Annotated in this window: 50 protein-coding genes (1 of these 50 only partly in view); 30 read left to right on the forward strand and 20 right to left on the reverse strand. The window is 69.6% G+C overall.

From position 1 onward, the window contains the following. Nucleotides 1-722, forward strand: partial view of an iron exporter MbfA gene (gene mbfA, locus FHU13_RS04170; protein ID WP_183434578.1) — the 3' portion only. It extends 271 nt beyond the left edge of the window; 722 of the gene's 993 nt are visible here — the last part of the coding sequence; its start codon lies off the left edge, out of view; its stop codon occupies nt 720-722. A 64-nt stretch (nt 723-786) separates the two neighbouring features. Here the strand turns inward: mbfA and FHU13_RS04175 are convergent, their stop codons facing one another. Further along, a complete protein-coding gene (locus FHU13_RS04175) occupies nt 787-1,473 on the reverse strand; it encodes a DsbA family protein (RefSeq protein WP_183434579.1) in 687 nt (228 codons plus the stop codon). Between the two features lie 176 nt (nt 1,474-1,649). Here FHU13_RS04175 and FHU13_RS04180 point away from each other — a divergent pair, with 176 nt between their 5' ends. Next, nucleotides 1,650-1,907 (forward strand): type II toxin-antitoxin system Phd/YefM family antitoxin, encoded by a 258-nt coding sequence (locus tag FHU13_RS04180; protein WP_183434580.1) that lies wholly within the window; start codon nt 1,650-1,652, stop codon nt 1,905-1,907. Then, nucleotides 1,904-2,284 carry a type II toxin-antitoxin system VapC family toxin gene (locus FHU13_RS04185; RefSeq protein ID WP_183434581.1) on the forward strand — a complete coding sequence of 127 codons (381 nt, stop codon included), beginning with the start codon at nt 1,904-1,906 and terminating at the stop codon, nt 2,282-2,284. Before FHU13_RS04180 ends, FHU13_RS04185 begins: the two co-directional genes overlap by 4 nt. 64 nt (nt 2,285-2,348) lie before the next feature. Here the strand turns inward: FHU13_RS04185 and FHU13_RS04190 are convergent, their stop codons facing one another. Next, a complete protein-coding gene (locus FHU13_RS04190; protein WP_183434582.1) occupies nt 2,349-5,765 on the reverse strand; it encodes an acyl-[ACP]--phospholipid O-acyltransferase in 3,417 nt (1,138 codons plus the stop codon). A 292-nt stretch (nt 5,766-6,057) separates the two neighbouring features. Here FHU13_RS04190 and FHU13_RS04195 point away from each other — a divergent pair, with 292 nt between their 5' ends. The 4 genes from FHU13_RS04195 to hisG all read left to right on the forward strand — a co-directional run bounded on the left by FHU13_RS04195 (nt 6,058) and on the right by hisG (nt 9,878). Then, nucleotides 6,058-6,570: a TetR-like C-terminal domain-containing protein gene (locus FHU13_RS04195; protein WP_312889550.1), complete on the forward strand. Its 513-nt coding sequence runs from the start codon at nt 6,058-6,060 to the stop codon at nt 6,568-6,570. Nucleotides 6,571-6,693: 123 nt separating this feature from the next. Continuing rightward, entirely contained in the window at nt 6,694-7,581 is an 888-nt protein-coding gene (locus FHU13_RS04200) for a TIGR01459 family HAD-type hydrolase (protein WP_183434583.1), read from the forward strand. A gap of 156 nt (nt 7,582-7,737) precedes the next feature. Further along, nucleotides 7,738-8,904, forward strand: a complete 1,167-nt coding sequence (locus FHU13_RS04205; protein ID WP_183434584.1) for an ATP phosphoribosyltransferase regulatory subunit — start codon at nt 7,738-7,740, stop codon at nt 8,902-8,904. Beyond that, nucleotides 8,901-9,878: an ATP phosphoribosyltransferase gene (hisG, locus tag FHU13_RS04210; RefSeq protein ID WP_183434585.1), complete on the forward strand. Its 978-nt coding sequence runs from the start codon at nt 8,901-8,903 to the stop codon at nt 9,876-9,878. The genes FHU13_RS04205 and hisG overlap by 4 nt, the downstream gene beginning before the upstream one ends. Before the next feature lie 44 nt (nt 9,879-9,922). On the opposite strand, the gene FHU13_RS04215 is transcribed toward hisG, so the two are convergent. From FHU13_RS04215 to hemE, 3 genes are all read right to left on the reverse strand, one after another. Then, nucleotides 9,923-10,276 carry a lysozyme inhibitor LprI family protein gene (locus FHU13_RS04215; protein ID WP_183434586.1) on the reverse strand — a complete coding sequence of 118 codons (354 nt, stop codon included), beginning with the start codon at nt 10,274-10,276 and terminating at the stop codon, nt 9,923-9,925. 86 nt (nt 10,277-10,362) lie between these two features. After that, nucleotides 10,363-10,803: a protoporphyrinogen oxidase HemJ gene (gene hemJ / locus FHU13_RS04220; protein WP_183434587.1), complete on the reverse strand. Its 441-nt coding sequence runs from the start codon at nt 10,801-10,803 to the stop codon at nt 10,363-10,365. 54 nt (nt 10,804-10,857) lie between these two features. Beyond that, on the reverse strand, nt 10,858-11,928 hold the full coding sequence (gene hemE / locus FHU13_RS04225) for a uroporphyrinogen decarboxylase (protein WP_183434588.1): 1,071 nt from the start codon (nt 11,926-11,928) through the stop codon (nt 10,858-10,860). 740 nt (nt 11,929-12,668) lie between these two features. Here hemE and FHU13_RS04230 point away from each other — a divergent pair. The 9 genes from FHU13_RS04230 to FHU13_RS04270 all read left to right on the forward strand — a co-directional run bounded on the left by FHU13_RS04230 (nt 12,669) and on the right by FHU13_RS04270 (nt 20,610). After that, complete coding sequence (locus tag FHU13_RS04230; protein ID WP_183434589.1) at nt 12,669-13,499, forward strand: pyruvate, water dikinase regulatory protein; 831 nt, start codon at nt 12,669-12,671, stop codon at nt 13,497-13,499. A gap of 12 nt (nt 13,500-13,511) precedes the next feature. Then, complete coding sequence (locus FHU13_RS04235; RefSeq protein ID WP_183434590.1) at nt 13,512-14,648, forward strand: DUF563 domain-containing protein; 1,137 nt, start codon at nt 13,512-13,514, stop codon at nt 14,646-14,648. Between the two features lie 16 nt (nt 14,649-14,664). Then, complete coding sequence (locus tag FHU13_RS04240) at nt 14,665-15,294, forward strand: Maf family protein (RefSeq protein ID WP_183434591.1); 630 nt, start codon at nt 14,665-14,667, stop codon at nt 15,292-15,294. A gap of 14 nt (nt 15,295-15,308) precedes the next feature. Then, complete coding sequence (locus FHU13_RS04245) at nt 15,309-16,310, forward strand: cation diffusion facilitator family transporter (RefSeq protein ID WP_183434592.1); 1,002 nt, start codon at nt 15,309-15,311, stop codon at nt 16,308-16,310. A 40-nt stretch (nt 16,311-16,350) separates the two neighbouring features. Then, nucleotides 16,351-17,187, forward strand: a complete 837-nt coding sequence (locus FHU13_RS04250; protein ID WP_183434593.1) for a shikimate dehydrogenase — start codon at nt 16,351-16,353, stop codon at nt 17,185-17,187. Further along, a complete protein-coding gene (gene coaE, locus FHU13_RS04255) occupies nt 17,184-17,804 on the forward strand; it encodes a dephospho-CoA kinase (protein ID WP_183434594.1) in 621 nt (206 codons plus the stop codon). Before FHU13_RS04250 ends, coaE begins: the two co-directional genes overlap by 4 nt. Nucleotides 17,805-17,875: 71 nt before the next feature. Beyond that, nucleotides 17,876-18,586 (forward strand): DNA polymerase III subunit epsilon, encoded by a 711-nt coding sequence (gene dnaQ, locus FHU13_RS04260; protein WP_183434595.1) that lies wholly within the window; start codon nt 17,876-17,878, stop codon nt 18,584-18,586. A 202-nt stretch (nt 18,587-18,788) separates the two neighbouring features. Next, nucleotides 18,789-19,238, forward strand: a complete 450-nt coding sequence (locus FHU13_RS04265) for a CopG family transcriptional regulator (protein WP_183434724.1) — start codon at nt 18,789-18,791, stop codon at nt 19,236-19,238. A gap of 91 nt (nt 19,239-19,329) precedes the next feature. Beyond that, nucleotides 19,330-20,610 (forward strand): PHB depolymerase family esterase, encoded by a 1,281-nt coding sequence (locus FHU13_RS04270; protein ID WP_183434596.1) that lies wholly within the window; start codon nt 19,330-19,332, stop codon nt 20,608-20,610. Nucleotides 20,611-20,672: 62 nt separating this feature from the next. Here FHU13_RS04270 and FHU13_RS04275 read toward each other — a convergent pair whose 3' ends face one another. Further along, entirely contained in the window at nt 20,673-21,119 is a 447-nt protein-coding gene (locus FHU13_RS04275; RefSeq protein ID WP_183434597.1) for an NUDIX hydrolase, read from the reverse strand. Nucleotides 21,120-21,184: 65 nt separating this feature from the next. Then, nucleotides 21,185-22,018, reverse strand: a complete 834-nt coding sequence (locus tag FHU13_RS04280; protein WP_183434598.1) for a 4'-phosphopantetheinyl transferase superfamily protein — start codon at nt 22,016-22,018, stop codon at nt 21,185-21,187. A 55-nt stretch (nt 22,019-22,073) separates the two neighbouring features. Between FHU13_RS04280 and ampC the strand changes: the two genes are divergently transcribed. Beyond that, the gene (gene ampC, locus FHU13_RS04285; RefSeq protein ID WP_183434599.1) at nt 22,074-23,237 is read left to right on the forward strand and encodes a class C beta-lactamase; all 1,164 of its coding nucleotides are present in this window, start codon (nt 22,074-22,076) and stop codon (nt 23,235-23,237) included. Between the two features lie 4 nt (nt 23,238-23,241). On the opposite strand, the gene FHU13_RS04290 is transcribed toward ampC, so the two are convergent. Beyond that, entirely contained in the window at nt 23,242-23,652 is a 411-nt protein-coding gene (locus FHU13_RS04290; RefSeq protein WP_183434600.1) for a GNAT family N-acetyltransferase, read from the reverse strand. 10 nt (nt 23,653-23,662) lie between these two features. Then, nucleotides 23,663-26,575, reverse strand: a complete 2,913-nt coding sequence (gene secA, locus FHU13_RS04295) for a preprotein translocase subunit SecA (RefSeq protein ID WP_183434601.1) — start codon at nt 26,573-26,575, stop codon at nt 23,663-23,665. Between the two features lie 484 nt (nt 26,576-27,059). On the opposite strand from secA, the gene FHU13_RS04300 reads away from it, so the two are divergent. Continuing rightward, the gene (locus tag FHU13_RS04300) at nt 27,060-27,953 is read left to right on the forward strand and encodes a peptidylprolyl isomerase (protein WP_183434602.1); all 894 of its coding nucleotides are present in this window, start codon (nt 27,060-27,062) and stop codon (nt 27,951-27,953) included. 121 nt (nt 27,954-28,074) lie between these two features. Next, nucleotides 28,075-28,284, forward strand: coding sequence for a hypothetical protein (locus FHU13_RS04305; RefSeq protein WP_183434603.1), 210 nt, complete (start codon nt 28,075-28,077; stop codon nt 28,282-28,284). Between the two features lie 320 nt (nt 28,285-28,604). On the opposite strand, the gene FHU13_RS04310 is transcribed toward FHU13_RS04305, so the two are convergent. From FHU13_RS04310 to FHU13_RS04320, 3 genes are read right to left on the reverse strand one after another with little or no spacing between them, the layout of a single operon-like run. Further along, nucleotides 28,605-29,300, reverse strand: coding sequence for a uracil-DNA glycosylase (locus tag FHU13_RS04310; protein WP_183434604.1), 696 nt, complete (start codon nt 29,298-29,300; stop codon nt 28,605-28,607). Between the two features lie 25 nt (nt 29,301-29,325). After that, a complete protein-coding gene (locus tag FHU13_RS04315; protein ID WP_183434605.1) occupies nt 29,326-30,858 on the reverse strand; it encodes a bifunctional metallophosphatase/5'-nucleotidase in 1,533 nt (510 codons plus the stop codon). 7 nt (nt 30,859-30,865) lie between these two features. Then, nucleotides 30,866-31,837 carry a class I SAM-dependent methyltransferase gene (locus FHU13_RS04320; RefSeq protein WP_183434606.1) on the reverse strand — a complete coding sequence of 324 codons (972 nt, stop codon included), beginning with the start codon at nt 31,835-31,837 and terminating at the stop codon, nt 30,866-30,868. Between the two features lie 203 nt (nt 31,838-32,040). Between FHU13_RS04320 and hemH the strand changes: the two genes are divergently transcribed. The 6 genes from hemH (at nt 32,041) to FHU13_RS04350 (ending at nt 38,522) form a co-directional block, all read left to right on the forward strand. Next, the gene (hemH, locus tag FHU13_RS04325; RefSeq protein ID WP_183434607.1) at nt 32,041-33,123 is read left to right on the forward strand and encodes a ferrochelatase; all 1,083 of its coding nucleotides are present in this window, start codon (nt 32,041-32,043) and stop codon (nt 33,121-33,123) included. A gap of 286 nt (nt 33,124-33,409) precedes the next feature. Further along, nucleotides 33,410-33,979 carry a F0F1 ATP synthase subunit delta gene (locus FHU13_RS04330; protein ID WP_183434608.1) on the forward strand — a complete coding sequence of 190 codons (570 nt, stop codon included), beginning with the start codon at nt 33,410-33,412 and terminating at the stop codon, nt 33,977-33,979. Nucleotides 33,980-34,055: 76 nt separating this feature from the next. Next, nucleotides 34,056-35,585, forward strand: coding sequence for a F0F1 ATP synthase subunit alpha (atpA, locus tag FHU13_RS04335; RefSeq protein WP_183434609.1), 1,530 nt, complete (start codon nt 34,056-34,058; stop codon nt 35,583-35,585). Between the two features lie 91 nt (nt 35,586-35,676). Next, the gene (locus tag FHU13_RS04340; protein ID WP_183434610.1) at nt 35,677-36,567 is read left to right on the forward strand and encodes a F0F1 ATP synthase subunit gamma; all 891 of its coding nucleotides are present in this window, start codon (nt 35,677-35,679) and stop codon (nt 36,565-36,567) included. 24 nt (nt 36,568-36,591) lie between these two features. Next, the gene (gene atpD, locus FHU13_RS04345; protein ID WP_183434611.1) at nt 36,592-38,040 is read left to right on the forward strand and encodes a F0F1 ATP synthase subunit beta; all 1,449 of its coding nucleotides are present in this window, start codon (nt 36,592-36,594) and stop codon (nt 38,038-38,040) included. An 80-nt stretch (nt 38,041-38,120) separates the two neighbouring features. Continuing rightward, a complete protein-coding gene (locus FHU13_RS04350) occupies nt 38,121-38,522 on the forward strand; it encodes a F0F1 ATP synthase subunit epsilon (RefSeq protein ID WP_183434612.1) in 402 nt (133 codons plus the stop codon). Between the two features lie 143 nt (nt 38,523-38,665). Here FHU13_RS04350 and FHU13_RS04355 read toward each other — a convergent pair whose 3' ends face one another. The 5 genes from FHU13_RS04355 to FHU13_RS04375 are packed head-to-tail and all read right to left on the reverse strand — an operon-like array spanning nt 38,666 to nt 41,996. Next, on the reverse strand, nt 38,666-39,964 hold the full coding sequence (locus FHU13_RS04355) for a CCA tRNA nucleotidyltransferase (protein ID WP_183434613.1): 1,299 nt from the start codon (nt 39,962-39,964) through the stop codon (nt 38,666-38,668). Then, the gene (locus FHU13_RS04360; RefSeq protein WP_183434614.1) at nt 39,961-40,218 is read right to left on the reverse strand and encodes a DUF6111 family protein; all 258 of its coding nucleotides are present in this window, start codon (nt 40,216-40,218) and stop codon (nt 39,961-39,963) included. The genes FHU13_RS04355 and FHU13_RS04360 overlap by 4 nt, the downstream gene beginning before the upstream one ends. A 52-nt stretch (nt 40,219-40,270) precedes the next feature. Continuing rightward, nucleotides 40,271-40,984 carry a CoA pyrophosphatase gene (locus tag FHU13_RS04365; protein WP_409518476.1) on the reverse strand — a complete coding sequence of 238 codons (714 nt, stop codon included), beginning with the start codon at nt 40,982-40,984 and terminating at the stop codon, nt 40,271-40,273. Beyond that, entirely contained in the window at nt 40,981-41,565 is a 585-nt protein-coding gene (locus tag FHU13_RS04370) for a DUF1285 domain-containing protein (RefSeq protein WP_183434615.1), read from the reverse strand. Before FHU13_RS04370 ends, FHU13_RS04365 begins: the two co-directional genes overlap by 4 nt. Beyond that, complete coding sequence (locus FHU13_RS04375; protein ID WP_183434616.1) at nt 41,562-41,996, reverse strand: PaaI family thioesterase; 435 nt, start codon at nt 41,994-41,996, stop codon at nt 41,562-41,564. Before FHU13_RS04375 ends, FHU13_RS04370 begins: the two co-directional genes overlap by 4 nt. 201 nt (nt 41,997-42,197) lie before the next feature. On the opposite strand from FHU13_RS04375, the gene FHU13_RS04380 reads away from it, so the two are divergent. The 5 genes from FHU13_RS04380 to FHU13_RS04400 all read left to right on the forward strand — a co-directional run bounded on the left by FHU13_RS04380 (nt 42,198) and on the right by FHU13_RS04400 (nt 52,215). Beyond that, entirely contained in the window at nt 42,198-43,208 is a 1,011-nt protein-coding gene (locus tag FHU13_RS04380; protein ID WP_183434617.1) for an AAA family ATPase, read from the forward strand. A gap of 11 nt (nt 43,209-43,219) precedes the next feature. After that, nucleotides 43,220-44,134 (forward strand): DUF58 domain-containing protein, encoded by a 915-nt coding sequence (locus FHU13_RS04385; RefSeq protein WP_183434618.1) that lies wholly within the window; start codon nt 43,220-43,222, stop codon nt 44,132-44,134. Nucleotides 44,135-44,147: 13 nt separating this feature from the next. Continuing rightward, nucleotides 44,148-46,982, forward strand: a complete 2,835-nt coding sequence (locus FHU13_RS04390) for a DUF4159 domain-containing protein (protein ID WP_183434619.1) — start codon at nt 44,148-44,150, stop codon at nt 46,980-46,982. A 193-nt stretch (nt 46,983-47,175) separates the two neighbouring features. Further along, nucleotides 47,176-49,263, forward strand: a complete 2,088-nt coding sequence (locus tag FHU13_RS04395) for a hypothetical protein (RefSeq protein WP_183434620.1) — start codon at nt 47,176-47,178, stop codon at nt 49,261-49,263. 51 nt (nt 49,264-49,314) lie between these two features. Continuing rightward, on the forward strand, nt 49,315-52,215 hold the full coding sequence (locus FHU13_RS04400; RefSeq protein ID WP_183434621.1) for a PAS domain S-box protein: 2,901 nt from the start codon (nt 49,315-49,317) through the stop codon (nt 52,213-52,215). A 17-nt stretch (nt 52,216-52,232) separates the two neighbouring features. On the opposite strand, the gene FHU13_RS04405 is transcribed toward FHU13_RS04400, so the two are convergent. From FHU13_RS04405 to FHU13_RS04415, 3 genes are all read right to left on the reverse strand, one after another. Then, nucleotides 52,233-53,417 (reverse strand): YeeE/YedE family protein, encoded by a 1,185-nt coding sequence (locus tag FHU13_RS04405; protein WP_312889546.1) that lies wholly within the window; start codon nt 53,415-53,417, stop codon nt 52,233-52,235. Between the two features lie 44 nt (nt 53,418-53,461). Then, complete coding sequence (locus FHU13_RS04410; protein ID WP_183434623.1) at nt 53,462-54,451, reverse strand: sulfurtransferase; 990 nt, start codon at nt 54,449-54,451, stop codon at nt 53,462-53,464. A gap of 343 nt (nt 54,452-54,794) precedes the next feature. Continuing rightward, nucleotides 54,795-55,679 carry an alpha/beta fold hydrolase gene (locus tag FHU13_RS04415; RefSeq protein WP_183434624.1) on the reverse strand — a complete coding sequence of 295 codons (885 nt, stop codon included), beginning with the start codon at nt 55,677-55,679 and terminating at the stop codon, nt 54,795-54,797. Nucleotides 55,680-55,903 lie beyond the last annotated feature (224 nt).

The following is a 55,903-nucleotide window of genomic DNA, read 5'->3' on the forward strand; positions in this document are numbered from 1 at the left end:
TCGCGGGCTATTACAGCCGCAAGCCGGTCTGGCTGATGCGCAATCTCGGGCTCGACCGCGTCCGGGTGGAGGCCGCCGCGATGGAGCGGCAGGCGCGCGACTTCTACCTCGCCGCCGCCCGGCGCTCGACCGACGCCGACACGCGCCGCCTGCTCGGCGACCTCGCCGCGGCGGAGAGCGCGCACGAGCGGACGGCCGAGGCGCTGAGCGAGCAGCATCTCGGCGGAACCGTCCGCGACGAGGAAGACGCGGTGGCCCACCGCCAGTTCGTCCTGACCTGGGTCCAGCCGGGACTCGCCGGGCTGATGGACGGCTCGGTCTCGACGCTCGCCCCGATCTTCGCCACCGCCTTCGCCACGCAGAACCCGTGGACGACCTTCCTCGTCGGCCTCTCGGCCTCGATCGGCGCGGGCATCTCGATGGGCTTCACCGAGGCCGCGCACGACGACGGCAAGATTTCCGGGCGCGGCTCACCGCTGAAACGCGGCCTCGCCTCCGGCGTGATGACCGCTTTGGGCGGCCTCGGCCACGCGCTGCCCTACCTGATCCCGAACTTCTGGCTGGCGACGAGCATCGCCTTCGCCGTGGTCTTCGCCGAGCTCTGGGCCATCGTCTGGATCCAGAACCGCTACATGGAGACGCCCTTCCTGCGGGCCGCCTTCCAGATCGTGCTCGGCGGCTCCCTCGTGCTCGCGGCCGGCATCCTCATCGGCGGGGCCTGAGGCAGGTTTGCGCGGGGGCATCGTCTTCTCAGACAAGCCAGTGGCCACCTTTCGGGACGATGCCCTACCCGCAGGCGATCTGATCGCAGCGCCGCATCGCCGCGATCATCTTCGCCAGCGACTTCACACCGGGATGGCCGAGCACGCCGGTATTGCCGAGCACGTAGGAGGGTGTTGCGGACAATCCGAGATTGGCCGCGACGTTCATGTGCGCGCGCATCGCCTCGCGCACTTCGTCGCTATCGGCGATCTGTTCGAGCTCGGCCCGCGGCACCCCGGTTCTGGCACCGATTTCGAGCGCCTTGAGCCCGTCGATCTGGCCCTTGGTGGCGAGAAGCTGGCCGTAGAAGGCGAAGGCCGCCGCCGAGCCGAGCTTGCGCTGCACCGCCAGAGAAACCTTGGCGGCTTGCGCCGACATCGGCGACAGGATCGGGTTGTGGACGAGGCCGATGCGCAGGGCAGGATCGCTGCCGGCGAGCGCGGTGACGTCGGCGGCGGCCTTGCGGCACCAGGGGCAGTTGTAGTCGAAGAACTCGTAGAGGGTCACCTCGGCCTCGCGGGGCCCGACATAGGTGACGCCGCGCAACTCCTGAATCTGCCCGGTGATCTCGCCCGGCAGCCGCATGTTGGCGACCGGCCGGCCCTCGTCGTTCTCGACCTTGAAGGTCTGGCCATAGCTCTGTGCGGCGGCGGGGCCAGCGATCGCGACACCGAGCGAGGAGGCAAGGAAGCGGCGGCGGGAGAGGGGCATCGGCAACGGACCAGCGGACGGTGAGGCCGGCCGAGGATAGGGCCAAGAATGGTTTAAGTTCGACTTCCGGCGGGACGGCCGGCGCGGTGCGATCCGGTGGGCAGGCGCGAGACCTTGTGCTGGACTATTAAGTAGTCCAGATTCCAACCCCTCTCGTCGCATGGGGAAACGGGGCGATGCACGTCTCGGTGACAGACGCCAAGGGACAGTTGACCGACTTGGTCCGACGCGCGGAAGCAGGAGAGGAAATCATCCTGACGCGGCACGGCCATCCCGCTGTTCGCCTCGAGCCCGTTAGGCCCATGCCGGATCGAGAGACACGACGGGCCGTCCTGAACGCCGTCAGGAAGTCCGCAGCGGCAAAACCATCGATGGGACCGAGTGCGGAGCGGAGTCAGGACTTCCTCTACGGCGAGGATGGATTACCCGAGTGATCGTGGTCGATACCTCGGCCTTGATGGCGATCCTCCTCGGTGAAGCGGAAGCGGATCGATGCGCCGACGTTCTGGAAGCAGAGGATAAGATCCTCATCTCAGCCGGGACAATGGCCGAAGCCTTGATCGTTGCTTTGCGACGGAATCGCAGGGACGAGATGGAAAAACTCATCGCCGGGCTCGGCTTCGAGATTATCGGCGTGACCGCTGCTACCGTGCAGCTTGTCGTTCAAGCCTACGGGACATGGGGTAAAGGCGTTCATCCCGCGGCTCTGAATTTTGGTGACTGCTTTGCCTACGCTCTGGCGAAGGAGAGAGGCTGCCGGCTGCTCTATGTCGGCGAGGATTTTCCACGGACCGATCTGGAACGTGCATGACCGGCATACGGCTTGATCAGCGGAAAACGGCTTCCGGGCGAGATCATCCGGAAGCCGAAAACCCTCACGCCGCCTCCGCGGTCGCCGCCCGCTCGCGGGCGAGCTTCGTCACGCTCACCTGATCGACCTTGCCGGTGCCGAGCATCGGCAGCTTCTCCAGCACGACCACCTCGGCAGGAATGGCGACGTCGGCCGCGCCCCGGCCCTTGGCATGGGTCTGGTAGGCGGTCCGCGTCGCGCCCTTGGCCTCCGTGAACAGGATCAGGCGCTCGCCCTTGCGGGCGTCGGGCACGGCGGCCACCGCACTCGGGGCGTCGGGCCAGAGTTCGGCGGCCAAGGCCTCGACGCTGGCCAGCGACACCATCTCGCCCGCGATCTTGGCGAAGCGCTTGGCCCGACCCTTGATCGTCACGAAGCCGTCGGCGTCGAAGGCGACGATGTCGCCGGTGTCGTACCAGCCGTCGGCGGGCGGCTCCAGCACGCCGGGCTTTTCCGCGCGCAGGTAGCCGAGCATGATGTTGGGGCCGCGCACCACGAGGCGTCCGCCCTCTTCGATGCCGGGCACCGGTTCGAGGCGCGATTCGATGCCCGGCAGCAGCCGGCCGACCGTGCCGAACCGGTTGAACATCGGCGTGTTGAGCGCGAGCACGGGCCCGCACTCGGTGACGCCGTAGCCCTCCAGGATGCGCAGGCCGAATTTTTCCGCCCAGGTCTTGCGGGTGGCCTGCTTCACCGGCTCGGCACCGGCCACGACGTAGCGCAGGCTCCGCAGGTCGTAGGAATGCGCCATCCGGGCGTAGCCGGTGAGGAAGGTGTCGGTGCCGAACAGGACCGTGGCGTTGGTGCCGTAGATGAGTTCGGGCACGATCCGGTAATGCAGCGGCGAGGGGTAGAGGTAGACCGGCACGCCCGAGATCAGCGGCAGGACCAGCCCCGCCGTCAGCCCGAAGGCGTGGAAGACCGGCAGCACGTTGAACACCTTGTCGCGCGGCCCGAAATCGATGCGGGCGGCGACCTGCGCGGTGTTGGCGAGCATCGCGCGGTTGGCGAGCACCACGCCCTTCGGCGTGCCCTCGGATCCTGAGGTGAACAGGATCGCCGCCGGGTCGCTGCCCTGGCGCGCGACGAGCGGCCGGCGGGGGCTTAAGAAACCGCGGATCTTGTCGCCCGTGGTGACGCCTGCCCGCACGTCCTCGAGGTAGATCAGATGCAGGCTGCCCTGGATGCCCTCGATCAGCGCGCCGAGGCGTCCCTTCTCGATGAAGGCCCGCGAGGTGAGGAGGGTGTCGACCTGCGCCGCGCGGCAGGCCGAGAGCACCGCGGCGGGGCCGGCGGAGAAGTTGATCATCGCCGGCACGCGGCCCGCGCTGGCGAGCGCGAAGAACGTCACCGCCGCGCCGTTGGCGTTGGGCAGCATCAGCCCGACCGGTTTTTTCGCGTCGGGCAGCAAGACCTGAAGCTTCCGGCCCAGGATATTGGCACCCATCACGAGGCGCGAATAGCTCATCTTACCCGTCGCCGGGTCTTCGAGCGCCGTGCGCCGCCAGCCGTGAAGCTGGCCCGCCTCGATGAGCGCGGAGAAGACGCCGCGCTCGATGTCGGCGGTCTCGAACACGAGGTCCGACATGATGTCGTAGAGCGCCGCGCCCGCCGCGCGGCGGCGGTTCTTGCCCTTGAGTTCGGGATCGACGTGGAGGCGGACCGGCGGCATGATCGTCACCGTCACCTTCGGCCACCACGCCCGGCGCACCTGATCGCGCTTCAGGCGCGAGAAGATCGTGCGCTCCGGTCCGTCGATCTTCACCGGCACGACCATGGCGCCGGACTTGTCGGCGATCAGGCCCGCCCCGTCATAGACCTTCATCAGGCTGCCGGTGACGGTGAGCCGGCCCTCGGGGAAGATGATCAGCGTCTCGCCGCTTTTGACCGCGTTGATCAGCGTGCGGGTGGCGAGCGGCCGGGTCGGATCGAGCGGCATCGCCTTCGTCACCTTGAGGAACGGCTTCACCCACCAGCGCTGGGCGATGCCGTGATCGATGGCGAAGACCGGCTCCTTGTCGAGGAGCGAGAGCGCCAGCGGCGCGTCGAGGAAGGAGACGTGGTTGAGGGCGACGATGGCATTCGAACCGGCCTTCTCCACGTTCTCCAGGCCTTTCACCTCCAGGCGGTAGAAGGCGCGAAACAGGATCGAGAGGGCGTCGCGCAGCGGATTCGTCGGCAGGGTCACGAGGATCACCGCGCCGGCGATCAGGTTCAGCACGGCCACGAGGCCGAGAAGCTGGGCCGTGGAGAGGCCGATGCCCTGAAGCAGCGCGAGCGCCAGGGTGCCGCCGACCATGAAGGCGGCCGTCAGCACGTTGACGGCGCCGATGACGCGGGCGCGCTTGGCCTTCTCGGTCCAGGCCTGCACCGCGGCGAACGAGGGCACGACGTAGAGCCCGCCCGCGACAGCCAGCCCGAAGAAGTCGATGGCGATGCGCAGGCCCGAGCCGCCGGTGATGAAGTCCCAGGCGCCGACCGGCTCGGCCGTGGCCGGGCTCACCTGCGAGACCGTCCAGGCGAGGTCGAGGCCGAACAGGCCCATCAGCACCGCGCCGACCGGCGTCGGCAGCAGGACGATGCGCCCGCTCGCCAGCCACGAGGCGAGGCCGGAGCCGACCGCGATGCCGATCGAGAAGATCGCGAGCAGCGTCGTGGCGACGATCTCGGTGCCGTTGAGCGTCTGGCGCACCAGAACGGGGAGCAGCGAGAGGACCACCACGCCGACAAGCCAGAACCAGCTCACGATCACCGAACCGCGCCACAGCCGCGTGTCGGACCAGAGGTCGCGCAGGAGTTCGGCGGTGGAGCGGGCGACGTTGCGGTCGACATGCAGGTCGGGCGCGCCCTCGCCGGTGGCCGGAATCATCCGGGCGGCGAGCCAGCACAGGACCGCCATACCCATCAGCCCGGCGCCGAGCCCCAGGGCGTGACCGCCCATCGCCATGGCGAGACCCGCGGTGATGGTGCCGAGCAGGATCGCCAGGAAGGTCGCCGCCTCGACCAGCGCGTTGCCGGCGGTCAGCTCCTCGCGCTTCAGGTGGTCGGGCAGGATGCCGTACTTGATCGGCCCGAACAGGGCCGCGATGATTCCGAACAGGCCGAGTGCCCCGAACAGCAGCGGCACCGAGTGCAGCCAGAAGCCGAGCACCGAGAGCAGGGCCGCGAAGATCTCCGCGAATTTCAGGCGTTTGGCCAGCAGCGCCTTGTCGTAGCGGTCAGCCATCTGCCCGCCGAGACCCGACAGGATGAAGAACGGGCCGATGAACACGGCACTGGCCAGCGTCACCAGGACCCCGCCCGAACTCTCGCCCCGCGCGCTGACCTGAAACAGGATCAGCAGGGCGAGCGCGTTCTTGAGGAAATTGTCGTTGAACGCGGAGAAGAACTGGCACCAGAACAGCGGCGCGAAGCGTCGCGTCGTCATCAGTGTGCGGAACATCGTGGTCTCTCCCGGCTCCGGGCATGACTGCCTGCCGACGGCGAAGGCGTCAAATCCGCGTTTTGCACGTCGTTCAAAATAGACCGGTCGGATTGCCGCGCAAGCTTGATTTTGAACACCGTGCAATCTAACCCGACGCCGAGTGCGGGCACGCACGGCGACGGGGAACACCGGGAAGCGAGGAGTCGACTTGGCAAGGGACTTGGCAGGGAAGGCACGCGGAAGCGGACCGAGGGGCGAGCACGACCGGGAGGGCTTCATCAGCCTCGTCGCGGGCACGGCTGAGAGCCTCGTGCGCAACGAGGGCTTTCGCGCGCTCGGCATGCGGCGGCTCGCAGCGGCCATCGGCTACGCGCCGAACTCGATCTACAACGCGGTGGGCGACCTCGATCAGGTGGTTCTGCGGGTCAATGCCCGCACGCTCGCCCGGCTGCACGCGGCGCTGGAGGCGGTGATCGATCCGGACCGGGCGCCGCGGGACAACGCGCTGGCGCTGGCGGACGCCTACCTCGTCTTCGTCGCCGCCGACCCGAGGGTCTGGAGCCTGCTGTTCGAGCACCTTGCCGCACCGGAACAGCCATTCCCCGACTGGTACGCTGCGGCGCTGGCCCAACCGGTCGGGCTCGTCGATACCGTGCTGGCACCGCTGATCACCGAACCGGACGAGCGCCGCCGGGCGGTGGCCGCCCTCTGGGCCGCCCTGCATGGGCTCGCCTCGCTCTCGACCTCGCGCAAGCTCGCCGTGCTCACCCCCGACCCGCCGCGGGAGCTCGCCCGGCTGCTGGTGGGGCGGTTCCTGGGGTGACTTCCTATCACGAACCCTCCCGGAGAGAGGGAAAGCAACTCACGATGGAGATCGGTTGCGACCTTCAGTGAGGCGCAAAGCCCGCTATAGAGGCCGCAGCATCACCGCCGACCGGACTCTTCGATGACCCATCCCCCCGTCCCGACGCTGCGCCACTTCGAGGAAGTGGCCGAGCGCTACGACCTGATCCTGTGCGACGTCTGGGGCGTGTTGCATGACGGAACCCGCGGCCACGTCGCGGCCGGCGAGGCGCTGATCCGCTTCCGGGGGCTTCCCGGCTCTCGTCCGCGCCGGGTCATCCTGGTCTCGAACGCGCCCCGGCCGTGGGCCGGCGTGCAAAAGATCCTCGACGGCTACGGCGTTCCGCGGGAGGCCTACGACGCGATCCTCACCTCCGGCGACCTGACCCGGCGGCTGATCGCCGAGCATCCGGGCGAGCGGGTGTATCACCTTGGTCCCGAGCGCGACGCACCGGTCTTCGATGGTCTCGACCTCACCCTGGTGCCGGGGACGGAAGCGCAGCGCATCGTCTGTACCGGCCTGTTCGATGATTACACGGAGACGGCGGAGGATTACCGCGAGGCTCTGGCGGAGTTTCGCGCCCGCAACGTGCCGATGATCTGCGCCAACCCCGATCTCGTGGTCGAGCGTGACAAGAAGCTGATCCCCTGCGCCGGCTTGATCGCCCAGGCCTACGAGGCCATTGGCGGCACAGTCGTCTATGCGGGCAAGCCCTACCGGCCGGTCTACGAGACGGCGCTCGCCATGGCCGGCGAGTTCGACGGGATGCCGGCGCCGGACATGGCCCGCACCGTCGCGGTGGGCGACGCGATCCGCACCGACATCGCCGGCGCCGCCCGTTACGGCATCCCCTCGATCCTGGTGGCCCGCGGCATCCACGCGGAGGAACTCGGCGTCACCGCCGAGCACCACAGCCTCGGCGACATCGCCGAGTGGCTGTCGCGGCAGGAGATGCGGCCCGATGCCGTGATCGAGCGGCTGGTCTGGTAGTCGAGGATTTTGCCGGGAAACCGGCCTGTTGCTCCAATCCCCGCCACCGTGCGGCGCGGCCGTTACGCGGTCCGATCCGCCCGGAAATTCTCCTCTACGGTCGCCAACCCGTGACGCGATTGCTATGGGGGCCGAAATCAAGCTGGATCCGAGACGATGACGAGACCGGAGGCAGGCGGCCCGAGCGGCGCGGAGGCGTTGCGCCATGTGCGGCTGGCGGCGCATTTTTCCGCCTGCGGATACGTGCCCGCATCGCCCCCTGTGCTGCAGCCCGTGGAGCCGTTCCTCGAACTGTCGGGCGAGGACATCCGGCGGCGAATCTTCGTGACGCAGGACGCGGCCGGGGCCGAACTGTGCCTCCGGCCGGAATTCACCATCCCCGTCTGCCGCCTGCACCAGGCGACGCGGCCGGGCGAGAGCGCCGATTACAGCTATCTCGGCCCCGTCTTCCGCGTCGCCGCGGGCGAGCCCGACGAGTTCGTGCAGGGCGGCATCGAGTCGATCGGGCGCACCGACACCCCGGCGGCGGATGCCGAGGTGCTGGGGCTCGCCTTCGAGGGGCTCGACCTGCTCGGTCGCTCCGACGTCGCGGTGCGGCTCGGCGACATGGGCCTGACCCACGCCTTCCTCGACGCGCTCGCCGTGCCGCCGGTGGCCAAGCGCCGGACCCTGCGGGCCATCGCTGCCGGGCGCTCCCTCGACGAGGTCGCCAACAGCGTGCAGACCGAGGACCGCCATGCCGGCCTGCTCGCCGCGATCCAGGGCCAGGATGCGGGCGCCGTCCGAGCCTTCGTCGAGGACGTGCTGTCGATCGCGGGGATCTCGCAGGTCGGCGGACGCAGCGCCGGCGCCATCGCCGAGCGCTTCCTGGCCAAGGCCTCGGCGCAGGCGCAGGGCGGCGCCGGCCTCAACACAACGAACCGCGACCTGATCCAGCGCTACTGCGCGATCTCCGGCGATCCCGATGCGACGGCTGCCGCGGTGCGGGCGCTCGCCCGCGAGGCAGGCCTGAACCACGAAGGGCTTGAGGCGGCGCTCGCCCTGTTCGAGGAGCGCACCGGCTTCATGGCCGCGCGGGGTCTGCCCGTCGAGCGCTTCCGCTTCAGCGGCGGGTTCGCGCGCAACCTCGACTATTATACCGGCTTCATCTTCGAGGTGACGGGCCCTCAGGGTGGCCCGACCCTGGTCGGCGGCGGGCGCTACGACGGCCTCTTGCAGCAGCTCGGCAGCCCGGTGCCGCTGCCGGCGGTGGGCTGCGCGTTCTGGCTGTCGCGCTGCACCGAAGGCAACGCGAGCGGAAGCGCTGAAGGAGACGTCGCGTGACCGATCAGCCCCTCGTCCTCGCCGTCCCCTCCAAGGGCCGGCTCCAGGAGAATGCGAGCGCGTTCTTCTCCCGCGCCGGGCTCAAGCTCGTGCAGAAGGCGGGGGCGCGCGAGTACCGTGGCACGCTCGCCGGTCTGACCGGTGTCGAGGTGCGCTACCTCTCGGCCTCCGAGATTGCCGGCCAGCTCGCCAGCGGCGCCGCCCATCTCGGCGTCACCGGCGAGGATCTGATCCGCGAGATGCTGCCCGATCCGGGGGCAAGCGTCGAGCTGCTGACGCCGCTCGGCTTCGGCCATGCCAGCGTCGTGGTGGCGGTGCCGCAAGCCTGGATCGACGTGCGCGCCATGAGCGACCTCGACGAGGTCGCGAGCGAGATGCGCCTGCGCCAGGGCCGACGGATGCGCATCGCCACCAAGTACGTGAACCTGACCCGCCGCTTCTTCGCCGAGGCCGGCATCGCCGACTATCGCATCGTCGAGAGCCTGGGCGCCACCGAGGGCGCGCCCGCGGCGGGCTCGGCGGAGATCATCGTCGACATCACCACCACCGGCACCACGCTCGCGGCCAACGCGCTGAAGGTTCTGGACGACGGGGTGATGCTGCGCTCGGAGGCCAACCTCGTCGCCTCGCTGAAAGCCTCCTGGGGCGAGACCGCCCGTACTTCGCTGCGCGCCGTGCTCGGCCGCATCGCGGCGGAAGAACGCGCCCGCACCACCCGCGAGGTTCGCGCGGGGCTTCCCGAGTCCGGCCAGATCGATCTCGCGACGATCGCCGGCCTGCACGAGGCCGAGCTGCCCTACGGCGCCCCGCGCGGCGCCGACGGCGAGATCGTGATGCGCTGCCCCGTGGACGCAGTGTTCGACCTGTCCGACGCGCTGGTGCAGGCCGGGGCGCGGGCGGTCACCGTGCGGCGGATCGACTACGCCTTCGCGGCGGAGAACCCGCTGGCGGAGCGGCTGCTGGCGCGGTTGTAGCCCCACCTCATCGCCTCGGCTTCGCCTCGCGATGACGGAGCGGGTTACTGCCCACCCTGCTTGGCGAACTCCGAAAGCACGCCCCGCAGCACCTTGAGCCTTCCCTCATAGGACGCCGTGAGGCAGGCGATCTCGGCGCCGCAGGCGCGGCGGTCCTTGAGCCAAGCCTCCTGATCGTCCTGCATCTTGGTGCGATTGCCCATCGGCAGCAGGTCTTTGAGGATGTCGAAGCGCACCGCCATCTCGACATCGAGGTCGTTGAGGCTGCGGGTGTCGCAGACCGCCTTCTCGTCCGGCGTCTCGGCTTTGGCGCAGGAGAAGCTCGCCGCCGCCGCGGGCGAGGCCGCGGCGAGGCTCACAGAGAGGCTCAGGGCGAGGGCGAGAAACGGCGTGCGCATCGGACAGGCTCCCGCGTGGACAACGGCCACGCTTCGCCCTTCCAACGGCTTGTTCTCGCCCCGGTGCCGCGATCCGCGAAAAAGAATCAGCTCCAGGGCTTCACGATCGCGAGGATGACGATGCCGATCATCAGGAGCGTCGGCACCTCGTTGATGACCCGGTAGAAGCGCTGGCTCCGCGTGTTGCGGTCGGCGGCGAAGTCCTTGACCGCGCGGGCAAGGAAGCCGTGCATGCCGCTCATCGCGAGCACCAGGGCGAACTTCGCGTGCAGCCAGGGCGCGGCGTAGTAGCCGCTCTGCCACGCGAGCCACAGGCCGAGGATCCAGGTGACGATCATGGCCGGCGCCATGATCGCTTTGAGCAGGCGCCGCTCCATGACCTTGAAGGTCTCGGACTGCACCCGCGAGCCGGTGGGAAGGGCTGCGTGGTAGACGAACAGGCGCGGCAGGTAGAGCATCGCCGCCATCCAGGCGATCACCGCGATGACGTGGAAGGCCTTGATCCAGGGGTACAGGGTCTCGAGCACCGGCTGAGGAACTCCTCGATACGCAACGCGGGGTGAAAGTTCGGAGGCAAGGGGTCAGCGGCCGGCCCTGAGCCGGGCCAGCATCTGCTCGACATGGGCGATCGGCGTTTGCGGGGTGATGCCGTGGCCGAGATTGAAGATGTGCGGCAGACCCTCGGTCGCCGCCAGGATGGCGTCCACGGCCGCGTCCAGGGCCCGCCCACCCTCGATCAGCGTCTCGGGGTGGAGGTTGCCCTGGGTGACCGTCGAGGCCGGCACACGGGCCCGCAGGGCCGCGAGATCGACACCCCAATCGACGCCGACGGCACTCGCGCCGGTCTCGGGCACGACGCGGGCGTGGCCCTCCAGCCCCGATCCCTTGGCAAACACGATGATCTTCGCGTCCGGCACCTGCGCGCGGATGCCCTGGACCATCCGCGTGATCGGCCCGAGCGAGAAGCGCTTCAGGGCATCGCCGTCGCTCGACTCGGGCAAAACCCCCGCATGGGACTCGAAGATCTGCACCGCATCGGCGCCGGCGCGGAGCTGGCGCACGAGATACTCGGTCTGGACGGCGACGAGCCGGTCGAGCAGCGCGTCGAGCAGCGCAGGGTCGGCCGCCGCCAGCGCCCGGGCCTGAGCGAGATCCACCGTGCCGCGCCCGCCGATCATGTAGCTCGCCACGGTCCAGGGCGCGCCGCAGAAGCCGAGCAGCGTGGTCTCGCGGGGAAGCGCCCCGCGGATCCGCTCCACCGCCTCGAACACCGGCGCCAGATGTGAAAAAATCGCCGGGTCGCCGGCCTCGCGAAGGCGCTCGAACTGCGTCCTGCCTTCGAGCGCGTCGAGGCGCGGCCCCTCGCCTTCGACGAAGCGCACGTCCTGGCCGAGCGCGTGGGGCACCACGAGGATGTCGGAGAACAGGATCGAGGCCTCGAAGCCGAAGCGGCGGATCGGCTGGAGCGTCACCTCGGTGGCGAAGGCCGGATTGTAGCACAGGTCGAGGAAGGAGCCGGCCTCGGCCCGCGTCGCCCGGTATTCCGGCAGGTAGCGGCCGGCCTGACGCATCATCCAGGCCGGAGGCGGAGAGATCGCTTCTCCCGACAGCACCCGCAGCACCGGCCTGTCGGCCGTCCTTGCCTCCGCCATACGAACCCGCTTCCTGCCTGCCTTCCGCGGGCGAGGCCGGAGAGGCCGCGACCTCGCCATCCCCACCCCGGCCCTCTTCAAAGAAAGAGAGATTCTAGAATCTCTGTTTTTTCTCTTGGACGTTGGATCGTGATGCCGCAAGCGCGTCCACAGGCCCTCCCCACAGCCGCGACGTTAATCACCTCTTAACGGATTGGATCTAATGTCCACGATAGGCCAAGCTCAGCAGAGGCTTGCGTGGGCCCGTGTGCCCTGATGGCCGCCTTGGTCCCGGATTCTCCCATCCGGGCGACTCCAGCGTGTGCCCAAGGTCGGCATGTTGAGGGAGGAGTCGACGGTTTTCGGCACAACCCGCCGTCGCCTGTCCGTCGAGCCCGGTTTTCCCCACTTATCGACTCCTCGGACGCTTCCTGGGGACAGCGTGGCAGTGTTGGAATGCCAAGCGCCTGAAAACAAAATCGAATGTACGGCGGCGATGACGCCGTTCTCGGCGAATTCGCGCTTCTGGATCGCTTCGGCTTCGCCTCGCAAGGACGATGCGGTCGGCCTCAGTCGTGCTCGCGGAGATCGGCGAAGCGATCCCGGCACCGCGACCGTGGTCGGTTCAGCTCCGCAATCGCCGGTGCCTTCGCGGCAAACGGCAATTCGGCATCGCCTTCGCGCAAAAACATGCTCTAAGCATCCCCGCGGGGCGGTCCTGCCGCCCTGGACCGATGCGTCACGGCAGAGACGGGCCGACGATGAGCCGCAGCTATTTCCATCTCCACCTCGTCTCGGACTCCACCGGCGAGACCCTGATCAATGTCGGGCGCGCCGCCGCGGTGCAGTACGAGGGCATCTCGGCGATCGAGCACGTCTACCCGCTGGTGCGCTCGGGCGCGCAGCTCGAACGGGTGATCTCCGAGATCAAGGCGGCGCCGGGCCTCGTGCTCTACACGCTCGTCGGCCACGAACTGATCGAGCGCCTGGAGGAAGCCTGCCGCGAGACCGGCTCGCCGACGCTCAACGTGCTCCAGCCGGTCCACGCGCTGCTGCGCTCCTATCTGGGCGCGACCTCGACCGAGCGGCCGGGCGCGCAGCACATGCTCAACGCCGAGTATTTCAAGCGCATCGACGCGATGAACTTCACGCTCGCCCACGATGACGGGGCGCTGCCCGACGACCTCGACGAGGCCGACGTGCTGCTGATCGGCGTCAGCCGCACCTCGAAGACGCCGACCTCGATCTACCTCGCCAATCGCGGGCTCAAGACCGCCAACCTCCCGCTCGTGCCGTCGATGCCGCTGCCGCCGAGCTTCGATCGGGCGAAGAAGGTGCTGATCGTCGGCCTGATCGCGAGCCCCGAGCGGATCGTGCAGATCCGCCAGAACCGGCTGCTGAGCCTCAAGGCCGATGAGAATTCGGCCTATGTCGATCGGGAATCGGTGGCCGACGAGATCGCCGCCTCGCGCCGCCTCTGCGCCAAATACCGCTGGCCGACCATCGACGTGACCCGCCGCTCGATCGAGGAGACGGCGGCCGCGATCCTCGACCTCTACCGCGAGCACCGCCTCAAGTTCATCGCGACCTGAGGGCTCCGGCACATGGAAGACGTGGGCCTCGCCGCGGCCGATCTGCGCGAGACCGTCGAGGCCGGGCGCGGGCGCTGCACCGATCTCAGCCTGTCCTATCGGGACTGGGCGCCCCCGCCGGACCTACTCGTCGGCGCGGTGACGCCGACGCTGCTGCGCGTCTACCACGAGCAGACCACCGTGCTCGGCACGAGCCTCTACGAATTGCCGGGGGCGGAGGTGACGGAGGAGGGCGTGATCCTCCTCGACGGCATGTTCCAGTACGCCGCGCAGCTCAACATCTTCCCCGTCAACTTCGAGGGGCATTTCCGCGCCATCGCGGCGCGGCTGCCGAGCCTGCGTCGGGTCACCGTCGAGGAGCCGGTCGTGTTGCTGACCGGCATGGGCCATCAGATGTACGGCCACTGGCTGGTCGATTTCCTGCCGAAACTCTTCCTGCTCGACCGGGCCGGCCACGACATCACGCGGCTGCGCTACCTCCTGCCCGCCGACACGCCGGGGTTCGCCCGCCTCTGGCTCGGACTCCTCGGCATCGGTGAGGACCGGCTCATCGTCTACGACCGCACCCGCGATTGCGTCGCCTGCCGCCACCTCCTCGTGCCGACGGCTTTGCGCTTCGTCAGCCGCGCCTCGCCGCTGATGCGGCAGGCCCGTCGCTTCCTCCTCGAGCGCGCGGCCCCACGGCCCCGCTGGAAGCCCCGTTGGCGATCTGGCCGCCGTCGCGAGAAACAGGGGACAGAAAAAATTCTGATCTCCCGTTCGGACAATGCCGACACACGCAACCGGCGCAATCTAGCGGAGCGGGCGGCGTTCGAAGAGAAGGCGGTCGCCCGCGGCTTCACCCGGGTCCGGCCCGAGCGGTTGAGCATCCCTGAGCAGATCGCCCTGTTCCGCTCGGCCGGCACGATCATCGGGGAATACGGCTCGGGGCTGCATGGATCGCTGTTCGCACCCCCCGGCAGCACCGTCGTGGCGTTGCGCGACAACGGGCTCGAACTCGGTTTCCTGCAAAGCTCGATCGATCACACGCTCGGCCATGCCAGCGGCTACGTGATCGGCTCAGAGCGCTCGGAGGAGGGGTTCTTCTCCGTGGCGCCTCAGGATATCGACTTCCTGTTCGACTGGCTCGACTGGCGCGGCCTGCGCTGACGGAATCATTTTCGACGTGAACGCTTCGGCCCTCTGGCTTGCCCCCACACCGCTCCTTCTCGCCTCGGCGAGCACCACCCGGCGCGACCTCCTGACGGGCGCCGGCCTGCCGGTGGAGACGGCGCCCGCGCGGATCGACGAGCGCGCCCTCGAAGCCGAGGGCGGCGACCTCACCCCGGTCGAGCTGGCGCGGCGACTCGCCCGGGCCAAGGCGGAGGAGGTGGCGGCCCGCCATCCCGGCCGCGTGGTGATCGGCGCCGACCAAGTGCTCGAATGCGGGGGCCGCGTCTTCCACAAGCCCGCCGATATCGCGGCCGCGCACGCCCATCTGGCCCGGCTCCAGGGCCGCACCCACGCGCTGAATTCGGCGGTCGCGATCCGGCGCGACGGCAGCCCCGAGGATTTCGTTGAGCAGGACTTCGTCGAGACGGCGTGGCTGACCATGCGGCCCCTCGATACGGGAGCCATCGACGCCTATCTGCGGCTCGCGGGCGAGGCCGTCACCACCTCGGTCGGCGCCTACCAGCTCGAAGGGCTCGGCATCCACCTGTTCGAGCGGGTCGAGGGCGACCATTCGACGATCCTCGGCCTGCCGCTCACGCCCCTTCTTGCGCGGCTGCGGAGCATGGGCCTGCTGGTGTTCTGAGACGGCGAGGGACGATGGACGACCATCGGCACGATCACCAGCGCGACCACGCCCATCCGGATCACGGTCACGATCATGCCGGGCACGCGCACAGCCATGCCCAGGGTCATGGACATGGGGGCCACGGCCACGTTCACGCTCCGAAAAACTTCGGTCCGGCCTTCGCCATCGGCATCGCGCTGAATCTCGGCTTCGTCGGCATCGAGGCACTCTATGGCTGGCTGTCGAACTCCATGGCGCTCGTGGCCGATGCCGGCCACAACCTCTCCGACGTGCTGGGCCTCGTCGCCGCCTGGATCGCCGCGGTGCTTGTGAAGCGGGCGCCGTCCGCCCGCTTCACCTACGGTCTGCGCGGCTCCTCGATCCTGGCCGCCCTGTTCAACGCGGTGGTGCTTCTGGTGGCCACCGGCGGCATCATCGTCGAGGCGGTGCGGCGCCTCCTCGAACCGGAACCGGTTGCCGGCACGACGGTGATGGTGGTGGCCGGCATCGGCATCCTCATCAACGGCTTCACCGCCTGGCTGTTCGCCTCTGGCGCGAAGGGCGACATCAACATCCGCGGCGCCTACCTGCACATGATGGCGGATGCGGCGGTCTCGGCCGGCGTGGTGCTCGCGGGCCTCGTCATCCTCGCCACCGGCTTCGACTGGCTCGACCCGCTGGTGAGCCTCGTCATCGCCGGGCTCATCATCGTCGCGACCTGGGGGCTCCTGCGCGACAGCGTGGCGATGTCCCTCGCCGCGGTGCCGCCCGGCATCGACCCGGAGGCGGTGCGGGCATGTCTGGCCGCCCGCCCCGGCGTGCGTGGGCTGCACGACCTGCACATCTGGCCGATGAGCACCACCGAGCCGGCGCTCACCGCCCATCTCGTCGTGGCGGGCGAGGCGAACCACCCTCACTTCCTCAAGGAGACGGCGGACGAGTTGCGGGCGCGCTTCGGGATCGGTCACGCCACCCTTCAGATCGAGATCGAGGGCCAGACCGCCTGCACGCTGCCGAAGGGCTGCGTCGCGTGATGTCTCACGACTTTTCAGGCGCATCCGCCGGCAGGATTCCATGACCGCCAGAGCCTTCGTCGTCGGCCACCCGATCCAGCATTCCCGCTCGCCGCTGATCCATGGCCACTGGCTCGCCGAGCATGGGCTCGCGGGCAGCTACGAGCGCCTCGACGTGGCGCCGGACGCATTCGAGGCCTTTATCCGCGGGCTTCCCGGTTCGGGCTTTGCCGGCGGCAACGTCACCATTCCGCATAAGGAGGCGGCCTTTCGGCTGGCCGATTCTCTGACGCCGCGCGCGCAGAAGATCGGGGCAGTGAACACGCTGATCGTCGAGGGTGATCGCGTGCGCGGCGACAACACCGATGCGCCGGGCTTCATCGCCCATCTCGACCAGAGCCTCGGGGAGGGCTGGCCCGAGCGGACCGGCGGGTCCGCTCTCGTGCTCGGCGCGGGCGGCGCGTCGCGGGCCATCGTCGTCGGGCTGGTGGAGCGGGGGCTCTCGGTCCGCGTCGCCAACCGCAGCCCCGAGCGGGCGCGGGTGCTCGCCGAACTCGCCCCCGACCATGTCGAGGCGTTGGCCTGGGAGGCCGTGCCGGAGGCACTTGGCGTCACCGGGCTTCTCGTCAACACCACCTCGCTCGGCATGGCCGGACATCCGCCACTCGACCTCGACCTCGCCCCGCTCCCGGATCGTGCGGCGGTGGCCGACATCGTCTACGTGCCCTTGGAGACGCCGCTCCTCGCCGCAGCGCGGGCGCGGGGACTCGCGGCTGTGGATGGGCTCGGCATGCTGCTGCACCAAGCGGTGCCGGGCTTCGCGGCGTGGTTCGGCCTGCGCCCCGAGGTGACGCCGGAGCTGCGCCAGAAAATCGTCGCAGACCTCGCCGCGAAATGAGCGCTCCTGACCAACCCCACCGTCCCGTGGTGCTCGGCCTCACCGGCTCGATCGGCATGGGCAAGTCGGCGACCGCCGCGATGTTCTCCGCCCGCGGCGTGCCGGTCCACGATTCGGACGCGGCGGTCCATGCCCTCTACGGGCCGGGCGGCGGCGCAGCGCGGGCCATCGGCGAAGCCTTTCCCGGCACCCTGACGCCCGAGGACAGCGTCGACCGCTCGGCCCTGCGCGCGGCGGTGCTCGGGGATTCCGAAAAACTCGCCCAGCTGGAAGCGATCGTGCATCCGCTGGTTCGGGAGGAGAGCCGCGCCTTCCTCGCCCGCAACGCGGGGGCGCCGCTGGTCGTCCTCGACATCCCGCTCCTGTTCGAGACCGGCGCCGATGCCCGCTGCGACGCTGTTCTCGTCGTCACAGCCCCGGCGCAAGTCCAGCGCGCCCGCGTGCTCGCCCGCCCCGGCATGACCGAGGACGCTTTCGCGGCGATCCGCGCCAAGCAGATGCCGGACGCCGAGAAGCGGGCGCGGGCGGATTACGTGATCGACACGAGCCGCGGGTTCGAACACGCGGAGGCGGAAGTGGGGCGGATCGTCGAGGAACTGGCTCGCCGGACCCACTGACGGGCGCTGCCGGTTAACGCATCCTTGGCGACCCGCGCGCAGGCTGTTCGCCTGAATCGGATCGGAAAAACATGCTGCGCGAGATCGTCCTCGATACCGAGACCACCGGCACGGATGCCAAGAACGGCGACCGGCTGATCGAGATCGGCTGCGTCGAACTCATCAACCACGTCCAGACCGGCGAGACCTTCCACCGGCTCATCAACCCGCAGCGCGCGGTGTCCGAGGGGGCGTTCGGGGTCCACGGCATCTCGGATGCGATGCTGGCCGACAAGCCGGTCTTCGCCGAGGTGGTGGACGCCTTCCTCGCCTTCTGCCGTGATTCGCGGCTGGTGATCCACAACGCGCCCTTCGACGTCGGCTTCCTCAACATGGAGTTCGCCCGGCTCGGACCCGCGGCCCCGAAGCCGATCGTGCTGGAGGACGTGGTCGATACCCTGCTGCTCGCCCGCCGCAAGCATCCGGGCGCGGCCAACAACCTCGATGCCCTATGCAACCGCTACGGCGTGGACACCGCCCGCCGCGTCAAGCACGGGGCGCTCCTCGACGCGCAGATCCTGGCCGAGGTCTACGTCGAACTGCTCGGCGGCAAGCAGACGAGCCTCGGGCTCAGCATGGCCGAGCCGGCCGAGGCCGTGGCGCTCGAGGCCCGGATCGATTCGGGTCCGGTCGGTCCGCGTCCCATGCGAAGCCGCCTCAGCGAAGGCGAGCGCCTGCGGCATGACAGCTTTGTCGAGAGTCTCGGAACAAACGCCATCTGGCGGGAATACATGGAGCCATAGGCTGTGATCGCGTCGGCCGGCATCCGTTAAGTCGTTCTTCGGATGCGCTCTTCGGCGACACGCGGCACTTCCTTCGGCTGAGGCGCGCCGGCCCGGCCGCACCCTGGTTCATCCTGTCTTGTTGCAATGCAAAAACTTTCATCTTGCGGTGCAGCATGAGCCTTCCCATACCATCCCCATGGATGGCGCGGGGATGAGCGCGATGATGAATGTGATGCAGGAGAGCCGGCCGGGCACCCCGATCGCAATGCGCGTCGGGGCCAGATCGAGCGACCACGAGAAGATCACGGTCAATCTCGGCTTCGTCGATCTCGGACATGTCGATCTGCTCGTCTCGGAGGGCGTCTACGCCAATCGTAGCGACTTCATCCGCACGGCGGTCCGCAACCAGATCGAGCGGCACGGCGACATCACCCGCCAATCGGTCGCCCGCAAACCGATCGAGGTTGGTCTGCGCCGCTACGGCCGGACCGAGCTGGAGACGGCGCGGGCGGCGGGAACACGGCTCGACATCCGCGTCCTCGGCCTCGCCGTCATCGCCGACGACGTTCCCGCCGATCTCGCCAGCGCCGCGATCGCCTCGATCGAAGTGCTCGGCAGCCTCCAGGCAAGCCCCGCCGTGAAGCGGGCGCTGGCCGACCGCCTGCTCTGATCCCGGACAATTCCGACTCCGGAGACCACTCCCTCCTCGGGACCCGCTGCGCTCGCGCGCGCCCGTCGCCGACCCGGAAAGCGAGACCCGCATGACCGAACGTCACAACGCCTTTTTCACGGACATGGCCGAAGCCACCCGCCTGACCCAGGCCGGGCGGCTCGGCGAAGCGACCGCCCTGATCCAGCGCGGTCTCGTTGCCGCGGGCCTGTCCCCCGAGGGACCTCGCCCGGTTGACGCCTCGGCCGCCGCGCCGAGACCACTGGACGGGGCGCCGCAGCTCGAAGGTCCGGCGCACCGGCTCGACGCGGAGGCGGAGGCCGCCCGGCATACGCCTGACGCGGCGCTGATCCCGGAGCGGCTTCGCGAGAACATCGACCAGATGATGCAGGGCCTGCGCTCCCTCGCACCCTCCCTGCAGGGGCTGGTGGGCGGTGGCCCGCACGCGCCCAGACCCAACGGCATCGGACCCGAGGATGTCGAGGCGGAGGATGGCCAGTTCGTCGAGCGCAGCTTCTCCAACGCGGCGGGCGCGCGGGACTACAAGCTGTTCATCCCGAGCCCGCGGAGCGGACGGCGCCCGCTCCTGGTGATGCTGCACGGTTGCACCCAGTCGCCGGACGATTTCGCGGCGGGAACGCGCATGAATGTGCTCGCCGAGGAGGAGGGGATCTACGTCGTCTATCCGCGCCAATCGGGCCGGGCCAACGCGCAGCGGTGCTGGAACTGGTTCGAGCCCGGCGATCAGGGCCGGGAGATGGGCGAGGCCGGCATCGTCGCGGGGCTCGTCCGTGCGGTCTGCACCGAGCACCCGATCGACCGGTCGCGCATCTACATCGCCGGGCTCTCGGCGGGCGGGGCGGCGGCGGCCAACATCGCCAGGGCCTATCCCGACCTGTTCGCGGGGCTCGGCGTACATTCGGGTCTCGCCGCGGGCTGTGCCCGCGATCTGCCCTCGGCCCTCTCGGCGATGCGCGTCGGCGCGCCCGGCGCGGCCGAGCCCGGCGGTGCCGCCGGCTTCGGTGCCGGATCGGTGACCCAGTCCCTGCGGGTGCCGACCATCGTCTTCCACGGCGAGGGTGACGGCACCGTTCATCCCCGCAACGCCGACGCCGTGCTGGCGCAGGCCGGCGTCGCGGTGCTGACGCCACAGCGGGAGAGCGGGACCGGTGGCGGCCACAGCTACACCCGCACCCGCTATGCCGACGAGACGGGCCGAGTGCAGGCCGAAGCATGGTCGGTGCAGGGTGCCGGCCACGCCTGGTCCGGCGGCAGCCCGGCGGGCAGCTACACCGACGCGAACGGGCCGGATGCCTCGCGGGCGATGCTCGACTTCTTCCTCAGCCACAGCCTGCCTGGCGCGCGGGGCTGAAGCCTCATTCCGAACGGCGGCCGCCGTGTGGAAAAAGATGATGCAAGATCGTTGGCCTCGCCTCACCGTGAGGCCAGCGCCGCCGCGAGCCCATCCGGAAACAGGGCGATGCCGTCCGGCAGGGCTCCCGGCCGGAGCCAGCGCGCGGTGCAGGCCGTGCCGTCGTCCTCGCTGAAACGGATCACGTCGCGGTCGTAGAAGGCCGCGTCGTGGAGGCGGATGTCGGCGGCGAAAACCATCTCATGGCCGAGCGCACCCTCGTGGCGGTAGATGTTCTCGAACACCGTCCAGGGGCCGGCGATGGTGACGCCGCAGCCGAACTCCTCCTGGAATTCCCGCTGCAAGGCCTGCTCGCGGGTCTCGCCGAAGGCGACGCTGCCGCCCGGCGGACGCGCGCCCTTGATCCGGCCGCCATCGTCGAGGACGTCGACCGCCAGCAGCGCGTCCCCACGCCATGCCAGCCCGATCACCTTGACGCGGATTGCTTGCGGCGGGCGCCAAGTCGTCATTGCTTCGTCGTCATCGCGGTTCGGTTCTTCCGATCACGGCTGCGGCCGATGCGACCGAGGGCCCGCTATTCGCCGGAGCCCCGCGCCGCGGCGTCGGCCAGAGCCCGTCGAAACGCCTCCCATTCCGCGGCGTCGAGCGCAAGCGTCACCGCCGGCGGGCGCGGCAGCACGAGGGCGGCAGCGAGATCACCGGCCGCGAGGCTCAGGCCCCGGTACTGCGCGAAGTTGGTGAAGGTGACGCCGAGTCCCGTCGGCCCCGCCTCGACGCTTCCGACCGCGAGCAGATCGAGCGGCACGGTGAGGCCGCAGCGCAGAGCCTTGGACAGGGCTTCCTTCAGGCACCACAGCCGCGTCAGCCGCTCGGCCTCCGGCGCAGCGAGGCAGGCCGCAAGATGGCGCCGTTCGGCCACCGTGGTCTGGCGCGTCAGCAGCGCGACGTTGGCCGGCCGGATCCGCTCCAGATCGATCCCCATCGGGCAGGCCTCGGGAAAGGCCAACGCCACGGCGACCGGACCGGCATGGGACAGGCTGATGCCGAGATTTGTTCCGATGCCCTCACCGGACAGAACCGGCTGCTCCAGCACACCGGGCCGGATCGCCAAGTCCCGCGGGTCGAGATCCGGCCGGAGCACGGCGAGTGCGCACTTGGCGGCGTAGCGTCCGATCAACAGGCCGTGGCGGCGGCGGGTGTGGAGACGGTCGGTGAGAAGCGCCTCCTCGTGCGCGTGGAGGAACCCGCCCCGATGGGCGTCGAGCCAATCCAGCGGCGCGCTCGCGAGCGCCAGGGCAGCCTGCAGCGGCCCGGTCCGGGGCGCGTCGAGCCCGAGGCGCAGGCTCCGTACCAGCGGGACGGCGGCCTCGGCTCCTGCCGCGCTTTCGGCGCTTTCCTCACCCGTCATGGCCGCCCGTCCGCCTCGCTTGCATGAGCCAAGAAGGAAACACGCCATTTCCGCAATGCGAAAGCTCGGGCTTTTCGCCCTCGCGCTGAGCGGCCTGCTGAGCGGCTCAGGTCCGGTGGAGACGGACGACGCTTCCGCGCGGATCGCCGACGCCGTGGAGCAAGCCTACCGCCCGCTCCTGAAGGCCTACGACGTGCCCGGCCTCGCCGTGGCCGTGACGCGGAACGGGCAATCCGCCGTCTTCACCTTCGGACTCGCCGACCGGGAGGGGCAACGTCCGGTGACGCGGGACACGCTGTTCGAGATCGGCTCGGTCAGCAAGACGTTCACCGCGACGCTCGCCGCCTCCGCGCGGGCGCTCGGCCGGCTCTCGCTCGACGACGCGCCGAGCCGGTTCCTGCCGTCCCTGCGGGGCAGCGCGCTCGACCGCGTCAGCCTGCTCAATCTCGGCACCTACACAGCGGGTGGCCTGCCGCTGCAATTTCCCGACGCGGTGGCCGACGAGGCGGCGATGATCACCTATTTCCGGCAGTGGCAGCCCTCCGCGTCGCCCGGGACGCGGCGGCTCTACTCCAATCCCAGCCTCGGCCTGTTCGGAGCTGCCACCGCGGCGGCACTCGGCGGCGATTTCGCCGAACTGGTGGAAGCCCGGCTGTTCCCGGGGCTCGGCTTGAAGCACAGCTTCATCCGCGTGCCCGCCGCCGAGAGGGAGCGCTACGCCTGGGGCTACGGCAAGGACGGCACACCGATCCGAGTCAATCCGGGCGTCTTTGACGGGGAGGCCTACGGGGTCAAATCCAGCGCCGCCGACATGATCCGCTTCGTCGAGGTCAACCTCGATCCCGGCCCCCTCGACGTGCCAACGCGGCAGGCGATCGAGGATACCCATGTCGGGTACTTCCGGGTCGGCGAGATGGTGCAGGGGCTCGGCTGGGAACAATACCCCTATCCGATTCCGCTGGATCGCCTTCAGGCCGGTAACGCCGCTCCGATGACGCTCGAGGCTCACGCCGCCGTGCGGCTCGATCCGTCGCTGGCGCCGAAGGGCGCGCGGCTGTTCAACAAGACCGGCTCCACCAACGGCTTCGGCGCCTACGTCGCCTTCGTGCCAGACAAGCGCATCGGCCTCGTCATGCTGGCCAACCGCAACGTCCCGATCCCGGCGCGCGTCGCAGCGGCGCATGCGGTGCTGGAGGCGTTGGCGGCCGAGGTTCCCTGATGCCTCAACGCTCCCGGTCGATGCGGAAGGCGTGCGGCACCCGCTTCATGCCGATGGCCTCGTAATAATCCTCGATGCCGGGCGCGGCGGTGAGCAGCAGGGAGGCCTCGGGGCCGGCCGCAGCCCGCGTCTCGGCGATGAGTCGGCGGCCGATGCCGCGGCCCTGGCCATCACGGACGACCGCGAGGTCGGAGAGATAGGCGCAGAAGGCGAAATCGGTGAGCGTGCGCGCCACGCCGACGACGCGCCCGTCGAGCCGGGCGGTGACGATCAGGTCGGACGCCCTCAGCATCCGATCGAGCCGCTCCAAGTCTTCGGCCGGCCGTCGCGGCGCAAGGCCGGATTCGACGAGGACACCTTGAAAGGTCTCCGCATCGAGATCCGGCTCCAGCCCGTAGACGACGTTGCCGCTCACCGGGGGAGACTCACGCATCGCTGGCGAAGCGGCCGTGGCAGTGCTTGTACTTCTTGCCCGAGCCGCAGGGGCAGGGCTCGTTGCGGCCGACCCGGCCCCAGGTGGAGGGATCGTCGGGCTTGCGCTCCAGCACCGCCGTGTCCGCCGAGAGGTCGCGCGCGGCGAAGCCGTAGGCGCCGCCCGCCCCGCCATCACTGCCGGAGCCGGCATAGGCGAACTCGTTCTCGCCGGTGGCCGGGTCGCGATGCTCGGGGAACATCGGCGGCAATTGCGGCTCGCCGAAACCGGCTCCTTCGAACCCGCCGTCAGCGAAGCCTTCCGGCTGCTGCTGCATGATCTCGACATGGGCGAGCTGGGCGGTGACCTGCTCGCGCAGGGCTGTGACGAGGCCGTTGAACAGCTCGAACGCCTCCGACTTGTACTCGTTGAGCGGGTCGCGCTGGGCGAAACCGCGCCAGCCGATCACCTGCCGCAGGTGGTCGAGGGTGACGAGGTGATCGCGCCAGAGGTGGTCGAGCACCTGCAGCACCACCTGCTTCTCGACATAGGCCATCACCTCCGCGCCGTTGCGCTCGACGCGGGCGGCGTAGGACTCGTCGGAGGCCTTGCGCAGGCGCTCGCGGATCTCCTCGTCGGCGATGCCCTCTTCCTTGAGCCATTCCTCGACGGGAAGATCGAGGTTGAGCACGTCGAGCGCGCGGTGCTTCAGCCCTTCCGCATCCCACTGCTCGGCATAGGCGTTCTCGGGGATGTGGACGGCCACGAGGTCGTCGATCACGCCGTGGCGCATCTCGTCCACGGTCTCGCGCACGCTGTCCTGGCCCATCAGGTCGCGGCGCTGTTCGAACACCACCTTGCGCTGGTCGTTCATGACGTTGTCGTACTTCAGCACGTTCTTGCGCATGTCGAAGTTGCGCGCTTCGACCTTCTGCTGCGCCTTCTCGATCGCCTTGTTGATCCAGGGATGGATGATCGCCTCGCCCTGTTCGAGGCCGAGCCGCTGCAGCATTCCGTCCATGCGGTCGGAGCCGAAGATGCGCATCAGGTCGTCCTTGAGGGACAGGTAGAACTTCGAGCGCCCCGGATCGCCCTGGCGACCGGAGCGGCCGCGCAGCTGGTTGTCGATGCGCCGCGATTCGTGGCGCTCGGTGCCGATGATGTAGAGCCCGCCCGGCAGGTCCTTCTTGCGGCCCGCTTCCGGGTCGGCCTTCTCGCCCGAGGCCAGCACCTTGGCGCGGTTCTCGGCGATCTCGGCCTTCAGGGCCTCGATCGCGGCGTCGCGCTCGGGCCCCTCGGCGAGGTGGCCGAGCTCCTTCTCGATGCGCATTTCGAGGTTGCCGCCGAGTTTGATGTCGGTGCCGCGACCGGCCATGTTGGTGGCGATGGTGATGGCACCCGGCACGCCGGCTTCCGCCACGATGTAGGCTTCCTGCTCGTGGAAGCGGGCGTTGAGCACGGCGAAGCGCCGGGTGACCCGGTTCTCGCGGGCGGCGGCGTAGACGTCGGTGAGCGCGTTCGGATCGGAATAGTCGAGCAGCGTGTAGCCGGCTTTTTTCAAGAGCTCGCCGATCAGCTCCGACTTCTCGATCGAGCCGGTGCCGACCAGGACCGGCTGGTGGCGCTGGTGCGCCTTGTCGATCTCCTTGATGATCGCTTCGTACTTCTCCTCGACGGTGCGGTAGACCTCGTCGTCCTCGTCGACGCGCTCGATCTCCTTGTTGGTCGGGATGTCGACCACGTCGAGCTTGTAGATCTCGGCGAACTCGTCGGCCTCGGTCGAGGCGGTGCCGGTCATACCGGCCAATTTCTTGTAAAGTCTGAAATAATTCTGGAAGGTGATCGAGGCGAGCGTCTGGTTCTCGGGCTGGATCGTCACCCGCTCCTTGGCCTCCAGCGCCTGGTGCAGACCTTCGGAGTAGCGCCGGCCCTGCATCATGCGGCCGGTGAACTCGTCGATGATCACGACCTCGTCGTTCTTGACGATGTAGTCCTTGTCGAGCGTGAACAGGGTGTGGGCGCGCAAAGCCTGGTTCACGTGGTGGACGATGGTGACGTTGTGGGCGTCGTAGAGGTCACCCTCCTTGAGGATACCCTCGGCCCGCAGCTCCTCCTCGATGAACTCGTTGCCGGCCTCTGTCAGCGAGACCTGCCGCTGCTTCTCGTCGAGATCGTAATGCTCGGGCGCCAGCCGCGGCATGATCGTATCGACCGCGACGTAGAGTTCCGAGCGGTCGTCGACGGGACCGGAGATGATGAGCGGCGTGCGCGCCTCGTCGATGAGGATCGAGTCGACCTCGTCGACGATGGCGAAGTGGTGCCCCCGCTGCGTCATCTGCGAGAGCTCGTACTTCATGTTGTCGCGAAGATAGTCGAAGCCGAACTCGTTGTTGGTGCCGTAGGTGATGTCGCAGGCATAGGCTTCCTTGCGCTGCCCGTCGTCGAGCCCGTGCACAATCGTGCCGACGGTGAGCCCCAGGAAGCGGTAGACCCGGCCCATCCACTCCGCGTCGCGGGAGGCGAGATAGTCGTTGACCGTGACGACGTGGACGCCCTTGCCCTCCAGCGCGTTGAGATAGACCGGCAGCGTCGCCACCAGCGTCTTGCCCTCGCCGGTCTTCATCTCCGAGATGCCGGACTCGTGCAGCACCATGCCGCCGATCATCTGCACGTCGAAGTGGCGCTGGCCGAGCACGCGCTTGGCCGCCTCGCGCACGGTGGCGAAGGCAGGAACCAGCAGGTCGTCGAGGCGGGTGCCGGCGGCGAGCTGATCGCGGAAGGCCTGCGTGCGGGCGCGCAGCTGCTCGTCGGACAGCGCACTGATTTCCGGTTCAAGCGCGTTGATGGCCGCCACGCGCGGGCGAAAACCCTTGACGCGGCGGTCGTTGGACGAGCCGAAAATCTTCTTGGCGAGGGCACCGAGCATCGTGAACCTGCGGTCGTGAGGTCGTCGCGGGCGGCATGTGAGGGCGCCGCCGGCCTGCATTGGGCGGGCTTATAGAGGTAAATATCCGCAGGCGCATCCGGTAGTGCCGGACCGGTCACCGGAGGTCGCTCGGGTCCTGCTTTTTGCCTGGCCTCGATCGCCGGCGCCCGACTTCGCGAATGTCTCGCGAATGTCTCGCGAATGTCTCGAGTGTCTCGGGCTTCCGCTCCGCTCGACGCATTTCAGGACCGAACCCCTGAAATGCCCGCTCCGGGTGGCACTCTTCGCGCCCGATAGGGGTGCCATCGACCTGCGGTCACGAGCGCGCGGGGCGATCAAGGCCACGCTTGCCTTTGCCCCCGAGAGGTTCCACCTGTGTCGCGCTTCGCGGCACCCGCCGCATCCCGACGAGCCCCGCGCGGGACGAAGCCGGACGGCAAAAGACCGGCCCGGCGGGGACGACGCCCAAGGAACGACGCTTCCGATGCCGATTCCGTTCTCCCTCCGGCGCGCGAGCGCCCTCGCGCTGATGCTCACCCTGCCCGGTATGGCCCTCGCACAGGCGCCCGCCGGACAGAAGACACCCAGCGCCCCCGCCTCGGCGGTTCCGCCGGAGACCGTAGTGGCGCGGGTCAACGGCCAAGCGATCACCGCCGCCGACCTCGCGCTCGCGGGCGAGGATCCGGCTCTGTCGCTGCCGGGTGTCGACGAAGGCGCCAAGCAGAACCTGCTCGTCGATTACATGGTCGACCTCAAGGTCGGCGCGCAGGCAGCCGAGGCTGCCAAGGTCGGCGATAGCCCTGAGTTCAAGCGCAAGCTCGCCTATTTCCGCGACAAGCTCCTGCTCGACGACTACCTCGAGCGCGAGGCCAAGAAGGCGGTGTCGCCGGAGGCCGCCAAGGCGCTCTACGACCAGACCGTGAAGTCGATGAAGCCGGAGGAGGAGGTGCGTGCCCGCCACATCCTCGTGGAGAGCGAGGACGAGGCCAAGAAGATCGCGTCCCGCATCAAGGGCGGTGAGGATTTCGCCAAGGTGGCCGGTGAGGTCTCGAAGGATCCCGGTTCCAAGACGGAAGGCGGCGATCTCGGCTGGTTTACCCAGGAGCGGATGGTGAAGCCCTTCGCCGACGCGGCCTTCAAGCTCGCGCCCGGCCAAGTCTCCGACCCGGTCAAGACTCAGTTCGGCTGGCACGTGCTGCGCGTGGAGGAGAAGCGAACGAAGCCGGTGCCGACCTTCGACGAGATGAAGGAGCAGATCGACCAGTACCTGACCCGCAAGGCGCAGCAGGACACCATCGTCAAGCTGCGCGAGGCGGCCAAGGTCGAGCGGACCGGCAGCAGCGATACGCCGGCCGGCGCCGACCCGAAGAAGCCCTAAGCCGGGGCCGAGGCCGCGCCATGCGCTGAGAACATGCCGGAGCGTCGGTATCTGGTATGCCAGATACCAGAGTGCGGTGCGATATACGCTTTATTGCAACGCACCAACGGACGTGCCCGCCATGATCGCCCTCGTCATTCTCGCCGCCGCCATCGCCAACGTGATTCTCGTCATGCTGCTGGCCGAGCGCTTCGGCTCCGAGGGCGACGTGCATGTCTCTGCCGGTGAGCTGACCAGCCTCCAGGCAACGGATCGCGCGCCCGCAGCGGCCTTCACGGTCACGCTGGCCAACGAGAACACCGCTGCCGCGGCGGCTAAGATCGCCGCGTAACGACCCCTTCGGTAAGCGCCCTCACCGGAGGCCTTCGATCGATCCGCGCCGCCCTCGACCGCACCACGGTCGGGGGCGTTTCGCTGCCGGCAGCTCTGTATCCGTCATGGCATTCGTCTTGGCGAGGCGAAGCCGAAGCTAGAGCATCGTCCTGAATATCGTATCCAGGACGATGCTCTAGACCCCTGTTTTGCATCGTCTTTTCCGAAAGCCGGCGGCCACCTTTCGGAACGATACTCTATCCAGGGCGCCTTCTCCTCCGACGAGGTCGCGCCGCTGGATCGCTTCGCAGCCGCTCGCGATGACGGAGCGATGCGCGGTTACAGCCGCCAGTCGATCGGCGCGCGGCCATGCGCTTCGAGCCATGCATTCGCCCGGTCGAACGGCCGCGAGCCCGGGAAATCCCGGGCGCGGTTGAGCGGGGAAGGGTGGCCCGAGGCGACGATGCCGTGGCGGCTCGTGTCGATCAGCGCCTCGCGGGCGCGGGCCTGGGCGCCCCAGAGCAGGAACACCGCCGGTTCGTCGCGGGCGGAGACGGCGGCCACCGCCTCGTCGGTGAGCTGCGACCAGCCGAGCCGCAGATGCGCCCCGGCTTTGCCGGCCTCCACGGTGAGCGCCGAATTCAGGAGCAGCACCCCGCGCTCCGCCCAAGGTGTCAGGTCGCCGGTGGAGAGGTCGGGCTGGCCGCCTTCAGGGGCGAGTTCGGCCAGGATGACCTTGAGCGAGGCCGGCAGGCGGCGCGGGCCGACATAGGAGAAGGCCAGCCCATTGGCGTCGCCCGGCGTGGGGTAGGGGTCCTGGCCGAGGATCACCGCCTTCACCTGGGGTAAGGGCGTCAGCGTCAGCGCCCGGAAGATCGCGGCGGGCGCCGGCAGCACCTTCGCTCCAGCGGCGACGCGGTCATCGACCTTCTTCGCGACCCGATCCGCCGCGCCCTCTCGGAAGAAGGGCAGGTCGAGCCAGGGGGAGCCGCTGGCGCGAAATGCGGCGAGCGCGACCTCAACGGGTCCGGTCACGTGAAGTCCCCTCTCATGGCCTTTCTCACGGCAGAACCCGAATTCGCCCTCCGGGCTCTGCCGGGAGCGGCGCGTGGGCGCGGATATAGGCCATCACCTCGTTGGCGAGCAGCCGCCCGTCGGTGCCGCCGATCAGGGTGCGGCCCTTGGCTAGCATTTCGTAATCGTTGCCGCCGCGCAGCATGAAGTCGTTGGCCGCCACGCGGTAGGTACGGGCGTCCTCCAACGGTGCGCCGCCGATGGTCGCGGACGCGACGCGTCGGCCGGGAGGCGCGCTCAGATCGAGGGTGACCTCGATCCCCGAGACCTGCAGGAACCGGCCCGAGGGGCGTCCGACATCCCGAAAGCCGTTCTCCAGCGCGTCGCGCAGGGTCGCCCCGTCGATCGCCACGAGCACCGTGGTGTTGCCGAACGGCAGTTCGCTCAGGATGTCGCGCCGGGTGAGCGCGGCGCCGGCCGGATAGAGCCGGTCGCCGCGGATGCCGCCGCCGTTCATCAGGCCGATCTCGGCCCCCGTGCCCGCCCGCACCGCGTCGGCGACGAGATCGCCGAAGCTCGATTCCCGCGCCCGCACCGTGGCGATCCGGCTGTCGAGTACGCCTTGCGTCGTACCGATCACGACGTCGAGCTCCCGCGACAGCTCGCCCCCGAGCCGGCGCACCACGGCGAGCGTGTCCGGATCGGGTGTCACCTCGGCGGTGTCGTGGATGCGGAAGGCGGCGCGCCAGCGCACCGATCCGTCGGCTTCCGGCGTGATGAAGACATCGACCGCCGTGACGTAGTGGGCGTCGTGGCTCGATTCGACCATCACCGTCTGCCCGTCGTCCCGCACGACGAGGTCGTGGTCGTGGCCCGAGAGCAGGATATCGACGAGGCGCGCCCGCACGATGGCGTCGTCGGTCACCCGCGCCGTGTGGGCGATGCCGACGATCATCTGCGCGCCCGCCTTGCGAAGGCGCTCCGCCTCGCGCGCCAGCGTCTCGATCTCGGGGCCGAAGCGCAGGTTTCCCGATTGCGATTTTTCCGGCGTCGCCTGCAGGGCGATGCCGACGAGGCCGAGGCGGATGCCGCCGAGTTCGATCAGCCGCGCATCCTCGATGCCGGGAAGTTTCTGGCCCTCAGACCCGCGCAGGTTGGCGGCGAGGAAGGGGAAGCGGGCCTCCCGCCGGCGCTCGGCGAACACCTCGGGGCCGAAGTCGAACTCGTGATTGCCCGGCACGAACACGTCGGGGGCGGCGAGATTCAGCAGTTCGACGATATGCGCGCCCCGGTCGAAGCCCGACATCAGCGAGGGCGAGAAGCTGTCACCGGCATGCGCGTAGAGCAGCGGCACGCCGCGGGCGCGCTCGGCCTTCACCACCGCGTTGAGCCGGGCAAAGCCGCCGCGCCCCTCCATCTCGTCCATCGCGTAGATGTCGTTGACGAGGAGCAGGGTGAAGGTCGGCGTGCCGGCGAGCGCCGCACCGGTGCCGGCTGCGAGAAGCCCGGCGCCAAGAAGCCCGGTGCCAAGAAGCCCGGTGCCGAGCCCGACGACAGTCTCGCGGCGGCTCGGGCGCATCACCGGCTCAGCGCTTGGTGAGCCCGCCCTTGCTCATCCCGTCCCGCACCGCCTTGGCATTGCGCCGCAAGGCCGGCCAGATCCAGGCGCCCGAGGCGAAGTAGAGCCCCGCCGACATCGGCTTCAAATCGACGGCCAGCCGGTCCGCAAGCCCCGGATTCTTCAGCGGCACGGCAGGCGCGTCGGTCTTGCGGTAGACCACGGTGGTGTCCTCGCGCCAGTACTCGGTATGCGGCACGAGGCCGGCGCGGCGGGCCAGCAGGTCGAAGGTCTCGCGCACGTAGCCGTGGACGTGGGCGAAGTGGAAGCGCTCGTGCGGCGGCTTGCCGGTGGCGGCCATGTTGGGCACCGCGGCGTAGAGGATGCCGTCGGGCTTCAGCCAGCGGGCGAGCCGCTCCATCGTCTCAGCCGGGTTGCGCAGATGCTCCAGCACGTGGTGCGTCGAGATCACGTCGAAATGGCCGGCGGGAAAGCGGTTCGGATCCTCGGCCTCGTCGAGCACCTCGACGCCGTGATGCGTGCGGGCAAAGGTCGCGTAGTCGCGGCCGGGCTCGACGCCGATCACCTCGCAGCCGCGGCTCTTGGCTTCCGCCAGGAACTCGCCGGAGCCCGAACCGAAGTCGAGCAACTGCGTGCCCGGCTTCAGTTTCGGCCCCAGCAGGTCGGCGCGGAACTTGGCCTCGCGGGCGGAGCGGTTGAGGTGGTGGCGCGGCGGCCCACCGGCGAAGGCGAGCTGGTAGTCCGCCCGGTAGGCGCTCGCATAATACTCGGCCAGCTCGTCCGGCGTCGGCATCGGATCGGTACGGATCAGGCCGCACTGGGTGCAAGCGATCGAGCGCAGGGTCTTGAGCCGGCGGTCGGTCTCGGCCACGGTGACGGCGTCGCGGCAGCCGCAGAGATTGCACGCGGCCGGCGCCCCCTCGTAGGGGTAGCCGGTGAACGGCACGAAGTGCTTCAGGAAGTAGCGGGGGGACGGCATGTCGCGCTGGCCTCCGGAGCGATTTCGGGCAAAGGGTTTGCCGAGATACTGGCCGGACTCTCCCGCGAGAGGTTTCTCTTTCGGGAGAGTCTTGGCCTTGGAAAGCCGCCTGCTCTAGATCGAACGGCCGGCCCGCACAACCGGATCGCTGGCCGCCTTGAGGCCGCGTTGAGGAAAGCGGGACGCCCGTGACCGGAAACCCGATGAACGAACGCGTCGAACCTCAAACCCTCTTTCGCGATCCCTTGCGCGATCCCGCGCGGGTTGCGCCGACTGCCCTGCCGCCCGACCACCCGGCGGTGAGGACGGGCCGCGTCGGCGTGCTGCTGATGAACCTCGGCACCCCCGAGGGCACGAGCTACTGGCCGATGCGCCGCTACCTCAAGGAGTTCCTCTCCGACCGCCGGGTCATCGAGGTGCCGCGGCTGATCTGGTGGCCGCTCCTGAACCTGATCATCCTGACCAAGCGCCCGGGGCCGAAGGGCCGCGACTACGCCAGCATCTGGAACAACGAACGCGACGAGGGGCCGCTCAAGACCATCACCCGCGGCCAGTGCGAGAAGCTCCAGACAGCGATGGGTGATTCCGTCGTGGTCGATTGGGCGATGCGCTACGGCAAGCCGGAGGTGTCCTTGCGCATCCAGGCGCTGCTGGATCAGGGCTGCGACCGCATCCTGCTGGTGCCGCTCTATCCGCAATACGCGGCGGCGACCTCGGCCACCGCCTGCGATCAGGCCTTCAAGGCCCTGATGCAGATGCGCTGGCAGCCGACCGTGCGAGTCTCGCCGCCCTACCACGACGACCCCGTCTACATCCGAGCCATGGCGGATTCGATCCGCGAGGGGCTGGCCAAGCTGGACTTCGAGCCGGAGGTGATCCTCACCTCCTTCCACGGCGTGCCGAAGAGCTACCTGCTCAAGGGTGACCCCTACCATTGCCAATGCCTCAAGACCGGCCGGCTGATCCGCGAGGCGATGGGCTACACGCCCGAGCAGATGCGGGTGACCTTCCAGTCGCGCTTCGGCAACGAGGAATGGCTCAAGCCCTACACCGACGAGACCGTGCAGGCGCTGGCCAAGTCCGGCGTGAAGCGCATGGCGATCGTGGCGCCGGGCTTTACCGCCGACTGCCTTGAGACGCTGGAGGAACTCGACGGCGAGAACCGCCACTATTTCGAGGAGAATGGCGGCGAGAAATACGCCTTCATCCCGTGCCTCAACGATTCCGACCTCGGCATGCGGGTGATCGAGCACGTGGTGCGGCGGGAGCTGCAGGGCTGGATCTGAAGGCGAAGGCCGGCGCGGATCGGACGGCGCTTCCGTGCGACGATCCGAGCCGGCTTCCCGCCAGCGGGGTCGCGGCCGACGAAGGCTCAACCATCGCCCTACATCGCCCTAACGTTGCCTTGCGCCCCCTCGGAACGCATGCTAGGCGACAGCCGCGCCGCGGGGAGGCCGATCAAGGCCTTCCGTGCCCGGTGCAATTCCAATCCCCACGGGTCTCACGCCGTCGCCGTCACGAGGCGAGTTCGAGCTTGAGGGGCCGGCGGGCAAGGATAAGAGAGAGCGACGGGTGGCGCAGAACGGTTCCGAGGGTCCCCTGTTGGCCGGTGTGGCGGGCCGCTACGCGTCGGCCCTGTACGAGCTGGCCCGCGACGAGGGTCAGGTCGATGACGTCGCGAAGAACCTCGATGCGTTCGACGCGCTCTATCGCGAGAGCGAGGATCTGCGCCGCCTCGTGAAGAGCCCGGCCTACTCGACCGCGGAGCAGACGGCCGCCGTGAGCGCCCTGCTCGAGCGGGCGGGCATCTCAGGGCTCGCCGCCAACTTCATCAAGCTTTCGGCCGCCAATCGCCGCCTCTTCGCGCTGCCGGGCATGATCCGAGCCTATCGCGAGCTGGTGCGCAAGGGTAAGGGCATCGTCCGCGCCGAGGTCCGCGTCGCGGAGAAGCCCTCCGACGCGGTCATCGAAGAGATCAAGGCCTCGCTGCGCGACGTGGCCAAGAGCGAGGTCGATCTCGATCTCCACATTGACCCGAGCCTGATCGGCGGCATCGTCGTCAAGATCGGCTCGCGCATGGTCGACGCCTCGCTCCGGACCAAGCTCAACAGCATTCGCCTCGCCATGCGGGAAGCTCGCTGAGCGGTCTCGAGAAGACCCTCGCGAAACCTCCCGACAGCCGAACAGACACGCCCCAGACCTTTAAAGAGGCCCGACGATGGACATCCGCGCCGCCGAGATCTCCGCGATCCTGAAAGAGCAGATCAAGAACTTCGGCCAGGAGGCTGAGGTCACGGAAGTAGGACAGGTACTCGCGGTCGGCGACGGCATCGCCCGCGTCTACGGCCTCGACAACGTCCAGGCCGGTGAGATGGTCGAGTTCGAGTCGGGCGTGCGCGGCATGGCCCTCAACCTCGAGCAGGACAATGTCGGCGTCGTGATCTTCGGTTCCGACCGCGAGATCAAGGAAGGCCAGACCGTCAAGCGCACCGGCGCCATCGTGGACGTGCCGGTCGGCAAGGGCCTGCTCGGACGCGTGGTCGACGGCCTCGGCAACCCGATCGACGGCAAGGGCCCGATCCAGTCGACCGAGCGTCGCCGGGTCGACGTGAAGGCTCCCGGCATCATCCCGCGCAAGTCCGTGCACGAGCCGATGGCCACCGGCCTCAAGGCGATCGACGCGCTGATCCCCGTCGGCCGCGGCCAGCGCGAGCTGATCATCGGCGACCGCCAGACCGGCAAGACCGCGATCGCGCTCGACACCATCCTGAACCAGAAGCCGGCCCATTCCGGCACCGACGAGAACGCCAAGCTCTACTGCGTCTACGTCGCCATCGGCCAGAAGCGCTCCACCGTCGCCCAGTTCGTGAAGGTGCTGGAGGACCAGGGCGCGATGGAATACTCCATCGTCATCGCCGCCACCGCCTCGGACGCCGCGCCGATGCAGTTTATCGCGCCGTTCGCCGGCTGCGCCATGGGCGAGTATTTCCGCGACAACGGCATGCACGCCGTGATCGTCTATGACGACCTCTCCAAGCAGGCCGTCGCCTACCGCCAGATGTCGCTGCTGCTGCGCCGCCCGCCGGGCCGCGAGGCCTATCCGGGCGACGTGTTCTACCTCCACTCGCGCCTGCTCGAGCGCGCCGCCAAGATGGGCGACGCCGCCGGCAACGGCTCGCTGACCGCGCTGCCGGTCATCGAGACCCAGGCCAACGACGTGTCGGCCTACATCCCGACCAACGTGATCTCGATCACCGACGGACAGATCTTCCTTGAGACCGACCTGTTCTACCAGGGCGTCCGCCCGGCGGTGAACGTCGGCCTCTCGGTGTCCCGCGTGGGCTCCTCGGCCCAGACCAAGGCGATGAAGAAGGTCGCCGGCAAGATCAAGGGCGAGCTGGCGCAGTACCGCGAGATGGCGGCCTTCGCCCAGTTCGGCTCCGACCTCGACGCCTCGACCCAGCGCCTGCTCAACCGTGGCGCCCGCCTCACCGAACTCCTGAAGCAGCCGCAGTTCTCGCCGCTGAAGATGGAAGAGCAGGTCGCGGTGATCTACGCCGGCGTGAACGGCTACCTCGACAAGCTCCCGGTCAACCAAGTCCGCCCCTTCGAGGAACAGCTCCTGAGCACGCTGCGCTCGAAGCACCAGGATTGGCTCGACTCGGTGCGCGACTCCAAGGACCTGTCGGATGCCAACGCCAACACGCTCAAGGGCGTGATCGAGAACATCGCCAAGTCCTTCGCGTAAGGCGGTCGACTAAAAGAGTAACGCCAGGCGGCCGCTTTCTCCGGAGAGCGGCCGTCGCCGAGACGTCCGCGAGCGATCTGGAAATCCGCCGATGCCGAGTTTGAAGGATCTGCGCAACCGCATCACCTCGGTGAAGGCGACGCAGAAGATCACCAAGGCGATGCAGATGGTCGCCGCCGCCAAGCTGCGGCGCGCCCAGAACGCCGCCGAGAACGGGCGGCCCTACGCCGAGAAGATGGCCCAGGTGCTCGGCAATCTCGCCGGCAACCTGATCGGCGGCGTCGGCGCCCCGCGTCTGCTGTCCGGCACCGGACAGGACCGGGTGCACCTGCTCGTCGTGTGCACCGGCGACCGGGGCTTGGCCGGCGCCTTCAACTCCTCGATCGCGCGTCTGGCCCGCGACCACGCCAACCGGCTGATGGCCGAGGGCAAGACCGTCAAGATCATCACGGTCGGAAAGAAGGGCCTCGACGTCCTGCGCCGCCAGTTCCGCGACCAGATCATCGCCTCGCGCGACATCCGCGGCAACAAGCCGGTCGACTATCCCTTCGCCGCCGAGATCGCCGACGACATCCTCGCCCGCTTCGAGGCCGGTGAGTTCGACGTGGCGACCCTGTTCTACTCCGAGTTCCGCTCGGTGATCTCGCAGATCCCGACGGCGCAGCGGATCATCCCGGCCGAGCTTCCGGCCGCCGACGGCGCTGCCGCCAAGGGCGCCGGCTCGGACGCGGCGATGGAGTTCGAGCCGAACGAGGAGACGATCCTCGAGACGCTCCTGCCGAAGAACCTGACTGTTCAGATCTTCCGGGCGCTTCTGGAAAACGCCGCCTCGGAGCAGGGCGCGCGCATGAGCGCCATGGATTCCGCGACCCGCAACGCGGGCGAGATGATCAAGAAGCAGACGCTGGTCTACAACCGCACGCGTCAGGCCATGATCACCAAGGAACTCATCGAGATCATTTCGGGCGCGGAAGCGCTCTGACCGCCGCATAGAGGATTCATCGCAATGGCGAACACCGCTTCCCCCACCTCGGCTTCCAAGGGCCGCATCACCCAGGTCATCGGTCCGGTCGTGGACGTGCAGTTCGACGGCTACCTGCCGGAGATCCTGAACGCGCTGGAGACCAAGAACCAGGGCAACCGCCTCGTGCTCGAAGTGGCGCAGCAGCTCGGCGAGAACACCGTCCGCTGCATCGCTATGGACACCTCGGAAGGTCTCGTACGCGGCCAGGAGGTCTCCGACACCGGCGCGCCGATCCGGGTGCCGGTCGGCCACAACACGCTCGGCCGCATCATGAACGTCATCGGCGAGCCGATCGACGAAGCCGGCCCGATCGAGGCCGACACCTACCGCGCCATCCACCAGCCGGCCCCGTCCTACGACGAGCAGTCGACCGAGGCGCAGATCCTCGTCACCGGCATCAAGGTGGTGGACCTGCTCGCCCCCTACGCCAAGGGCGGCAAGATCGGCCTGTTCGGCGGCGCGGGCGTCGGCAAGACCGTGCTGATCATGGAGCTGATCAACAACATCGCGAAGGCCCACTCGGGCTATTCGGTGTTCGCCGGCGTCGGCGAGCGGACCCGCGAGGGCAACGATCTCTACCACGAGATGATCGAGTCCAACGTCAACAAGAACCCCAAGGAGAACAACGGCTCGGCCGAGGGCTCCAAGTGCGCGCTGGTCTACGGCCAGATGAACGAGTCGCCCGGCGCCCGCTCCCGCGTGGCGCTGACCGGCCTGACCATCGCCGAGCAGTTCCGCGACGAGGGCCAGGACGTGCTGTTCTTCGTCGACAACATCTTCCGCTTCACGCAGGCGGGCTCCGAGGTGTCGGCGCTTCTCGGCCGCATCCCCTCCGCGGTGGGCTACCAGCCGACGCTGGCCACCGACATGGGTGCCCTGCAGGAGCGCATCACCACCACGACCAAGGGCTCGATCACCTCGGTGCAGGCGATCTACGTGCCGGCGGACGACCTGACCGATCCGGCGCCCGCCACCTCCTTCGCCCACCTCGACGCCACGACCGTGCTCTCGCGCTCGATCGCCGAGAAGGGCATCTACCCGGCCGTCGACCCGCTCGACTCCACCTCGCGCATGCTCTCGCCGGCGATCCTCGGTGAGGAGCATTACGACGTGGCCCGCCGCGTCCAGCAGACCCTGCAGCGCTACAAGTCGCTCCAGGACATCATCGCGATCCTGGGCATGGACGAGCTCTCGGAAGAGGACAAGCTGACGGTGGCCCGCGCCCGCAAGATCGAGCGCTTCCTCTCGCAGCCGTTCCACGTCGCCGAGGTCTTCACCGGCTCGCCGGGCAAGCTCGTCGCGCTGGAAGACACGATCAAGGGCTTCAAGGGCCTGGTCGAAGGCAAGTACGACGACCTGCCGGAGGCCGCCTTCTACATGGTCGGCTCCATCGAGGAGGCCCAGGAGAAGGCCAAGAAGCTCGCCGCGTAAGAACGGCCAACGCTTCCAACCCGGCGCGCGGGACCGAGAGGATCCCGCGCGCCGCTCAACCTCTCGCGGACACCTGACGCATGGCCACCTTCCAGTTCGATTTCGTCGGCCCCGAGCGGACGCTGTATTCCGGTGAGGTCGAGGCGGTGCAGCTTCCCGGCGTCGAGGGCGAGATGACCGTGCTGCCGGGTCACGCCCCGGTGCTGACCGCCCTCAAGGTCGGCGTCATCACCGTCACGGAGACGGCCGGCAACGGCAAGCGCATCTATGTCCAGGGCGGCTTCGCCGATATCGGACCGACGCGCGTGACGGTTCTCGCCGAGCGCGCCGCCCCGATCGAGGAACTCACCCCCGCCATGATCGACAAGGAAATCGAGGCGGCGGAACTCGCCCGCGATGCGACCCAGGACTACGCCAAGCGCGAGGCTCTGAACGCTCAGATCGTTCAGATGCAGGAAGCCAGGCACACGCTGAGCCTCTGATCGTCTCGGAGTTTCGGATTTTGGAAGGCGCCGGGAGACCGGCGCCTTTCTTGTTTCCGGTTCAGAGTGCCTTACAAAACTCCCGGTCACCGACCGTTCTCGCTTTGGCGACGAAAGCGCGGCGGGAGTTTTGTGAGAGACACTCAGCCGGCTCGATCGTCACCGGACCGGGACAGCCGCGCCACGTCCAGCGCCCGCACGATCAGCCGCTCGCGCGCCTCGGCATCGTCCGGGCATCCGCTGGCGAGCCAGAGTTCCCGGGCCGCCCTCAACCCCGCGCCGACCGCCCGGCCCGGCGGCACGCCGCGCTCAACGAGGTCGGCGCCTGTCACGGGGAAAACCGGCCGCGTTCCGGCGGCTTCCATCCGATCGAGCCTTGCGCGCGCTTCCGGCGTCACGAGCGGGCGCGGCTCGCCGTCGAGGGCGATCAGCACCTCGCGAAGCGGCCCGGCGCCGTGGGTGGCGACCAGAGCCGGCACCGCGTCGGCCTCGATCGTTGGCCGGCCGTGAAGGACCGCGAGTGCCGCGGCGTAGCCGGTGAGGCGCGCGTGCTCGGCCCGCGACAGGCGAAGGCTTGCCTGCAGCCGGTCCGCGTCCTCGGTCGTGCGCACGGTGAGCGCCGCGAAACGGGCGGTGGCGTCGAGTTGCGGCTCGACCGCCGCGCTGCGGGCGAACCGCCCGAGTTCGCCAACGCCGCCGAGGATGCGCAGCAGCAGGCCGGTCTCGCTCAGAGCGGCCACCGCATCGACGGCGCGAGGGGCAAGCAGCAGCTTCAGGAATTCGGTGCGCACCCGCTCCCGCGAGAGCCGATCCAGGCTGTCGCGGGCCGCGATGGAGGCGGCGAGCCCCTCTTCATCCGGCGCGCCGCTGCCGTAACGGGCGTGGAAGCGGAAGAAGCGCAGCAGCCGCAAGGCATCCTCGCGCAGGCGGGTCGCGGCGTCGCCGATGAAGCGCACCCGGCCGGCGGCGAGGTCGGCGACACCGCCGGTCGTGTCGTGCAGGCACCCGTCCGGATCGAGCGAGAGCGCATTGATGGTGAAGTCGCGCCGCTCGGCATCCCGCGAAAAGTCGCGGCCGAAGCGCACCACCGCGTGACGCCCGTCGGTCTCCACGTCCTCGCGCAGGGTCGTCGCCTCATGCGGCTCGCCTCTGACGACGAGGGTGACCGTGCCGTGCTCGATCCCCGTCGCCGCCGCCTTGATCCCGGCAGCGCGGGCGCGGGCCATCACCGCCTCCGGCAGCAAGGTGGTGGCGAGGTCGATATCGCTGACATTTGCGCCGAGCAGCGCGTCGCGAACGCAGCCGCCCACGAGACGCGTCTCCTCGCCGGGCGCATCGAGCGCCGCGAGGCAGGCCTGCACACCCTCCCGGGCCAGGAGGCGAGCGGGGCCGTCCGCGGCAAGGGGTGGGGGAAGGGGTAGGGAAAGCGTGTCGGCGCTCATCGAAAATGGCCCGGCACCAGCCGTCCGTTCTCATAGCGCGGCGGCTCATAGCCGTCCTGGGTGCGCTCACCGGTCAGTCCGGCCATGACCAGCGAGGCGACGACGATGAACAGCCCGGCCAGGATCAGCCGTGTCCATTGCGGCTTCCACTCCGCATGATCGAGCGGCGAGCGCCGGGCGAACAGCAGCCAGCCTGCGAAGGCCAGGAAGGGCAGGGAGAACAGGAGGATTTCCTGAAGGACGAGGCGGAGCATGGGTGGCGCAATCTGCGAGGGGCCGTAGGGCGCCCGTCAAGCGTCGAGACGTTCAGGGATAGAGATGTTCTTGGAGGTTGTGCACGATCCCCGCCGTGACGCCCCAGATCAGGTGTTCCGCGAAGGGGATGGCGTAGAAATAGCGCGTCCGGCCCTTCCATTCCGCGGAACGGACGAGATGCCGCGCCGGGTCCATCAGAAAGGCGAGCGGCACCTCGAACACCGCATCGACCTCCGCCGGGTTCGGCCGCAAGACGGCGTCGCGCGCCACGAGGCCGACCACCGGCACCACGAGGAAGCCGGTGCCCGACAGATAGGGATCGAGGTAGCCGAGCGGGCGCACCGCACCGCCCTCGAGGCCGATCTCCTCCCACGCCTCACGCAAAGCGGTATCGATCGGCGAGGTGTCCTCGGGATCGACCTTGCCGCCAGGGAAAGCGACCTGGCCCGAATGATCGCGCAGATGCGCCGCCCGCCGCGTGAACAGCAGCGTCACGCCCTCGGGTCGGTCGATCACCGGCACCAGCACCGCAGCCGGCCGGTGCGGCGTGGTGGGCGCGACGGCGAAGCCCTCGGGTTGAAGGTCGTGGTCGCCGCGGGGATTCGACAGAGGCACGCCCGGCCCAGGCGGCACGTGGCTCAAGCGGGTTTCCGCCCGCGCGAGAAAGGCGTCGAGGCCGTACACGTCCGCAGGTCCATCCCCCACAGACCTTGCCTCCGCAGACTTCGCCTCCGAGGACCCTGTCGCTGCCTCAGCCAGCCTCATGCGGCCTCGCCCGCGGGGGCGATGCGGTGGAAATGGCCGCCGGCCCAGAGGCCGAACCACGCCTGCCCGTCGATCTCACGCTCCTCGCCCATCTCCACGAGGTCATAGGTGAGGGGGCGGCTCACCAGGGCCCAGAGGCCGCGGCGAACGTGGAGATAGGGTTTCAGACCCTCCGCCCCGTCCTCGAAGCGCAAGCGGTGGTCGGTATCGGCCGGCACGAGGTCGTCCACGTTGGTGCGGAAGGCGATGCGGCGCGCCTCGCCCTCACCCTCCACCGCCATCTCCACGGCGTTGAAGGGCGCGTCGTCGACGGTGATGCGCACCCGCTCGGCGGGGGTGACGAGCACGGTCGAGCCGTCCGGTTCCTTACGCAGGATCGAGGCGAACAGCCTGACGAGCTTGGGCCGCCGGATCGCCGAGCCGTTGTGGAACCACGTGCCGTCGGCACCGATGCGGATGTCGATCGCGCCGCAAGGCTCCGGGTTCCATTTCTCCACCGGCGGCAGGCCGCGTTTGCCGATCTCGCCGAGGGCGGCACTGAGGCGGGCCAGCGCCGGATCGTCGGATGTGCTCTGGGTCATGACTTGTCGCCGGGCTTCTCCCGCAGAACCTTCCAGATTCCCGTCACCGCCGCCAGCGGCCGGCCGCCGCTGGTCAGCGTCCCGCGCACGAAGACGAGGGACGAGGTCTTCCGCACGATCTCCGGCACGGTCTCGATCAGGTCGCCGATCTGCGCCGCGCCGACGAACTGGCTCGACATCTCGACGGTCACGGCACGGGCTCCGTCGCAGGCGTCGCGCACGACGATGCTGAGCGCCCGATCGGCGAAGGTCAGCAGCATGCCGCCATGGACGATGCCGACGAGATTGCCGTGCCGCTCGTCCGTGCGGAAGGCGAACGCTTTCGTGCCCTCGACCGTCCGGTGATAGACCGGCCCGACATGGGCGATGAAGCCCGGATCGGTGAAGGCCTCCCAGCCGTCGGGAAAGGCCGTGCGCTCCTCGTCCGTCATCCGGTCTCGCCTCCCCGAGCTGCTGGGCCCTGAACCCCGCCACGATGCACGATGTCGCGGGCGTCCTGCCCTTCGCGCCTGGAGCGCCCATATAGTGCCGTTCTGCCGCGCGGCAGCGCCGCGCTTGCGTTCGGCCCGCGTTCGGCGCCAGACTCAAGCACTTTCCGGGCATCCGAGCCCGGTCATCGCAAGGTTCACTTCATGGCACAGGGCGCCGGACCGGCCAGCACTACGAGCCTCGACGACGGAATCGTCGCCACCGCCGAGACCTGCCTCGCCGCGATTCATGAGGCGCGGGAGGCGATCCACGGGGTCATCTTCGGTCAGGAGGCGATCGTCGATCTGGCGCTGGTCACGATCCTGGCCGGTGGTCACGGCCTCCTGGTCGGCCTGCCGGGTCTGGCCAAGACCAAGCTGGTGGAGACGCTGGGCACGGTTCTCGGGCTGGATGCCCGCCGCGTGCAGTTCACGCCGGACCTGATGCCCTCCGACATCCTCGGCACCGAGATCCTGGACGAGGATGCCGAGCGCCGCCGCTCCTTCCGCTTCGTCAAGGGGCCGGTCTTCACCCAGCTCCTGATGGCCGACGAGATCAACCGCGCCAGCCCGCGCACGCAATCGGCCCTGCTCCAGGCGATGCAGGAGCACTTCGTCTCGGTGGCGGGTGAGCGCCACGACCTGCCGCGCCCCTTCCACGTTCTGGCGACGCAGAACCCGATCGAGCAGGAGGGCACCTATCCGCTGCCCGAGGCGCAGCTCGACCGCTTCCTCCTGGAAATCGATGTCGGCTACCCGGACCGCGCCGCCGAGCGCCGCATCCTGATCGAGACCACCGGTGTCGAGGATGCGCGGGCCAGGACCGTGATGAACACCGAGCAATTGCTCACGGCGCAGCGCCTGGTGCGGCGCCTGCCGGTGGGCGATGCGGTGGTCGATGCGATCCTCGACCTCGTGCGCTCGGCGAGACCGGAAGGTGGCGACCCGGCCATTGCCAAAAAGCTGCTGTGGGGGCCGGGCCCCCGCGCGAGCCAGGCGCTGACGCTGGCGGTGCGCGCCCGCGCGCTGATCGAGGGCCGCGTCGCGCCCTCCGTCGCGGACGTGAAGGCGCTGGCCGAACCGGTGCTCAAGCACCGCATGGCGGTGACCTTCGCCGCGCGGGCCGACGGCGAGACGGTGACCGGCCTGATCGGCCAGCTCGCCGCCAAGCTCTGAGCCCGCTGCGGATGGCCTCCACCCGGCTCGTCGAGGCCGAGAGCCGCCGCCCCGGCGGACCCGAGACCGGCGGCGCGCTGGCGCTCGCCGAGGTGATGCCGCGCCTCGTGCTGGAATCGCGGCGCGTCTCCGGCACCCTGGCGCACGGCCTGCACGGGCGGCGTCGCGCCGGGCCGGGCGAGAGCTTCTGGCAATTCCGCCCCTTCGTCACCGGCGAGGCGGCGGCGCGCATCGATTGGCGCCGCTCGGCCCGCGACGACCGGCTCTACGTGCGCGAGCGCGAGTGGGAGGCGGCCCACAACATCTGGATCTGGATCGATCGCTCCGCCTCCATGGGCTTCGCCTCGGAACTGGCCCAGACCTCCAAGGTCGAGCGTGCGCTGGTGCTGGGGCTGGCGCTGGCCGACACCTTTGTCGAGGGCGGCGAGCGCGTCGGCCTGCTCGGGCTCACCCGCGCCAGCGCCTCGCGCGGCATCGTCGAGACTCTGGCCCAGGCGCTGGTCAACGACCGGGCCGGGCTGACCCAGGACCTACCGCCGCCTTCGAGCCCGGGCCGCTTCGACGAAGTGGTGCTGGTGAGCGATTTCCTAAACCCCCTCGACCGGGTGCGGGAGGCGGTGCAGGCCAATTCCGTCCACGGCAACCGCGGGCACCTCGTGCTGGTGGCCGATCCGGTGGAGGAGACCTTCCCCTTCACGGGTCAGGCCGTACTGCACGATCCGGAAGCGGGCCTGAGCCTCGATATCGGCGAGGCGGGCGCCTGGGGCGAGGCCTATCGCACGCGCATCGCCGCGCACCGCGACGGCCTGTCCGAGATCGCCCGGCAGCGGGGCTGGACGCTGACGATCCACCGCACCGACCGGCCGGCGAGCGAGGCGGCCCTGCGGCTCCTCACCCTCGTCGCCGCCGCGCGCGGGCTCGGCTGAAAGGCGAACCGCATTGTTCGGAGTTCCGCTCACCTTCGCCGCTCCCCTCGCGCTCGCCGCGCTCGTCGCGCTGCCGGCTCTGTGGGTGCTGCTGAGGGTCACGCCGCCGCGCCCGCGCCGCATCCACTTCCCACCGCTGGCGCTGGTCGCCGACCTGCTGCCGAAGCGCGAGACCCCGGCCCGCACGCCGCCCTGGCTGCTGCTTCTCCGCATTCTCGCCGCCGCCTGCCTGATCCTCGCGGTGGCTGGGCCCGTATGGAATCCCGGCGGGATCGGCGCCGCCGCGGGGCGCAACCCGCTGCTCCTCATCCTCGATAACGGCTTCGTCGCCGCCCATGATTGGCGCGACCGCCTGCGCGCGGCCACCGACGAGGTCGAGGCCGCCGCCCGCGACGGGCGCCCGGTGGCGCTGGTCGCCAGCGCCGAGGCACCTGCGCCTTTCGAGGCGCGGTCCCCGGCCGCCGCCCTGGAGCGCCTGCGGGCGATCCAGCCGCGCCCGCATCTCGGCGACCGCGACGCGCATCTGGCCTCGATCGGCACCTTCCTGGAGCGGATGCCCGGCGCCTCGATCGTCTGGATCAGCGACGGCGTCCGCGGCACGGGAAAAGGCGATTTCGCGACAGTGCTCGGCGAGCTGGCGAGCCGCCACGGCAGTGCGGTGACCGTGCTGAAGGCCGAGCGGTCCCCAGCGCTGGCGCTCGAAGGCTCGCCGGTGCAGCCCGGTGACAAGCTCTCGGCGCAGGTGCTGCGGGCTGAAGCGAATGGCCGCGATGCCGGGCTGGTGCGGGCGCTCGACCAGAAGGGTCTGCCGCTGGCCGAGAGCCGCTTCACCCTGGAGCCGGAGGCACGCGAGACGAGCGTCAGCTTCGACCTGCCGGTGGAACTGCGCAACGCCATCGCCCGCCTCGAGATCGAGGGCGAGCGCTCGGCCGGCGCCGTGGTGCTGATGGACGAGCGCGGCAAGCGCCGCCGGGTCGGACTCGTCTTCGGCGGCACGCTCGATCAGGCCCAGCCGCTGCTCGCGCCGACCTACTACCTCGCCAAGGCGCTCACCCCCTTCGCCGACGTGCAGCAGCCCCGCCCCGGCCAGGGCACGGCCGAATCCATCGGCCAGATGCTCGACAATCAGGTCTCGGTGCTGGCGCTCGCCGATGTCGGCGCGCTCGACGACCGCACGCTCGCGCGTGTCGAACAATTCGTGGACGAGGGTGGCCTGCTGTTGCGCTTCGCCGGGCCCCGGCTCGCCGCCGGCAACGATCCGCTCGTGCCGGTGCGCCTGCGCCGGGGTGGACGCTCGCTCGGCGGCACCCTCTCCTGGGACCGGCCGAAGACCCTCGCGGCCTTCGCGCCCGAGAGCCCCTTCGCCGGCCTGAATCCGCCCGCCGATATCGGCGTGCGCCGCCAGATCCTCGCCGAACCCGACGGCGATCTGCCGGGCAAGACCTGGGCAGCGCTCCAGGACGGCACGCCGATCGTCACGGCCGAGAAGCGGGGGCAGGGGCTCATCGTGCTGTTTCATGTGACCGCCGACACCACATGGTCGAACCTGCCGCTGTCGGGGCTGTTCGTGGACATGCTGCGCCGGGTCGTCGGGCTCGCCGGCCCCTCGGCCAAGCTCGGCGAGGGCGACGGCCGGCAGGCGAAAGCCGCGCTGCTGGCTCCGCGCCTGACCCTCGACGGCTTCGGCGCGCTCGGCTCGCCGCCCGCCAGCGCCACCGCCGTGCCGGCCGACTTCGCCGACCACGCCGGCCCCGAGCACCCGCCGGGCTTCTACGGCACGGCGGAGGGTGGCATCGCCGTCAACGCGCTGGTGCCGGGCGATCGGCTCGAATCCCTCGATCTCTCCGCTCTGAAGGGCGCCCGGATGGGCTCACTCGCCGGTGCCGAGACGCTGGATCTGCGCGCGCTCCTGTTCAGCCTCGCGCTGGCGCTGCTCGCCCTCGACACCCTGGCTGGCCTCTGGCTCGGCGGCTTTTTTCGTCATTCCGGCCGTCTCGTGCGCGGGCGAGCGGCAACCGCCGCTCTCCTCCTGCCGGTGCTGCTCGGCCTCGCCCTCCTCGCGCCGCCCCCGGCAAGGGCCGAGGGGGCGCCGGGCAGCCGGCCCAACGGCATCGAATCGGCGCTCGCCACCCGCCTCGCCTTCGTCGTCACGGGTGATGCCGCGACGGACGCCGCGAGCCAGGCCGGCCTTTCGGGCCTGAGCCAGATGCTGGCTGCCCGCACCGCCCTGGAGCCGGGCGAGCCCGCGGGCCTGAACCTGGAGAAGGACGAACTCGCCTTCTACCCTCTGATCTACTGGCCGATCGTGGCCGGGCGTCCGCAGCCGAGCGAAGCGGCGATCCGTAAGATCGATGCCTTCATGAGGAACGGCGGCACGGTGATCTTCGACACCCGCGACGCCCAGACCGCCCGCGCGAACGGCCCGCCGACCCCGGAGACGGCTTATCTTCGTAAGATGCTTGGCACCCTCGAAGTGCCGGAACTCGAGCCCGTGCCCCAGGACCACGTGCTGACCAAGGCGTTCTACCTCGTCGATTCCTTTCCCGGCCGTTATGGCACCGGTCAGACCTGGGTCGAGACGATCCCACCGGCAGGCGAGGGCGGCGAGCGCCGCCCGGCCCGGGCGGGCGACGGCGTCACGCCGATCATCATCACCGGCAACGATCTGGCCGCCGCCTGGGCGGTCGGCCGCAACGGCGAGCCGCTCTACCCCGTCACCGGCGGCGACCAGCGCCAGCGCGAGATGGCATTCCGCGGCGGCATCAACATCGTGATCTACACGCTGACCGGAAACTACAAGGCCGATCAGGTCCACGTGCCGGCCCTGCTGGAGCGGTTGGGACAGTGATTTTTACCGCGCGACCACGCCGAGTATCGAACCCTTCCCCCCCGGCGGGGGAGGGTGCCCGCGGAGCAGGCGTGAGAGGGGGCGACGCTTGCGGAAATGGCGCTCCCCACTCCCAACCCTCGCTCACGCGAGGGCCACCCTCGCCCGCAGAGCGGGGAGGGGTTTTCGTGGTTCCTTCTGAAGGCCCCGCCCCATGCTGAGCCTCAGCTTCACGCCCCTCGTCCCGTGGCCGGTACTCGCCGCCTTTGGCGTGCTCGCCGCGATCCTCGCCGTCGTCGCGGTGCTCGCCCGCGGGCGCACGGCGCTGCTGCGGGCGGTGGCCCTCGGCCTCGTCGTCCTCGCGCTCGCCAACCCATCCCTGGTGCGCGAGGACCGCGACCCGGTGAAGGACGTGGCAGCCATCATCGTCGACCGCTCCGGCTCGCAGACGCTGGGCGATCGTCCGGCCATGACCGATGCGGTCAAGGCCGAGCTGGAGCGCCGCTTCGGCGCGCTCACGAACATCGAGCCGCGCTTCATCGAGGTCGGCGACGGGCAGGGCGCTGAGGGCGACGACGGCACCAAGCTGTTCACCGCGCTGACCCAGGCGCTGGCCGACGTGCCGCCGGAGCGGATTGCCGGCGTGGTGATGCTCACCGACGGCGTGGTGCACGATATCCCCGCCTCGCTCGACATCCTCGGGCTCAAGGCACCGCTGCACGTCCTCGTCACCGGTCGGCCGGACGAGCGCGACCGCCAGATCAAGATGCTGGAGGCCCCTCGCTTCGGCATCGTCGGCAAGGATGTGACCCTGCGCGGTGAGGTGATGGAGCGCGGCGGCACCGGTACGGCGATCGTCACCGTGCGCCGCGACGGCGAGGAGATCGACCGGCAGAGCATCGCGACCGGCGTGCCGTTCTCGCTCACCATGCATATCGAGCACGGCGGCCCGAACGTGGTCGAGATCGAGGTCGAGCCGCTCCCGGGTGAACTCACCACGGTGAACAACCGAGCCGTCCTGCCGATCGAAGGCATTCGCGAAAAACTCAGGGTGCTGCTCGTCTCCGGCGAGCCGCACCAGGGCGAGCGCACCTGGCGCAACCTGCTGAAGTCGGATGCCTCCGTCGATCTCGTCCACTTCACGATTCTCAGGCCGCCGGAGAAGCAGGACGGCACCCCGATCTCGGAACTCTCGCTGATCGCCTTCCCCACCCGCGAGCTGTTCGTCCAGAAGATCAAGGATTTCGACCTCATTATCTTCGACCGCTACGCCAACCAGAGCGTGCTGCCGCAGGCCTATTTCGACAACATCGTCCGCTACGTCCGCGAGGGCGGCGCTCTCCTCATCGCCGCCGGGCCGGAATTCGCCGGTCCCGCCAGCCTCGCCCGCACCCGGCTCGCGACGATCCTTCCCGGCGATCCCTCGGCGAAGGTGGTCGAGCAGCCCTTCAAGGCCAATCTCACCGAGACCGGACACCGCCACCCCGTCACCAGGGCGCTGCCGGGTTCGGAGGCGAACCCGCCGGCCTGGGGCGACTGGCTGCGCATCATCTCGGCGCAGACACGGCCGGGCGTGCAGCCGATCCTGTCGGGTGCCAACGGCCTGCCGTTGCTGGCGCTGTCGCGCGAGGACAAGGGCCGCGTTGCCCTGATGCTGTCGGACCAGGCTTGGCTCTGGGCCCGCGGCTACCAGCAGGGCGGCCCCTATCTCGACCTGCTGCGCCGCCTCGCCCACTGGCTGATGAAGGAGCCGGCGCTCGAAGAGGAGGCTCTGCGCGCTCAGACCACCGGCCGCGGTCGCGAGGTCCGCGTCGAGCGCCAGACCATGTCCGAGGAGGCCGGTCCCGTGACGATCACGGGTCCGACCGGCAAGGAGCGAAGCCTCGACCTGACGAAGGCGGAGACCGGCCTGTTCACCGCAACCTTCGAGGCCGAGCAGCTCGGCCTCCACACCATCCGTTCGGGCAACCTCGCCGCCTTCGTCAGCGTCGGCCCGGCCAATCCGCGCGAGCTCGCCGACGTGTTCAGCGACACCGAGCGGCTGAAGGCGGTGGCCGAGGGCTCCGGCGGAACGGTACGCCGGGTAGCGGCGGGCGGCGGCATCGAGGTGCCCCGTCTCCAGATCACCCGCGGTGGGCGCTTAGGCGGCGCCGACTGGATCGGCTTCCGCCCGAGCGACAGCGCCACCGTGCGCGGCGTCGAGGTCTATCCCCTCGGCATCGGCCTGTGGGCCCTGGCGGCGCTCGCCGCGGCTTTGCTGGCGATGTGGCTGGTGGAAGGGCGGCGCGGGCGCGCGGCATGATCTGAGATGGCTCTGTCCGACCAAGCTTTACCTGTGTAAAGCCGGTCGGGCATGACCGAATCCCTCCCGTTCCTGGCTGGCGGCGGCGAGGCCGCCCGCATGATCGCCGAGCGCGATTGGACGGATCATCCCCTCGGCCCCCCACAGACCTGGTCCGAGTCGCTGCGCACGGCGCTGAGCCTCATCCTGAACTCGCCCGAGAGCATGATCCTGGCCTGGGGTCCGGATCTGCACTTCTTCTTCAACGACACCTACTTCCCGCTGCTCGGCCCCCGCCTCTCCTGGGCGATGGGCGAGCGCTTCGACCGGGTCTGGGCCGATGCCTGGGACCAGGCCAAGCCGATCATCGACGACGCCTTTGCCGGAAAGAGCCGGCGCTTCGAGGACCTGCCCTGGACGCTCGCCACCGACAGGGGCGAGGCGCTGACGTGGTGGAGCTTCTCTTACTCGCGGGTGCTCGACGGGGAGGGCCGCATCGCCGGCCTGTTCATCTTCACCAATGAGACGACCAAGCGCGTCCGCACCGAAGCCCTCCAGCGGGAGGGCGAGGCGGCCCTCCGCCGAAGCGAGGCCTTCTTGACGGCGACCCTGGAGGGGCTGCCGGTCGGCGTGATCATCGCCGATGCGGACGGGCGGATCGTGCGCGACAATCCCGCCAACCGCGAGATCTGGGGCATGCCGCCGGAAACCGCGAGCTGGGAAGGCTACGGCGATTGGGTCGGTTACTGGCCGGAGACGGGCGAGCGCCTGCGCGCCGAGGAATGGGCCATGGCCCGCGCCCTGCTGCACGGCGAGACGGTGCGTGGCGAGCTCGTGGAGATCGAGCGCTTCGATCGCCGCGGACGGCGGCTGTTCCTCAACAACGCCGCGCCGATCCGGGATCGCGCGGGCGCCATCGTCGGCGGCGTGGTGGCCGAACTCGACGTGACCGAGCGGATCGAGGTCGAGCGGCGGCTGCGGGAGAGCGAGGCGCTGGCCCGCGTCAACGCCGAGCGGGTCCAGCTCGCGCTCTCGGCCGGCGCCATCGTCGGCACCTGGCTCTGGGACCTGACCACCGACCGCTTCACCGTGGACGAGGCCTTCGCTCGCGCCTTCGGCCTCGATCCGGCGCTCGGCCGCGAGGGCTTGAGCCTCGCCCAGGTGGTCGAGACGGTCCATCCCGACGACAAGGCGGGGCTGGCGGAGGCGATCGGGGAGGCCATCGCCCGCGGCGGCGCCTACGCCCATCAGTATCGGGTGCGGCGGGCGGACGGCCGCTACTACTGGATCGAGGCCAATGGCCGGGTCGATCACGCCCCCGACGGGACGCCGCTGAGCTTCCCCGGCGTCCTCATCGACGTGGAGGAGCGCCGCGCCTTGGCGGAGGAGCGCGACCGGGCCATCGTGCTCCTGCGCCGGCTCAACGAGACACTGGAGGAGCAGGTCGCCGCGCGCACCGCCGAGCGCGACCAGATCTGGCAGGCCTCGAGCGACCTTCTGGCCGTGGCCGATCTCGACGGGCGCTTCGTCAGTCTCAACCCGGCCTGGAGCGCGACCCTGGGCTGGAGCGAGGCCGAGTTGAAGGCCGTCCCCTTCCTCGACTTCGTCCATCCCGAGGACCGGGAGCTGACCCTCGCCGCCGCCGCCGCCCTCGCCCGGGGCGAGATGCAGCTCGGCTTCGAGAACCGCTATCGCGCCCGGGACGGCGGCTATCGCTGGTTCTCTTGGAACACCGTGCCGCGCCAGGGCCTCATCTACGCCTCGGTGCGCGACGTGACCGCGATCAAGGAGCAGGGGCGGGCTCTGGCCGAGGCCGGGGAGGCCCTGCGCCAGAGCCAGAAGATGGAGGCGGTGGGCCAGCTCACCGGCGGCCTCGCCCACGACTTCAACAACCTGCTCGCCGGCATCTCGGGCAGCCTGGAGCTGATGCAGACCCGCATCAGCCAGGGTCGGCTCAAGGACGTCGACCGCTACATGAGCGCGGCGCAGGGGGCGACCAGGCGGGCGGCCGCGCTGACCCACCGCCTGCTCGCCTTCTCCCGCCGCCAGACGCTCGACCCCAAGCCCACCGGCGTGAACCGGCTGGTCGCCGGCATGGAGGAACTGATCCGCCGCACGGTGGGGCCCACCATCACCATCGACGTGGTCGGCGCCGCTGGGCTCTGGCCCTCGCTGGTGGACCCGCCGCAACTCGAGAACGCGCTGCTGAACCTCTGCATCAACGCCCGCGACGCCATGCCGGACGGTGGCCGCATCACCATCGAGACCGCCAACAAGTGGCTCGATGCGCAAGCCGCGCGCCAGCACGACATGCCGTCGGGCCAGTATCTATCGCTGTGCGTGACCGACACCGGCACCGGCATGACCCCGGAGGTGCGGGCCAAGGCCTTCGACCCGTTCTTCACGACCAAACCCACCGGCCAGGGCACCGGGCTCGGGCTGTCGATGATCTACGGCTTCGCCAAGCAGTCGGGCGGACATGTGCGGATCGACTCCGAACTCGGTCAGGGCACGACGGTCTGCATCTACCTGCCCCGCTTCGACGGCGAGGCGGAGGAATCCGAACCGCTCGGACCCCTGGTGGACGCGCCCCGGGCTGAGCAGGGCGAGACGGTGCTCGTGGTCGATGACGAGCCGACGGTGCGGATGCTGGTCACGGAAGTGCTGGAGGATCTCGGCTACACCGCGATCGAGGCCGCCGACAGCGCCAGCGGCCTGAAGGTGCTGCAATCGGACGTACGCATCGACCTGCTCATCTCCGATGTCGGCCTGCCCGGCGGCATGAACGGCCGCCAGATGGCCGATGCCGCCCGCGTCTCGCGCCCCGATCTCAAGGTGTTGTTCATCACCGGCTATGCCGAGAACGCGGCGGTCGGCAACGGCCACCTCGAACCCGGCATGGCGGTGCTGACCAAGCCGTTCGTGGTCGAGACGCTGGGCCTGCGCATCCGCGAGATGATTTCGCGGGGGTAGGGCTCGCGCGATCGGCGTCAGGCGAGAAGCCCCGTTCGCCGCCCGAACCACAGCATCGCTGCCGCTCCGGCGAACATCGCGAAACCGAACACCCAACCTGAGACGGCGCCGGCCATGATGCCGGAGAGCAGCGTGCCGACGCTGCAGCCGAGCCCCGTCATGGCGCCCCAGCCGAGCAGCACGCCGCCGGTCAGGCCGCGCACGACTTGTCCCCGCGTCGGCAGGGCGGGCCGGAACTGGTCGGCGATGAGAGCCGCAGCGAAGGCGGCGAGCACGAGGCCGCCGATGAACAGGCCGTTCGGCGTCAGAAGAGCATCGCGCACGGCCGTGGCGCAGCCGCGGAAGGTGTCGAGCCCTTCCAGGCGATCCGGCAGCAGGCCGAGCGCCCCCGCCGCCTGCCGGGCGCGGCCGCCGATCTCCGCGGTGACGCCGAGCGGGCCGACCCGCAGATAGGCCAGCGTTCCGAGTGCCCCGACCGCGAGGCCCCCGAGCCAGACCGGCCAGCGCAGCACGAACACGGCCCGGAGCGGATCGACCCGGGTCGGCGCCTCCGGTGCGGGCAGACGGCGCAGGAGCGGCCAGGCCAGGGCGGCGAGCAGGGCCAGCGAGAGCGCGAGGCTCAGCCCGTAGCCGAGATGGCGCGGCAGCCACAGCACGGGCGCCTCGGAGAGGCTGGCGAGGTAGAGCGGGTTCCAGCTCACGAAGCCGAGAACGAAGCCGAGCCCGGTGCCGAGAAGCGCGAAGGGCGCTGTCGGCGAGCCCTCACCGAGGCGGTAGAGATGGGCGCTGATGCAGGAGCCGGAGATCGCCATGCCGGCGCCGAAACTGAGCCCGGCCAGGATCAGAACCGGCCCGACGGGGCCGATATGCGCGTCCGGCGGCAGGCGGGTGCCCGACGGGTCCGGCATCCAGGCGCCGAGCACCACGGCGTAGCCCGCCACGCCGGCCGCGAGGGCCGCCAGGATGCCGAGCATCCCCCGCGGGTCGCTCCCGACCAGATAATCGCGCCACTGGCAGTAGAAGCAGAATCGGCTGCGCTGGAGCACGAAGCCGAACAGCGCGCCGAAGACGAGCGACAGGGCGAACCGCGCACCGCCCGGCTCGCCCGAGAGGCGCCAAGCCGCCGCGGCCAGCCCGACGGCGATCGCCGCGGCGAGGGTTGCTCGAACGGGAAGAGCGCGCCCGGCTCCGGGCGCGCTCACGCTTCGCGTTGGGAGAGGCAGCGCCTCTCCCGAAGGCGCGGCTCTCACTTGCCGCCCCAGACGGTGCCGGCGAGGTTGACCACCGGCACGCCGACGGCGTTGCCGTACTCGGTCCAGGAGCCGTCGTAGTTGCGCGCGTCGTAGCCGAGGATCCGGCTGAGGACGAACCAGGAATGGCTCGAGCGCTCGCCGATGCGGCAGGAGGTGATGATCGGCTTCGATCCGTCGATGCCGGCCGCCGCGTAGAGGGCCTTCAGCTCCTCCTTGGACTTCAGGGTGCCGTCCGGGTTCACCGCCTTGGACCAGGGAATGTTGACCGAGCCGGGGATGTGGCCCGCGCGGATCGCCAACTCCTGAATGCCGGCCGGGGCGATGACCTTGCCGCTGAACTCGTCGGGCGAGCGGATGTCGAGGATCTGCTCGTCGCGCTCCCGCTTGGCGACTGCCAGCACGTCGGCGAAGCGCGCCCGTAGCTTCGGCGAGGGCGCCTGCGCCGTGAAGGTCGAGGGCGCGACCTCGGCATTGCGCGTGTCGAGGGGGCGTTTCTCGGCCTCCCACTTCTTGCGACCGCCATCGAGCAGCTTGACGTTGTCGACGAGGCCGTACTGGGCGAGCACCCAGGCGCCCCAGGCGGCGAACCAGTTGTTGTTGTCGCCGTAGAGCACCACCGTCGTGTCCCCGTCGATGCCGAGGCGCCGCGCCAGCGCCGTGAACTTGTCCGGTCCGGCGATGTCGCGGCTCACCGTCTCGACGAGATCGGTGTGCCAGACGACGTTCTGGGCGCCCGGGATGTGGCCGCGCTCGAACACGCCCGGCTCGACGCTGACCTCGACGATCCGGAGGTTCCTGGCATCGAGGTTCTTCTCCAGCCACTCGGTCGAGACGAGGGGGCTTTCCTGGCTCGTGTTCGATCTGGCCTCCCTGGTCGCGCCGTCCTTGAGCGGCTTGGCCGCGGGGTCCGGCGCGGCCGACAGGCCCGTCGGTACGAGGATGCCAGCGGCGATCGTGAGCAGGAGGGCGGGTTTGCGCAGCACGGGACAAGCTCCGGAATGGGCAGCCGAGGTCGTCCGGAGCCGCGAGTGCTCCGGGAGGATGTGTTCAGGAAGGTTGGGACAGTCCGCCGTCGCTGATCGCCCGCCGCAGATCAGTCCCGCTCGGGAGGCTGTTCCGGATGAGCGCAGTCGAGGCTGGACCGCACATCAATGTCGCCGTGACCAACGCGCCGGGTCAACGGAATAATGATCCGTTTATTGCGTGCTGCCGGCGAGTTCGCTCGCGCCGACCGCGTTCGAACATGAAGGATTATCTTGGGCTCTCGAACGTACGACCGGTTCGGCCTGTTTTCCGTCGATGGCAGGCTTCGCGCCGATACCGTCGTTAGTCCCCGATCCGCTCGAAGAAGTCCGCGATCGCCTTCGCCGCCGCGTCCGGCCGCTCCCGGTGCGGGAAGTGCCCGGCGCCCTCGAAGGGAGCGAGATCGAGATCGGAGAATGTTTCGCCGAGGCGATCGGTCCAGGCGTAGGGAAACAGCGGGTCCTGCGTGCCCCAGCGGATGCAAGTCGGCACGCGGATCGGCGGCAGGGCGGGGGATTCACCCTGCAGCATGGCAAGCCGGGCCTCCTGCTGGCTCAGGTACCAGTTGAAGCCGCCCTGAAGGTTGCCGTGCGCCAGGAAGTTGTCGGTGAAGGCGTCGAGCACGTCGTCGAACGCGGCCGGGTTGCCGCCGGCCCAGTGACGCAGGAAGTGGCCGATATAGGCGCGGCAGCTCCCGCGGCTGGCGCCGACCACCTCCGCCGCGAACGGCTTGAGGTGGAAGGATTGGTACCAGATCTCGGCCAGCATCTCCGGCTGCGCCAGCCGCGGACCGATGCCGGGATAGGGGCAGTCAAAGAAGAGCAGGCCGGTGAGACGGTCCGGGTTCGTGCGCCCGAGTGCTTGGCCGATAGAGGCGCCGACATCGTGACCGACGAGGCCCGCCCGCTCGATCCCGAGCCCGTCGAGAAGGCCCAGGATGTCGGCGGCGTGCACCTCGGGGCCGGCCTGGTCCGAGGGGCCGGGATCCGGCTTCTCGCTGGCGCCGAAGCCGCGCAGATCCGGCGCGATCAGGCTGAAGCGGTCGGCCAGCCGCACCATGACCGGCTCCCAGGTGAGCCAGAATTCCGGCCAGCCGTGCAGCAGCACCAGCGGCCGGCCCGTGCCCGTCCGCGCGACGTGCAGCTGCACGCCGTTCGCCGTCACCGTGTCGTGCCGGATCTCCACCATGCCGCCCGTCCTTCCCTTCCGCGCCCTTCCGCACCTTGCCGCGCCTTGCCGCGAAGCCATCCGTCAGGCAACGCGGCGGTCCCGGCGGCCCGTTCCGAAGCGATCCGTCACGGGCCCGTGCAGCCCGCGATGCCGCGGGGCTGGTGGGCGATCGTGTGCCCGCCGGCTTGACCGGGCAAGCTGGACTGTTTCAATGCGCCGGTTCGCGCCCCTCGCGGGCGGAC

The sequence above is a fragment of the Methylobacterium sp. R2-1 genome (assembly GCF_014191355.1).
Classification (GTDB): domain Bacteria; phylum Pseudomonadota; class Alphaproteobacteria; order Rhizobiales; family Beijerinckiaceae; genus Methylobacterium.

Excerpts from the sequence above, each read along its gene's own strand:
- FHU13_RS04180 (WP_183434580.1), top strand. The coding sequence starts at position 1,650 with ATGCACGTCTCGGTGACAGACGCCAAGGGACAGTTGACCGACTTGGTC.
- FHU13_RS04175 (WP_183434579.1), bottom strand. The coding sequence starts at position 1,473 with ATGCCCCTCTCCCGCCGCCGCTTCCTTGCCTCCTCGCTCGGTGTCGCG.
- FHU13_RS04315 (WP_183434605.1), bottom strand. The coding sequence starts at position 30,858 with ATGCGCCCGAGCCGCCGCGAGACTGTCGTCGGGCTCGGCACCGGGCTT.
- FHU13_RS04200 (WP_183434583.1), top strand. The coding sequence starts at position 6,694 with ATGACCCATCCCCCCGTCCCGACGCTGCGCCACTTCGAGGAAGTGGCC.
- FHU13_RS04305 (WP_183434603.1), top strand. The coding sequence starts at position 28,075 with ATGATCGCCCTCGTCATTCTCGCCGCCGCCATCGCCAACGTGATTCTC.
- FHU13_RS04320 (WP_183434606.1), bottom strand. The coding sequence starts at position 31,837 with ATGCCGTCCCCCCGCTACTTCCTGAAGCACTTCGTGCCGTTCACCGGC.
- FHU13_RS04230 (WP_183434589.1), top strand. The coding sequence starts at position 12,669 with ATGAGCCGCAGCTATTTCCATCTCCACCTCGTCTCGGACTCCACCGGC.
- FHU13_RS04365 (WP_409518476.1), bottom strand. The coding sequence starts at position 40,984 with ATGAGGCTGGCTGAGGCAGCGACAGGGTCCTCGGAGGCGAAGTCTGCG.
- atpD (WP_183434611.1), top strand. The coding sequence starts at position 36,592 with ATGGCGAACACCGCTTCCCCCACCTCGGCTTCCAAGGGCCGCATCACC.
- FHU13_RS04380 (WP_183434617.1), top strand. The coding sequence starts at position 42,198 with ATGGCACAGGGCGCCGGACCGGCCAGCACTACGAGCCTCGACGACGGA.
- FHU13_RS04205 (WP_183434584.1), top strand. The coding sequence starts at position 7,738 with ATGACGAGACCGGAGGCAGGCGGCCCGAGCGGCGCGGAGGCGTTGCGC.
- FHU13_RS04350 (WP_183434612.1), top strand. The coding sequence starts at position 38,121 with ATGGCCACCTTCCAGTTCGATTTCGTCGGCCCCGAGCGGACGCTGTAT.
- FHU13_RS04355 (WP_183434613.1), bottom strand. The coding sequence starts at position 39,964 with ATGAGCGCCGACACGCTTTCCCTACCCCTTCCCCCACCCCTTGCCGCG.
- FHU13_RS04190 (WP_183434582.1), bottom strand. The coding sequence starts at position 5,765 with ATGTTCCGCACACTGATGACGACGCGACGCTTCGCGCCGCTGTTCTGG.
- hemE (WP_183434588.1), bottom strand. The coding sequence starts at position 11,928 with ATGGCGGAGGCAAGGACGGCCGACAGGCCGGTGCTGCGGGTGCTGTCG.
- FHU13_RS04250 (WP_183434593.1), top strand. The coding sequence starts at position 16,351 with ATGACCGCCAGAGCCTTCGTCGTCGGCCACCCGATCCAGCATTCCCGC.
- FHU13_RS04215 (WP_183434586.1), bottom strand. The coding sequence starts at position 10,276 with ATGCGCACGCCGTTTCTCGCCCTCGCCCTGAGCCTCTCTGTGAGCCTC.
- FHU13_RS04385 (WP_183434618.1), top strand. The coding sequence starts at position 43,220 with ATGGCCTCCACCCGGCTCGTCGAGGCCGAGAGCCGCCGCCCCGGCGGA.
- coaE (WP_183434594.1), top strand. The coding sequence starts at position 17,184 with ATGAGCGCTCCTGACCAACCCCACCGTCCCGTGGTGCTCGGCCTCACC.
- FHU13_RS04300 (WP_183434602.1), top strand. The coding sequence starts at position 27,060 with ATGCCGATTCCGTTCTCCCTCCGGCGCGCGAGCGCCCTCGCGCTGATG.
- FHU13_RS04265 (WP_183434724.1), top strand. The coding sequence starts at position 18,789 with ATGATGAATGTGATGCAGGAGAGCCGGCCGGGCACCCCGATCGCAATG.
- hemH (WP_183434607.1), top strand. The coding sequence starts at position 32,041 with ATGAACGAACGCGTCGAACCTCAAACCCTCTTTCGCGATCCCTTGCGC.
- FHU13_RS04275 (WP_183434597.1), bottom strand. The coding sequence starts at position 21,119 with ATGACGACTTGGCGCCCGCCGCAAGCAATCCGCGTCAAGGTGATCGGG.
- FHU13_RS04270 (WP_183434596.1), top strand. The coding sequence starts at position 19,330 with ATGACCGAACGTCACAACGCCTTTTTCACGGACATGGCCGAAGCCACC.
- FHU13_RS04280 (WP_183434598.1), bottom strand. The coding sequence starts at position 22,018 with ATGACGGGTGAGGAAAGCGCCGAAAGCGCGGCAGGAGCCGAGGCCGCC.
- FHU13_RS04245 (WP_183434592.1), top strand. The coding sequence starts at position 15,309 with ATGGACGACCATCGGCACGATCACCAGCGCGACCACGCCCATCCGGAT.
- FHU13_RS04360 (WP_183434614.1), bottom strand. The coding sequence starts at position 40,218 with ATGCTCCGCCTCGTCCTTCAGGAAATCCTCCTGTTCTCCCTGCCCTTC.
- ampC (WP_183434599.1), top strand. The coding sequence starts at position 22,074 with ATGCGAAAGCTCGGGCTTTTCGCCCTCGCGCTGAGCGGCCTGCTGAGC.
- FHU13_RS04415 (WP_183434624.1), bottom strand. The coding sequence starts at position 55,679 with ATGGTGGAGATCCGGCACGACACGGTGACGGCGAACGGCGTGCAGCTG.
- atpA (WP_183434609.1), top strand. The coding sequence starts at position 34,056 with ATGGACATCCGCGCCGCCGAGATCTCCGCGATCCTGAAAGAGCAGATC.
- FHU13_RS04395 (WP_183434620.1), top strand. The coding sequence starts at position 47,176 with ATGCTGAGCCTCAGCTTCACGCCCCTCGTCCCGTGGCCGGTACTCGCC.
- FHU13_RS04375 (WP_183434616.1), bottom strand. The coding sequence starts at position 41,996 with ATGACGGACGAGGAGCGCACGGCCTTTCCCGACGGCTGGGAGGCCTTC.
- FHU13_RS04340 (WP_183434610.1), top strand. The coding sequence starts at position 35,677 with ATGCCGAGTTTGAAGGATCTGCGCAACCGCATCACCTCGGTGAAGGCG.
- FHU13_RS04370 (WP_183434615.1), bottom strand. The coding sequence starts at position 41,565 with ATGACCCAGAGCACATCCGACGATCCGGCGCTGGCCCGCCTCAGTGCC.
- secA (WP_183434601.1), bottom strand. The coding sequence starts at position 26,575 with ATGCTCGGTGCCCTCGCCAAGAAGATTTTCGGCTCGTCCAACGACCGC.
- FHU13_RS04400 (WP_183434621.1), top strand. The coding sequence starts at position 49,315 with ATGACCGAATCCCTCCCGTTCCTGGCTGGCGGCGGCGAGGCCGCCCGC.
- dnaQ (WP_183434595.1), top strand. The coding sequence starts at position 17,876 with ATGCTGCGCGAGATCGTCCTCGATACCGAGACCACCGGCACGGATGCC.
- FHU13_RS04235 (WP_183434590.1), top strand. The coding sequence starts at position 13,512 with ATGGAAGACGTGGGCCTCGCCGCGGCCGATCTGCGCGAGACCGTCGAG.